This is a genomic window from Fulvivirga sedimenti, assembly GCF_020328055.1.
The window spans coordinates 1,211,102-1,268,772 of sequence record NZ_JAIXNE010000003.1 but is presented as its reverse complement, the minus strand read 5'-3'; the positions used below and the strand labels follow the sequence as shown (position 1 = coordinate 1,268,772).

The following is a 57,671-nucleotide window of genomic DNA, read 5'->3' as shown; positions in this document are numbered from 1 at the left end:
ATAATTGAAAAAGACAATACCGGTTTTACCCCGGGCAATCTCCTGATCACTTTCTGTATTTTCAAGCTTGTAAAAGAAATCCATCCCGTAGGCATTGAAATCATCCACGGCAATGGAAACCCTGATCTGATCACCATGGAAGGCTTCTGCACGATAAACAACTACGGAATCGGTGACGATCATGCCTGTTTCATGTGCCATGTCAACCTCATTTTTATACCCCATTTTCTTAAGCATCCTGAGCCGGGCCTCATGCATGATGGTAAGAACGCGGTCATTACCCAGGTGGCCACCATAATTTATGTCGCTTATCTGTATAGGGATGATCGTTGAAAAAACTCTTTTTTCCGGGAGGATCAGCGTAACACGGGCCATAGTTTAATGTTATGAATTTGTAACAAAAGTGTTTAAATCTGGCCGTTATACAAAATCATACTAAATTTGCTGCTTCATGAAAAAAATTGTTTCCATACTGCTGTTACTCATGGTAGTCCTCACCACCTCTTCCCTGGCACAGCGTCAGAAGAGCTTTGGATTGGCCTATCGCAACGGCTGGCTGCTGAAACATCATGAAGAACTGCGTACCGCGTTTGTTGACGCACACCCTGTCGGGTTTGAATTTACCTACCTGTCGAAGACCACCGGTGATGATGAATGGGAGCGGGTCTGGAATTATCCCGATATCGGTATCAGCCTTGCATACCTGAATTACGGGGATTCACGGCTGGGGCAGGCATTAGTTACATCCTTCTTCATTCAGAAATATATCGGAAACCCGGATAACAGACTTCGGTTCAGTTTTAAGATAGCTCCAGGCGTCTCATTTTCCGACGAGAAATATGATCCCGAAACCAATCCTGAAAACACTTTCATTTCGACAACCATTAATGGCGTTATGGAAGGTAATTTTCTGGCACATTATCAGCTCACACCCCATATGGCTGTGAATGGCGGGATTGTTTTTACGCATTATTCGAACGGGGCCGTACAGGTACCCAATTCAGGTTTTAATATTCCGTCGCTAACGGTCGGAATGCTATATACGCCCAACCCCGATCAGTACAAGCGAAATACTGATCCTGTAGGGGCCTTCCAACGACGCACACGATTTTCGGTGCAATTCGCTCCTTCGGTTAAAGCATACAATGAAGAAGATCCTAAAAAGTATTTTGCCTTTACAGCATCGGTCAATGCCATCCGGTACCTGAATCACAAAGTGGCATTAAACGGGAGTGCCGACGTATTTTACAATTCATCAATCCCGGATCGCACCGGTGATCCTGGTGCAAACCGTTTCCGTCTCGGACTTGCCCTTGGGCCTGAGCTTACCACCGGTCCGAATTCTGTCGTATTCCAGCTGGGTTATTATGTTTATCGCCCTGAGGAGGTTGATAAGTCATTTTACTGGCGAATTGGCATTAAACATCATTTCACAGATCATTTCTTCACCGGCTTCGCTCTCAAGGCACATTTGGGAAAAGCGGATGTGATAGAGTGGGGGGTTGGTTACAGACTTTAGTCAGTAGTCAGTAGTCAGTAGTCAGTAGTCAGTAGTACCTGGCTTGCGTCATTTTTATTTAGAGACTTTCAGGAATTAATCCTGGAAGGCAGTACATTATTTCTTGATGGCTAAACTGCAAAATCACCTGAATATTCCAGCCTATCTACATCCCCTACTCCTAACTCATAACTCTACACTAAAACTACTGACTACTGACTACTGACTACTGACTACTGACTACTGACTAATTTTAAATTCCTTCGGTGGCTCCACACCCTGCAGATGCTCGACAAAGTAATCCCAACGGCGGCGCATCATGTAGTATGAGTCGGCACCGAAACCATGGCGGGCATTCGGGAAAATGATCAGATCAAAATCTTTGTTCGCCTTCACGAGTGCATCGACAACAAGATATGTATTGTACGGAGGTACATTATCATCCAGTCCGCCATGTGCCAGCATAAGTTTGCCCTGCAGGTTTTTGGCGTAATTCTGATTGGCCTGTTCCTCATAGTTATCACCCTGGATAAGTCCGATATAACGCTCTCCCCAGTCATCCTCATAGTTTCTGTTGTCATGATTTCCTGATTCGGAAATTCCCACTTTATAGAACTCAGGATATCGGAACATTGCCGCTGCGGTTGCAAAACCACCTCCTGAATGCCCCCATATGCCAACACGGTCTGTATCGATGTACGGATGCCGTTCGGCCAGCTGTTTTATGCCTGAAATCTGATCTTCGAGGGTATTGTCGGCCATATTTCCGTAACATACGTCGTGGAATGACTTCGAACGACCCGGGTTACAGGTTCCGTCGATCACGATCACCACGAAACCCAGCTCTGCAAGAGCCTGGTGGTCACTGCGTGATGCAGAGAATGATCTGCGGCCAACACCACCGCCTTGCGGACCCGGATAGATATAGTTTACCACGGGATATTTTTTCGATTCATCCAGTGTGGTTGGAGTGAACATCAGTCCGTATAAATCCCACCTGCCGTCACGCGATTTCACCTTAACGGGTGTAGGAGCTTTCCATCCTGTAGCGGCAAGTGCAGAAATATCAGCTTTTTCAAGAACCATGATCTCCTTGCCTTTGCTGTTACGCAGTACCGACACGGGCGGAACATCCGGCTGTGAATAGGTATCAACGAAGAATTTTCCATCACCGGAGATACTTACTGAATGGTGACCGTTGTCCGGGGTTAGCAATGAAAGTTTTTTCCCATTGAAATCAATGCTGTAGAAATGTGCAAAATAGGGATCACGTCCTTCTTCCCGTCCCTGCGCATAGAAGTAAAGCATTCGGTTTTTCTCATCTACCCTGATAAGTTCCGTCACAACAAAATCCCCGCTGGTGATCTGATTTTTCAGTGCTCCTGTTGTAGCATCGTACAGATATAAATGTCCCCAGTCGCTGCGCTCGGAGTACCATATGATCTCGTTGGTTGCATCGAGGTAATGCCAGTTCACCGTTCCCTGGCCGGATTCGTACTGGGTGTCTACCACCTCTTCAAAAATATCACGTACTTCACCTGTTGTGGCATCCGCCATGCGGACTTTCGCTTCTTTATGATCGCGCGAGGTAGAAACAAATACCAGTTTGCTCCCGTCGGCGCTCCATTCATTGTCATCAAAAGCTCCGGTGCAGGCGATGTCGTCGCACAGCGTTCCGCGGCGTGCATCCGGCTCCATTTTCAGACGGATTACTTTTGGCTCATCCACATTGATGATCACGCGGTGAATGCGAATTATATCCTCATCCTGTGGTATCGGATACTTCCATGCCTGCAATTCCGGCTCTCCAACCTTTGTTGAAACCAGGTACATATCACTCACATGGCGCTGGTCCTGCTGGAAGGTGACCAGCTTTTTTGAATCCGGTGACCAGAGAACTACCGGACGGTCACTTTTTCTCCATCCCGCATTATCCGTGGCATACCCGAAGTTTTCGGTGCCATCCGTCGTGAGTTGTGTTTCCTTATTGGTTTCAAGATTGCGCATCCACAGATTCCAGTCACGAATAAATACGACCTTCTTTCCGTCGGGTGAGGGAATCTCATTCCTGTTGATGGGTGGGGTTGTATTCTGTGCGCCATTATTTTCCTCTCCCAGCAGTTCGGCACGGGACGAAGCTGTTTTCTTACTTTTTTTAGCCGGATTGACCAGAACGAACTGATCTCCGCCTGGAGTGGAGACATTATACCAGAAGGTGCCATCTTCCCGCCATACCGGGCGGACACCATCATAGTGTACCTTGCTGTTGGTGTTGAACCAGAGGAATTTAGTCGCCTGCTCATAGTCGGCAGCGGTTTTAGCCTCCTGGGCGTGGGCACCAAATACGGAAATGATAAGAAGTGCCCCCAGGCTAATGCGAAGTGTTGTTTTGTTGATTTTCATTGTTGCTTTGTCAGATCTGGTCCTAATATTAAGATTTCTAAAGCTGAATTCATTACACTCTGATATGAACGTTGGTTTTTTGATGCTGAACGGAAACATACTAGTCAGTAGTCAGTAGTCAGTAGTCAGTAGTCAGTAGTATCTGGCTTGCGTCATTTTTATTTGGGCGACCAATTAGAAATTATCCGGAAAGACTAAACAATCATCAGGGAATCCCAGCTTATTCGCCACGACCTATTCATTACTTGCTACTCCCTACTCACTACTCCCTACTAATTACTCCCACTACTGACTACTGACTACTGACTACTGACTAAAAAAGCGTTGTTCATTTTCGGACAATATGTCTACAATAAGTGGTTTACCATCGTCAAATTCAGACAGAATGTCCTGAAATTGGAAGTGGAACCTAATTTGATCGTATGGGAATAGAGTAAAACAAGTGATATGAATTTTAATAATTATACCATAAAAGCACAGGAAGCGATTCAGAAAGCTGCTGAAATTGTTTCCGCAAATCAGCAGCAGGCGATTGAGCCGGGGCATCTGCTCAAGGCCATCCTGTTGTCGGATGAAAATGTGATTTCGTTCATCATTAAAAAGCTGAACGTAAACCGTGCTGTCCTTGATTCAAAGCTCGAGGACATTATCAACAGCTATCCGAAAGTTACCGGACAGCAACCATATTTATCAAATGATGCACATACCGCGTTGCAAAAAGCGGAGTCTTTCCTGAAGGAATTTAAAGACGAATTCATCTCTGTTGAGCATCTTATCCTGGGATTATATGAAGGCAAAGAGAAAGTTGCCCAGCTCATGAAGGATACAGGGTTTGAGAAAAAAGGACTCCTGGCAGCGATTAAAGAATTGCGGGGCGGCAGTTCGGTGACCGACCAGAATGCGGAATCAAAATACCGCTCACTGGAAAGGTATTCAAAGAATCTGAACCAACTCGCTAAAGCGGGCAAGATCGACCCTGTAATCGGACGGGATGATGAGATCCGCAGGGTGCTTCAGATACTGTCGAGACGTACGAAAAATAACCCGATTTTGATCGGTGAACCCGGTGTGGGAAAGACCGCCATCATCGAGGGTATGGCTCAGCGGATCGTTGACGGAGATGTACCCGAAAATCTTAAGGATAAAATCCTGATTTCCCTCGATATGGGATTGCTGGTTGCCGGTGCCAAATATAAAGGTGAATTTGAAGAAAGACTGAAATCGGTGATCAAGGAAGTAACGGATTCCGACGGTCAGATCGTCCTCTTTATTGATGAAATTCACACATTGATTGGTGCAGGTGGGGGTGAAGGCGCAATGGACGCGGCCAACCTGCTCAAACCGGCACTGGCCCGTGGCGAACTGCATGCAATCGGTGCGACCACACTGAAGGAATATCAGAAACACATCGAAAAGGATAAAGCCCTTGAAAGGCGATTCCAGACTGTTGTGGTTGATGAGCCGTCTCCGCAGGATGCCATATCAATTCTTCGCGGGATAAAGGACAAGTACGAACTGCACCACGGTGTGCGTATCAAGGATGATGCGGTAATTTCGGCCGTAGAGCTTTCACACAGGTATATTTCCGACCGCTTTTTACCAGACAAGGCTATTGACCTGATGGATGAGGCGGCAGCGAAGCTTCGCCTGGAGATGGACAGCATGCCTGAGGAACTTGATGAATTGAACCGGAAGATCATGCAGCTCGAGATTGAGCGCGAAGCTATCCGCCGCGAAAAAAACAAGGAAAAGGAATCGATCCTTTCCAAGGAGATTGCCGACCTGTCTGAAACCCGTAACGACCTGAAGGCCAAGTGGGAAAATGAAAAGCAGGTGGTGCATGGTATCCAGCAGAAGAAGGAGGAAATCGACAAGCTGAAATTTGAAGCTGAGCAGGCTGAAAAATCTGGTGATTTCGGACGGGTCGCAGAAATCCGCTATGGCAAAATGCTGGATACACAAAAGGAACTGGAGAAGCTGCAGGAGGATATGAAAGCCATGCAGGGTGAAAGTTCACTCCTCAAGGAAGAGGTTGACAGCGAAGATATCGCTGAAGTGGTAGCCAAATGGACCGGAATACCCGTTTCAAAGATGCTGCAGAGCGACCGCGAGAAATTACTCCACCTGGAGCAAGAGCTGAGCAAGCGGGTTGCCGGACAGGAAGAAGCGATTGCCGCGCTGTCAGATGCAGTCCGCAGAAGCCGGGCAGGGTTACAGGATCCAAAGCGCCCGATTGGTTCGTTCATTTTTCTGGGAACCACCGGTGTCGGTAAAACAGAGTTATCAAAAGCCCTGGCGGAATACCTGTTCAACGACGAGAATGCCATGGTTCGAATTGATATGTCGGAGTACCAGGAACGTCACTCTGTGAGCAGACTCGTAGGAGCGCCTCCCGGTTATGTGGGTTATGATGAGGGCGGACAGCTTACTGAAGCCGTTCGCAGAAAGCCTTACTCGGTTATTCTGCTCGATGAGATTGAAAAGGCGCACCCTGATGTATTCAATATTCTGCTGCAGGTGCTGGATGATGGTCGACTTACAGATAATAAGGGACGTGTTGCAAACTTCAAGAATACGATCATCATTATGACTACGAACATGGGTTCGCAGATCATTCAGGAAAATTTTGAATACATGAATGAGGAGAACGAGGAAGAGGTGATCGAGAAAACAAAACAGGATGTATTTGAACTTCTGAAAAAATCAGTTCGTCCGGAATTTCTCAACCGAATTGATGAAACCATCATGTTCCGTCCGCTTTCCAAAGAGGATATCCGCAAGATCGTTGGAATCCAGATAAAACTGGTTCAGGAACGACTCGCAGAGAACGGTGTAAATCTGGAGGTTTCAGACAAGGTGGTGAACTACATTGCCAAAAAGGGATATGATCCTCAATTTGGTGCCAGACCACTCAAGCGGGTTCTTCAGCGTGAAATACTCAATGAACTGTCGAAGGAAATCCTTGCCGGTAAAATTGATAAGGACTCGATTGTTGGAGTTGACATGGGAGACAACGGAACGATAGAGTTTCTGAACCTGGATAAGGTTGAAATTGAATAGTGTTTTCACCGGGCGTGTGCCCGGTAGATTGTGTTAGTCGAGCCCCTGCAATTTGCAGGGGCTTTTTTTATCTACAAATTCGTATTAGCGACATCCGGCGGTGTTACACAGTGTCCCGTATTTTAACAATTCGTTATCCCCTCTTTCCAGGCAGGCAGGCGAACTCAATTCAGGATGACGAGTGAGGGTAGTCTTCTGTTGGGGATTCCTCAACAATATTTCACAGTCTTACAAATTGTAATCCGTCTACACTAAAACCTGTAATAATATTTTCGTCGTTTCGTTCAAAAAATATGCTTTGCCCGTCCTGATCATCGAAAAACCGATCCGTATCTTCCGGATAAAGCGTAAATACATTAGTGCCAACTTTACCCTTGAGCAGTTCCCCTTCCATAAGTATTTCGACCTCAATACCCCGTTCTTCTGCCACATAAGTACCGGCATAGGAATTTAAATCTGCTGTGCTCATATCAATGACAGTCCGAACATCCGGAAGATAAACATTCCATCCGTAAGCGGCATCCACGGAACGGGCAATTTCATTCATCAGTGGACCACCAAGATCACCATTCGTCATGATCGCCATACCCTGACCGCCGGGACCCGCGAATGAGAACAGCATGCAGCGATATCCTTCATTCGCGCCTCCATGCCTGAAATACAACGAGTCTCCCTCACCTCCGAGGCCCGGACCCAGCCCCCAGTCATTGATGTGTTTGGTAAGGATCATTTTGGCAGTTTCCGGCTGAATGAATTCCGTCTCACTACCGTTATAAGCCCTTTGAACAGCCATGGCCCACCTGCCGAGATCCGAAGGTGTTGTCCATAATCCGGCAGCAGCCATCTCAGGATATGTATGCCATTTCCCGGTTACAGGTTGTCCGTCAGGGCGGTGTCCGACTGAAGTATTTTGGTGCATGTCCTCTGGTAAAGGCTGCTGATAGATACTTCTTTCCATACCTGCGGGATCCAGTACATTTTCCTTCATAAATGCGGAGAACGAAGAATTGAAATTTGTTTCGATCACATATTGCATCAGCGTATAGCCTCCGCCGGAATAACGCCATATTGCCCCGGGAATCGTATCCGGAAGTATGGCATCAGAATTCGCCGGCGTTTCCCCTAAAAGAATTTCCATGGTACCGGGAACAGGTTCGTCCGAGGCATAGCCCCGAAAACCATGAACTGTAAGGCCGGCATTGTGGGTAACTAACCTGCGCAATGTGACGTGTTCATTCGGATCATACGGGTTTTCCGGAAGCTTCCATCCGGTAAGGTATGTATTGACATCTGCATCCAGATCCAGGTCTCCCGATTCAATCAGTTTCATCATACCGGATGCGGCAACGGGTTTTGAGATCGATGCCGCCTGAAACCGGGTATTTTCATCCACTGCCTGGGTTCGTCCTGAATCCAGAAATCCATATGTCCGGGTCCATTGGATCTCGTTATTTTCGAAAAACGCAATGCTTACTCCCGGCACCCTGTAATGTGCCATCCGCTCCGAGATCGTCCAGGCAGGCAGCTCGGATCCTTTGATGACGATACCTGGGATCAGTCCGTTTTCTATTGCGGTTACATCGGGCTGATCCTGGATTTCCGCGGGCTTTTCGCTACATGAAAATGTGAGAAGGATGACCACGAGAAAAAGATTGTGGAATTTCATAGCATTGATTTTTCGAACAAGTTAAGGGAATTTGTTTTTCTTATCATTGGATTCAAAGAAAAAGAGCCCTTCAAGGTCAGAGGCTTCGTACTATTTCCTAACTTTCGGAAAGAACTAACATTTTTATTCATTGCGGAACAGATTAGTCTACGAAGGAGCCAGTCAGCTCGAATATGAGATCCGGCAGATTGTACGGAAAGCGGAACAGATCGCAGCACTGGGTATTCCTATTACCTGGGAAAATATCGGTGATCCCATACAAAAACACAATACGATTCCCGGCTGGATCAAGGAGATCGTATCGGGTCTTGTTATGGAAGATTCCAGTTACGGGTATTGTCATTCGAAAGGTGTTCCTGCCACAAGAGAATTCCTTGCAAAGCGCAATAATGCTTTGGGAGGCGTACAGATCACTGCAGAAGATATTCTGTTTTTCAATGGGCTTGGCGATGCCATTTCAAAGCTATATCAATACCTTCCCCCGACATCCCGGATTATCGGTCCGTCACCGGCCTATTCAACCCATAGCTCGGCGGAAGCAGCCCATGCCAACAGTGCACCGCTCACCTATCTGCTGGACCCTGAAAATTCCTGGTATCCGGATCTGGAGGACCTTTACAACAAGGTTAAATTCAATCCAAATATCTCGGGTATCCTGATCATCAATCCGGATAATCCGACAGGCATGATCTATCCCCATGAATACCTGGAGCGAATCGTGTCGATTGCCCGGGAATTTGATTTGCTTCTCATTGCCGATGAGATCTATTCTGCCATCACTGCAAGCGGAAATCAAACAGAACTTCTTTCCCGCATCGTTGGTGACAGACCTGCGATCTCCATGAAAGGTATTTCCAAGGAGTTGCCATGGCCAGGGTCCCGGTGCGGATGGATGGAATTCTACAACCGAAAGAAAGACCCGCAGTTCGATGGTTTCTGCACGGCACTTGAAAATGCCAAGATGGTTGAGGTATGTTCGACAACCTTGCCGCAAAAAGCCATCCCGGCTATCTTTACCGATTCCCGCTACGAGGATTACCTGTGTACGAAAAATCAGGCCATCGCCAGCAGGGGCGAGATTCTCAGCAATCTCTTTAGCAACATGCCGCAAATTTATTTTTCACCCACGCGCGGAGCATTCTACAACACCATCATTTTCAATCCGGCCTTTTTGAATGGAAAACAGCGCCTGGATGTACAGAATGCCGCGGCCAGAGAATTGGTGGAGTCCTGGGTGAACCCGGAGATGCCTCCGGATCGCCGGTTTGTTTATTACCTGCTTGCTGCTACCGGAATATGTGTCGTTCCGCTTTCTTCTTTCCAGTCCGACCTTTCGGGATTCCGTATGACCTTACTCGAACAGGATGAAGAGACCTTCACAACGACCTTTACCCGGATCCGGGAAGCAATAATCGAATTTACCTCGGAAGGCTGACATTATTTGTCCGCATCAGGTATTTACTTGCCTGCATGCACCTGTTACGAAGATCTTATCGTCGAGCTATGAATTACCTGAAATTCGCGATGGATTTTTCTATGGCTGAATTTCGGGGTATCCTGGGATTGGTGATCATCGTGGTCATTATTGATGCATTGAAATTACTGAATTTTCAATGGCCTCTTTCCGATCAGGAAGCATCCCTCTTTACCCGTTATATTGTAGAATCCGCGCCGTTAACTCCCGCGGTCAGCCGGCCGGTTGAGCCGTTCATGCCGGATACCGTCTCCTTTCAGGGACTAACATCAATGGGAATGCCTGAAAATGTGGCTTCAAACCTGATTGCCTACAGAACCAAATCAGGCGGATTTCGTGATAAGGAGCAGATAAGGTCCATTTACGGGATGACCGACAGCCTTTTTGGAATGATTAGTGATCATTTGGTTTTCAAAGAACGGCAACGAATCAACCTGAAAAAGGACCGTAATAGTCAGCCAACGAACCGTCCAGGATGTCCCGATCCGATGGATGTAAATCTGGCAGATTCGCTGATGCTGAGCCTGCTGCACGGCATAGGTCCGGTTCTATCTTCCAGGATCATTTCCTATCGTTCGTTATTAGGCGGGTACGTTGATATTCGTCAATTACTTGAGGTATACGGATTAAAAGACGAGACATTTGAACATATCCGTAGCCGTATTTACGTAGACACGGATTTCAGACCCAGAGCAATTCCATTGAAAACAGGAACTTATCGCGAATTATATAGTCATCCCTATCTCAACTCAAGGCAGGCGGTTATGTTGCTTCGATACCGTCAGCATCACGGAGATTCCATATCTTTTGAAGCACTCCTGGATAACCCGCTTTTTTCAGCTGATGAGGCAGAACGGTTACGGCCATACCTCATTATTACAGACACAGTCCCCGCTTACCGTTAGTTTACTCCAAATCTATTACTGCAATGATCGACAGGTAATCTTGCCGGGTACTGCTAAAAATAATATTTAGATATACCATTAATCGTTCGGCACCGTTCAATAATTCAATTAATTTCCTAATTTTCGAATTCGTATTGAAGGTAGCATGCAGGAAATTCTCCGTTCATATTTAAACAGGCTTACGAATCTCTCGGGCAATAACAGGTCACTCTTATTGCTGCGGTTGCCGGCAAATCAGTTCATCGACCTCCGTGATTTTGAGTTCCTGGTCAAGGATGGTTCCTTCAAAATAATTGAATCACTTATTTCCGGGAAAGAACAGCCGTTATGTCCATTGATGGATTCGCGCGACGATGAAGCCAATGCGATGAGCCGGAAGATTCGTAAACTTGACCGTGAAGACCGGTTCATTTTTGATGAGCGTGGCTCAAAAGATCTCTATGTAGGCTGGCCGTTTGTACATGGAAAGCTTGCTAACGATACGATTGTCCGTGCACCCCTCTTGTTCTTCCCCGTGGAAATCCAGCTCAAAAAAGATCAGTGGGTGCTTGTGCCGCGCAATGACAGTGGAACGATGTTCAATAAGTCATTTCTCCTGGCGTACAGTCACTATAACCAGATCAAGCTGGATGAGGACTTGCTCGAACGCACCTTCGATGACTTCGAAATGGACAGTGCAGTGTTCCGTACCTCCCTGTATCAGCTGCTCAAGGAAAGCAATGTGGAGTTGCACTTCAACCAGGATACCTTTATGGATACCCTGATCAGCTTCGAGGATTATCGCAAGGACGATTATGAAAAGAATCATTCCACCGGTAAGCTGAAGCTTTATTCTGAAGCTGTGGTTGGAATCTTTCCACAGGCCGGATCCTACCTTGTTCCCGATTACCTGCATTTGCTTGAAAATGAGCAGGTAGAATCGATGGATGAATTCTTTGAAAAGCGGGCGGTTTTCACCGAACGTGCCGGAGGTGGTCAGGTTCACGAGGAAAAGGTTCTGAATATTTTTCCAATGGATGCCCACCAGGAAAAAGCGCTGCAGGCAGTGAAGCAGGGTTTCTCCCTGGTAGTGGAGGGACCTCCGGGAACCGGAAAGTCACAGCTGATCTGTAACCTGATCGCCGATCATATGGCGGCCGGCAAAAAAGTACTCGTGGTTTCCCAGAAACGTGCTGCACTGGATATCGTGTATCAGCGGCTAGCCGAGCGGCAGCTGGGTAATTTTGTAGGCCTTGTACATGACTTCAGAAACGACCGAAAAGAAATTTATGGTAAAATAGCCGGACAGATTGACCGGTTGGAAGAATATCAGTCGCGCAACAACGGACTTGATGCTATCCAGCTGGAAAGAAATTTCCTTCAGACCAGCCGTAATATTGATCAGCTCAAGGAAGAACTTGAAGAATTCAGATTTGCCCTGTTTAATGAACAGGAGTGCGGAGTATCGATTAAGGAACTTTACCTGACTGCACACATTCATGCGCCTTCAGTGCCACTGAAACAGGAATATACCCAGTTCAGGTTTGATGAGTTGAGTGAATTTGCACGAAAGCTCAATACATATAGTGAATACCTGCTCCGTTTCCGGGGGACTGATCATATCTGGAACGACCGCATCTCCTTTGCCAGGCTTCAGGCAGGGGAGCTTAAAAATATCCGGGATATTTTGGACGACATTCCGAAGTTCCATAAGCGGATTGAAGATCGGGTAGAAAAAATATTGGGTCACCGGGTAACATTGCAGGATTGTGAATTGATTTATTCACGCAGGGATTTCATTGTCGAGATGCTGGGTATTTTAAAGAAGCCCAGGGCCTACCGGTATTTCAGGCATATGATGAATTATCCTGATCAGGACACCAACCATTTATGGCTTTCCAATATCGAACGTGTGATGATGGAATGCTACACAGGAGATGGCCCGGAAAAAATCCTTAAAACGGAAGAATTAGGTCATTTTCAGGAATCATTGCAGCAGGGCCTTGAAGCCCATGAGAATATTTTCAAGAGAATTCAATGGCGTCTTTTCTCGCGGGAAAAGGCTTTCCTGATCAATACTATCCAGAAAAACGGACTGGATATCAATCGCGAAGGCTTCAATGCAATGGCCCAACGGATCGATAACCGGCTTAACCTGGAACATAACCTTACCAAACTGCGGGATCAGAAATGGTTAAGTGAAATTCCGGACACATATGATAAGGTAGATTACCAGAATTGGTTTCATGTCCAGAAATTGAGTGTTAAAGCCAAACTGGTGTTTAATTCACTTCGAAATTTCAAGGAATTTCTGAACGTACAGGTACTTTCATATGAGGAACTGAGAGAAAAGCTGGAGGAGCTTTTTGTCGTGCTGAAGGATATTCCTGAGAAAAAGGCTGCCTGGCTCACCTATCTCACACCCAGTCAGGTAGGAAAACTGATCAGTGCGCCCCAACTGGCGAATGATCTTTCCAGTGCCCTCGATGAAGACTTTGATGCACTTTGCGAGTATGACCGCCTGAGAGATTCGATGCTGAATGTTGAAATTCAGGTAATCGAGCGCATCATTGAGCTTGATGAGGTGGAGACAGCGAAGGATGTTGAAGACGTATTCATGAATAGTCTGCGCCTGGCGTGGATCGATCATATCGAAACAAAATATCCGGTCCTTCGAACCGTCTCATCGCGAACATTTCAGAAAAAGGTGGCAGAGCTGCAGCAGCGTGTTGATGAAAAGCTGGATATCAGCAATGACATGCTTCTGCTCCGCGCACGTGAGCGCATGTACGAGCATGTTGAATACAACAGGCTCAATAATCGTGTGACCTACCGGGATCTCTATCACCAGGTGACCAAGAAGCGGAGAATATGGCCACTGAGAAGGGTAATCAATGAATTTCAGGATGAGCTTTTTGATTTGATGCCTTGCTGGCTGGCATCGCCGGAGGCGGTTTCTTCTCTATTTCCCATGAGGCCTTTCTTTGATTTGGTGATTTTCGATGAGGCATCCCAATGCTTTGTGGAGAAGGGTATACCTGCGATGTACCGTGGCCGTCAGCTGGTGGTCGCCGGTGATGATAAACAGCTCCGGCCAAATGACCTTTACCAGGTTCGCTTTGAAGGGGAGACGAATGATGTACTTGAGCTTGAAATTGATTCATTGCTGGAGCTCGCGTCTAAACACCTGATGCAGGTTCACCTCAAGGGTCATTACAGGAGTAAATCACTGGACCTGATCGACTTTTCCAACCGTCATTTCTATAAAGGCAATCTCATTCTCCTTCCCGAATACCAGGTTGTCAATTCAGGAATTCCGGCGATTGAATACAGGAAGGTTGAAGGTATATGGGAGAATAATACAAATGATGCTGAAGCGGTCGAAATAGCAGATATTCTGCTGGAAATGATCCGGAAGAAGTCTAAAAAGGATGTAGGGGTAGTTACTTTTAATGCACGACAACAGGAATATATCCAGGATATGCTGGATGAACGGCTGCTGGAAAGCGGTTTAATCTGGCCGGAACACTGGTTTGTAAAAAATATTGAAAATGTTCAAGGTGATGAAAAAGATGTGATCATCTTTTCGGTAGGCTATGCCCCCGACAAAAAAGGTAAAATGAGCCTTCAGTTCGGAAGTCTGAATGCCGCAAATGGCGAAAACAGGCTTAATGTGGCCGTGACCCGCGCACGTGAAAAAGTCATTCTTGTGAGTAGTATTTTGCCACAGCAACTCAAAACGGACAAAACCAAAAATGAAGGTCCGAAGTTGTTAAAAAAATACCTGGAATATGCCTGGGAGGTTTCTGAAGGCAGGTTTGAGCCGTTTGTGAAAGAACAAAAAGCACATCCGGCGGAATGGTATCTGAAGTCGAAGTTGCTGGAATTCGGTGAAGAATCCCTTGAGGATGTGACTCTTACAAATGAACTGCCATTTTCTGATCTCACAGCGAAACAAGGTAAAAAGTATGTGGGTCTGGTTTTAACCGACGATGAACGATATTTCCAGTCCGAATCGGTAAAGGACAGCCACGTCTATTTGCCAAGAATTCTGTCTGATAAAAACTGGTATTTCACTTCATTCTTCAGCCGTGAATACTGGCAAAATCCCGGTAAAGTAAATGAAGCACTTGTGCACTTTGTTAATCTGCATAAAGAGAGTCACGAATAATTACATCTCAGAACCACATTTGTAGCAATAGGAAGCTTTGTCACTGTGCTCTTCGGCACCGCAGTGCTGGCATGACCGGGTATTACTGTGAATGATATTTCCTTTTTTTGCCATTTCTGATGTTACAATTCCCGTGGGAACTGCAATAATCCCGTAACCCAGGATCATGATCAGTGTTGCGAGACCCTGTCCAAGTGGGGTTTGCGGTGCGATATCACCATATCCTACGGTCGTGAGTGTAACAACCGCCCAATAGATACTTTTAGGGATAGAGGTAAATCCATTTTCACCGCCCTCAATGATATACATCATTGTTCCAAGGATTACCACCATGATAAAAACACTGCCCACAAATACGATGATCTTGGCGCGGCTGGCCCGTAATGCTTCCTTAAGCACCGAGGCTTCGCCCAGGAATCGGACCAGCTTGAATACACGGAAAACCCGGATAAGCCGAATGCTTCGGAGGATCAGGAAAGCCTGTGCACCTGATATGAATAAAGCGATGAAAGCCGGCAGGATGGAAAGGAGGTCAATTACACCATAGAAACTGGTGGCATATTTCCAGGGTTTGTTAACAGACCAAAGACGAGCAATATATTCAACTGTGAAAAGCGCAGTGAAAATCCATTCGGCAATGAAGAGGATATTGCCGTACTTGAGTCTGATTTCCAGAACGCTTTCGAGCATTACGGCGATCACACTCAGCACAATCGCAACCAGCAGAACAACATCGAAAGTTTTACCCCAGAATGTATCAGCTTCAAATATTACCTCATGGGTTTTCTCCCGCAAGCGCTCATATCGAGATTCATGCTTCATGGGTGTAATTTCTAAGATTACTAGCTTAAATACAAATGGCAGAAAACCTGTCAGTCAATCAAAGAGTGCGGCCGGTAATTTCTAGTCCATCAGCTTCTGAAGGATTTCAATGGCCGCTTTAGAGATTACCGTGCCCGGTCCGAATATCCCGCCAACGCCGGCATCGTACAGGAAATCGTAATCTGCCGGAGGAATTACTCCCCCTGCAATGACCGTAATATCATTCCTCCCCATTGATTTTAAGGATTCGATCAACGCGGGAATCAGGGTTTTATGTCCGCCCGCCAGGCTTGATGCTCCGATAAGGTGCACATCATTTTCAATTGCTTGTTTCGCCACTTCCTCGGGGGTCTGAAAAAGCGGACCAATATCAACGTCAAATCCGAGATCGGCAAAGCTCGTGGCGATAACCTTAGCGCCACGGTCATGGCCGTCCTGACCCATTTTGGCCACAAGGATTCTTGGCCGGCGTCCTTCTTTTTCCGCGAATTTATCAGATAGCTCGCGTGCTTCGTGAAATTTCTTGTCCATTTGCAATTCAGATGAATAAACCCCGCTGATGGCACGGGTGGTGGCCTTATGCCGGCCGAATACTTTTTCCATGGCATCGGATATTTCGCCAAGGGTAGCACGTGCCCGTGCAGCTTCAACCGCTGCTTCGAGCAGGTTGCCTTTTCCTGAGGCAGCTATTTCACTGATATTGTCCAGGGCTTGTTGTACCGCTGCATCATTCCGTTCTTCTTTCAGCTTTTTCAGACGGGCGATCTGCTCATCACGTACACGCGTATTATCGACTTCCAGGATCTCAAAATCCGGCTTCTCATCCGTTTCGTATCTGTTTACGCCTACAATGATATCCTTGCCTGAATCAATTCTTGCCTGCTTACGTGCAGCTGCTTCCTCAATGCGCATTTTGGGGATCCCGCTCTCAATAGCAGCCGCCATACCCCCGAGAGAATCAATTTCCCGGATGTGTTCCCACGCCCGTCCGACGAGTTCGTTGGTAAGATTTTCGAGGTACGCCGATCCACCATATGGGTCAACAACTTCCGTAATACCTGCAACTTTTTGTAAAAAGAGCTGCGTGTTCCTGGCAATGCGTGCGGAATAGTCGGTAGGTAATGCAATGGCCTCGTCAAGCGCATTCGTGTGGAGAGACTGTGTTCCACCCAGCACCGCGGCCATGGCTTCAATGCATGTACGTGTTACGTTGTTGTAAGGATCCTGCTCGGTGAGGCTCCATCCTGAGGTCTGGCAGTGTGTGCGCAATGCCATTGATTTTTCATTTTTTGGATTGAATTCCTTCACGATCTGCGCCCACATCAACCGGCCTGCACGCATTTTTGCTACCTCCATAAAATGGTTCATGCCAATTCCCCAGAAGAATGACAGTCTTGGTGCAAATGCATCAATATCAAGCCCTGCTGCGATACCGGTACGCAAATATTCCAGTCCGTCTGCCAGGGTGTATGCCAGTTCAATATCCGCAGTGGCCCCGGCTTCCTGCATGTGGTACCCACTGATACTGATGGAATTGAAGCGTGGCATCTTTTCAGATGTGTACTTGAAAATATCTGATATAATGCGCATGGATGGCTTGGGCGGATAGATATACGTATTCCGCACCATGAATTCCTTTAGAATATCGTTCTGGATAGTGCCGCTGAGCAGTTCCGGTTTCACGCCTTGTTCTTCCGCTGCGACAATGTAAAATGCCATAATCGGGATAACAGCACCGTTCATGGTCATAGATACCGACATCTTATCCAGTGGGATCTGATCAAACAGGATCTTCATATCCAGTACGGAATCAATAGCGACCCCGGCTTTTCCCACATCCCCGGTAACCCGCGGATGATCGGAATCATATCCACGGTGGGTGGCCAGGTCGAAGGCTACTGAAAGGCCTTTCTGACCTGCCGCCAGGTTTCTGCGGTAAAAAGCATTTGATTCCTCTGCAGTAGAAAAGCCCGCATATTGGCGAACCGTCCAGGGCCTTACCGTATACATGGTTGTGTAGGGTCCCCGCAGATATGGAGGTATTCCGGAAGAAAAACCGGTGTGCGGCAGTTTTTTAGTGATGTTGTATTCCGACATTACCGTAATTTTCTCAGCCGCCTCCCATTCAGATGCAGGTGAAGATGCCGGGGCAGGTTGATACGTATCGAAATCAATATTTTTAAAATCTGGTTTCATTCGGCTGAAAGTTTTTGAAATTTCTCCCAAACGGCTCTTCCGAGCTGTTCTGTGAGTGATTCAATGTAGTAGGCTCCCGCGAGGGCATCCCTTGTCTTATCCAGGTATGATTCTTCCTTGAGAATGATTCCGGTATTTCTGGCGATCCTTTTCTGCAACAGGCTTTCGGCATCCTCCGGCATCACCGTTAGTGCATGGACACCTCCCAGGACCCCGGCCATTGCCGATGAAGCCGATTTAATAAGATTACCCATGGGTTGATAGTTTTCCTCAATCCACGGTGTGGATATTCCATGAATCAATATATCGTCCGGATTAATCCTGCTTCCCCAGGCATGAACAAGCTTATACATTAACATGCGAATGGCACGCAATCGGACAATTTCATGAAAATATGCCGGCCCCAGTTTGATGCCAAAGACAAGTTCACCTGCCACCTGATCCGCTGTATGTCCCATACTGATAAACTTATCCAGGTTATCACTTACGTTAATCATCAGGTTTGCCAATGAATCTATGACGCCTTCACCACTTTCCGGTTGTTCAAAATACTGGCTCCGGAATTTTGGCCAGGGCTCAAACAGACTGATCAGGTGATCAGTGTTATCTTTTGATTCCTTCAGATGAATATAACCGGTAACGTCCTGCCGATCCACATCCCGGGAATCGAGCCACGCACGGATGGCGTCGGCCTGCTTCATTTCTTTCACGGTGAAGGACAGGAAAATATATTCCGGCAGCACATCCTGGAGAAGGACTGAAATCGAAACAGGCTTCCGGATGTCAAAATGTATTCCTTCGGCCCCATTCATCAGGAGTTCGAGCGCTTCGGCATTTGCGGTGGAGGCATCATCCACGACAATACGAACTACATTATACCATCCCCGCGCTGCCATACCCTTGCCGTCCCCGGGGGTCAGTTGATTGCTGAATGTCAGGATTTTATCATTCAGATCACCCGAATCGTAGTATGGCTTGATTTGAAGGTCGCCCCAATTTTTGAACAGTGCTTCAAAAGCTTCCGCCGATTTTAAATCATTGATGGCGTGTTTTTGCCACTCGTCGAAATTTACTGATTTAAATTCTGTCATAATTGTTGGATCACGCAGTAAAGTTACTAATTTGATAAGAAACACCGATTGTAAAAAGGGTCTCTGCAAAAAGACACAAACAGGCGATTAGAGGGCATATCTAAAAAACTCAGAATATCCCTCACGTTAATCTTTCATGTTCCTGTTTTTTTTGCCAAATTTGTTTCCCTTTTTAAATCAGAAGTTACATCTGAACAAAAGTTTATATTCTTATTACATGAAGATTGATTGTGGAACAGTTTGGGGCGATTGTCTTCGAGTGATCAGGGAACATGTGCCGGAGCAGAGTTTTAATACCTGGTTCAAGCCCATTATCCCTTTGAGTTGCTCGGATGACGTGCTAACAATACAAGTGCCCAGTCAATTCTTTTATGAATGGCTTGAAGAGCATTATGTACAGGTTTTAAAAAAGGCGATTACCGCCGTAATGGGCCCGCAGGCCCGCCTGGAATATTCGGTAATTGTAGACAGGGGCAACAGTAGAACCTCGCCCTTATCGGTAAACCTTCCCAACAGACCGAATAATAAGAACAGTAACGGACAAAATTCATCTACTGATTATTTTTCTCCGTTCCACCTGAAAAATGTGGATACACTTTACCAGGAATCGCAACTTAATCCGAATTATACCTTCGATACCTATATTGAAGGGGATTGCAACCGGCTGGCCCGATCTGCCGGATTTGCAGTTGCCCAGAAACCAGGAATCACTTCATTCAATCCGTTGATGCTTTATGGCGGGGTGGGATTGGGCAAGACTCACCTGGTTCAGGCCATTGGAAATGAGATCAAGTCGAATATCGGTGACCGGTTTGTGCTTTATGTTTCATCGGAAAAATTCACAAATCAGTTCATAGAGGCACTTCGAAATAATAAGATCCAGGAATTTCAGAACTTCTACATGCAGGTAGATATCCTGATCATCGACGATGTGCAGTTTCTGGCAGGAAAAGAAAGAACCCAGGAAATATTCTTCCATATTTTCAACCATCTGCACCAGGCGGGTAAGCAGATTATTATGACCAGTGACTGCCCGCCGCGGGATCTGAAAGGTTTACAGGAAAGGCTGCTCTCGCGGTTTAAATGGGGACTTACAGCAGATCTGCAGCAGCCTGATTATGAAACGCGCGTTGCCATTATTCAGCGCAAGATGCAGGCCGACGGGATCAATATTCCGGATAATGTGATTGAATACCTTGCTTACAGCGTCGACACGAATGTCCGGGAACTGGAAGGAGTACTCATTTCGCTGATTGCGCATGCATCCTTAAGCAGGGCGGAACTTGACCTGGAACTTGCAAAGCAAATTCTGAAAAATATTGTCCATGATATTGACACTGAAGTAAGCATCGACTACATCCAGAAGACGATCTCTGAATATTTTAAAGTTGATGTTGAAGATCTCAAGGATAAAACCCGCAAGAAGGAGATCGTTATCGCGCGCCAGGTTGCGATGTATTTCTCCAAGGAATACACCGATCATTCACTGAAGGCGATCGGATATCATTTCGGGGGCCGTGATCACAGTACAGTGATACATGCGGTGCAGTCTGTGAATGACATGATGGATACCAGCAACAGTTTCAAATCCCAGATTGAAGAGCTTAAGAAAAAGCTCAAGATGAAAGCTATCTGATTTAATTTTTATCTTTTTGTAACGCCGCATACCAACACCCCGTACCTTTAAGGTATGAGTAATTCCTATCCCATCAATTCACGAAATAAGGTGAAACGTGTCCCGAACCGGGGTCACTATGATCAGAAAACGGTTTTTGAAGTCCTGGATGCAGGAGAGATTGCCCATGTGTCATTTGTTGCCGACGGACAGCCATTTGTTATTCCTACCCTGTACGGGCGAAGCGGAGAAGTAATTTATATCCATGGTTCTGCGGCAAGCAGAATGTTGAAAGCGCTTGAGGTGGGGATTCCTTGTTCAGTTTGCGTTACCCTGGTGGATGGCCTCGTACTTGCGAGATCTGCATTCCATCATTCAATGAATTACCGGTCTGTTGTTTTATTTGGTACCGCCCGAAAGGTGGAGGGCGACGAAAAGAATGAAGCTCTTCGAACGATCTCCGAACACCTGATCCCGGGTCGCTGGAATGAGGTGCGGGAGCCTACCGACAAGGAATTGAAGGGAACCATGGTACTTCGGCTTGAAATTGATCAGGCCAGCGCAAAAATTCGTACGGGTGGACCGAAGGATGACACGGAAGACTATGACCTGCCGATCTGGGCCGGGACCGTTCCGTTCAAACGGCAGGTATTGACTCCGGAAACAGATCCGGATTCAAAGGCTTCCTATGATGTGCCTGAATCGGTACTGAATTATCTCAAATCAAAGGAATAATACCCGCGGCGCCCCTGTTTATTGATACCCTCCATGATTACGCGTCCGCGGATTTTGGTTAAAATATCCACCAGTTCCTCGGGGGTTTTGATCTTATAATTATTGATCTCCGTAACTACGAAGTCTTCGGTGACACCGATGCGTTTTAATAAGCCGTTTTCAATATTGAATACCTTCACGCCATATTCAATTTCCAGGATATCCCTTTCCACCTTTGATACAGTTTCAAATTTTGCTCCCAGCACCTCTGAGGAGAAGATCTGTCGGCGAAGAATCGATGTCGTTCCCTCCCGGTTGGTGAGGGTTATTTTCGCCGCCTTTTCAGTACCGTCGCGCTCGTACACTACGGTGATCACGTCGCCCGGCGAATTGTAGCTGAGATCTTCCTCAAATTCCGACCGGCTGTTAACCGGATCATCGTTGATGCTTAGAATGATATCACCTTCTTTCAGACCGGCACGTGCTGCTGCTCCGTCTTCCTGAATATATCCCAGCACCACTCCCTTGAATTCTTTGTCGGCATCCACCTTAATATCAAGGCGGTCGGCAATTACAGAATTAAAGTCTACGACTTCACCTCCGAAAAATGCTTTCTGAACTTCTCCGTATTCAATAATATCATCTACCACCTTTTTTACGATGTCGATGGGAACAGCGAAGCCATAACCGGCATAGGAGCCTGTTTGCGACAGAATTGCTGTATTAATCCCAACGAGTTCGCCCGCACTGTTAACCAGTGCTCCTCCGCTGTTTCCCGGGTTGATGGCCGCATCAGTCTGAATGAACGATTCAATGGGGAAGTTGCTTTGAAGTATATTGATCTCACGGCCTTTGGCGCTCACTATGCCGGCTGTAACCGTGGAGGTCAGGTTGAAGGGATTACCTACCGCGATTACCCATTCGCCAACCTGCAGGACTTTTGAACTTCCCAGCCTGATGGCAGGAAGATTTTTATCCTCAATCTTAAGTACTGCAAGGTCGGTGGAAGGGTCCACACCGATCAGGCTCGCTTCATATGTTTTTTTATTGTAGACTACTTCCAGCTTATCGGCCTGATTTACAACATGATTATTGGTAACGATATAGCCATCTGCTGTGAAAATCACACCTGATCCGCTGCTGATCCGTGTTTCCGTTCCGGGATCCCTGTCAAATAGGTAATCCAGGTAGCTGCGTGAATAAACCTGCTCGCTGATATTTTTTATGTAAACCACACTTTGGGTAGTCAGACGGGACGCTTCCACGAAATCTTCGGCGGGAAGAACCGTGCGTGATTCAGATATTGCAGGTTCGTTTTCAGAATAATTTGCGACGGTTTGAACCGGAATATTGGTCTCGCTGGCCTTTGAATCCAACGCAAGTTGATCATAGACAAACGATCCCCCGATTCCGGCAATAAATCCGATCAAAATGGTTGCAATGGTTTTCCTCATGGTCAGTACATTTTTCAGGTAAATTTACAACACTTTATAACGTGACAAAAATCCGGAAGTTGTGCCTGTATCTGGTTAAATCTTGTTAAAATTGTCGTTATCGGAAGATAATCTATGGGGTTCAGATCAGTTTTAAGTAAACCTTTTGCCGCGTATATAGCAGCACAAACACGTAAGTGGGCAAAAGATCCGGTGGGTTCCCAGGAACGCATTTTACAGCAACTCATATCCACGGCACGCGATACAACATTTGGAAATGATCATGGATTTGCTGAAATCAGGAATCATGATCACTTCAAATCGGCCGTTCCGGTTCGTGATTATGAGGAGTTGAAGCCCTATGTCGCTCAGATCCTCGATGGGGATCAGGATGTTTTATGGCCGGGCAAGCCAACTTACTTTGCCAAAACCTCCGGTACCACCTCGGGCACAAAATATATTCCAATAACAAAGGAATCACTTCCAAACCACATTAATAGTGCGCGAAATGCGCTGTTGAGCTATGTGCACGAGACCGGAAATTCAGCCTTCCTGGATGGCAAGCTTATCTTCCTCTCCGGTAGTCCGGAGCTGGACATGCGGGCAGGTATTCATACAGGGCGTCTCTCCGGAATTGTAAATCATCACGTGCCAGGCTATTTGCGCACCAACCAGCTTCCCAGCTTTGAGACCAATTGCATCGATGACTGGGAAACGAAGCTCGACCGAATTATTGATGAGACGATTGATGAGCGAATGACATTGATCTCCGGAATTCCTCCATGGGTTCAAATGTATTTCGACCGGATCGAAAAACGCACCGGAAAGAAGATAAAGGATGTATTTCGTGATTTTTCACTCTTTGTTTATGGAGGGGTAAACTTTGAGCCTTACCGCGCAAAATTATTTGAAAGTATCGGTAAATCAGTCGACTCCATAGAAACGTATCCCGCATCTGAGGGGTTCATCGCTTACCAGGACAGCCAGCACGAGGAAGGTCTGCTTTTATTACTTAACAGCGGGATCTTTTTCGAATTTATCCCGGCGGATCGCTTTTTTGAAGATAATCCGCCGCGTCTCACGATTGGTGAGGTGGAGACAAATGTGAATTATGCCGTAATAATCAACAGCAATGCCGGATTGTGGGGGTATAACCTGGGAGATACGATCAAATTTGTATCGACAGACCCTTACCGAGTTATCGTCTCCGGCAGGATCAAACATTTTATTTCGGCATTTGGTGAACATGTGATCGGGGAGGAGGTTGAAAAAGCCATGCGTGAATCCCTCACCAGGCATCCGGAGGCGGAAATAGTTGAATTTACGGTTGCGCCCAATGTCACCCCAACGGATGGAAGAATGCCCCACCATCAATGGCTTATCGAATTTTCAAAAATGCCGTCGGATTTGGATGCATTTATTGAGGATCTGGATCATGCCCTGCGCAGGCTGAATTCGTACTATGATGATCTGTTATCAGGAAATATTTTAAAGGTCCTGGAAATAGTTCCGCTCCGGCGAAGCGCATTTATTGATTATATGAAAGATCAGGGTAAGTTGGGCGGTCAGAATAAAGTGCCCAGACTGTCGAACGACCGGAAAATTGCCGGAGAGTTAATCAAATACAGGAAAAACGATTAGTGATGAATAATACAGAATTTGCCGGCAAGAGGGTTGCGATTCTCGGTTCTACGGGATCGATTGGCACACAGGCACTTGAAGTGATTGAAGCAAATCCTGATCATTTTGAGGTGGAGGTGTTATCAGCGCAGAATAACTGCGAATTATTGATCCGCCAGGCTTCGAAATTCAGACCGAATGTAGTGATCATCGGGAATGAGGATCGGTATGATGAAGTTTTTAATGCGCTGGATCCGTTGGGTATCAAGGTGTATGCAGGAGCCAATGCCCTGGCAAGTGTGGTTGAGATGGATTCGATTGACCTCGTGCTCACTGCGCTGGTAGGTTATGCCGGATTGCAACCAACCATGCATGCGATCCGTTCGGGTAAGAGCATTGCGTTGGCGAATAAAGAGACTCTTGTCGTTGCAGGGGAGCTGATCACTGCCATGGCCCGCGAAAAAGGCGTGAACATTTATCCCGTGGATTCCGAACACTCAGCGATTTTTCAATGCCTGGTGGGTGAATTCCATAATCCGATAGAAAAGATTATTCTCACTGCTTCCGGCGGACCGTTCCGTGGGAGGACGAGGGATGAACTGGCTGAAGTTACAAAGGCACAGGCACTGAAACATCCAAACTGGGATATGGGGGCGAAGATCACGATAGATTCCGCGTCACTTATGAATAAAGGGCTGGAGGTTATTGAGGCGAAGTGGCTATTCGGATTGCGTACCGACCAAATTGAGGTAGTGGTTCATCCGCAGTCGATCATTCATTCGATTGTTCAGTTTGAGGACGGATCGATGAAAGCACAGATGGGGTTGCCCGATATGAAACTGCCGATACAATACGCCCTGGCATTTCCGGAGCGATTAAAGTCGGATTTCAAACGTTTTGATTTCAGTAATTACAGTTCTCTTACTTTTGAGGCGCCCGATACGAAAACTTTTCGTAATCTTGCACTTGCTTATAAAGCGCTTGACGATGGCGGAAATATGCCGTGTGTGCTGAATGCAGCAAATGAAATAGCGGTGGCCTCCTTTTTGGAAGACCGCATCAAATTTTTGGAAATGTCGGACGTTGTAGAACATTGTCTGGCTAAAGTTCCTTTTATAAAAACACCGGCATACGAAGATTATGTTGAAACTGACCGGGAAACACGACGCATAGCGTTAGAAAAAATTAAGTAATGGAAGGATTTATCATGGCGGCTCAGATCTTACTGAGCCTTTCAATATTGGTGGGATTGCATGAGATGGGTCACTTGTTGGCGGCCAAGTTATTCGATATGCGTGTGGAGCAGTTTTCCATCGGTTTTCCACCCAAAGTATTCAGTTTTAAGTACGGAGAAACAGAATATGCGCTAAGTGCTATTCCATTGGGGGGTTTCGTGAAAATTTCAGGGATGATCGATGAATCCCTCGATACAGAAAAAATGAAGGAACCTCCGCAGCCCTATGAGTTCCGCTCAAAACCGGCCTGGCAGCGACTGATCGTGATGCTGGGGGGTATTATTGTGAATGTGATCACAGGTGTGATCATCTTTATTTTCCTCACTTATATCTACGGGGAGACCTACATATCAAAGGACGCCGTAAATGAAAATGGAGGAATTGTGGCACTTGAACTGGCTCAGGAGCTCGGGCTGGAGACCGGTGATCAGATTCTCAAGATCAACGGGGAGGATTTTCAGGACTTTCAGGATGTGTTGAAGTCACAGGTGTTCCTTGGAGAAGATGCATTTTATACCGTAAAGAGAAATAATCAACTCGTGGATGTTTCGATTCCCGACGATTTTATCGAGAAGATGAACAGTTCCGACGCGATCTCTAGTTTTCTCTACCCCCGTTACAGATCGATAATTGGCGAGGTTAGTCCGAATACCATCGCCGAAAGGGAAGGCCTCAGAGAGGGTGATGAAGTTGTCGAGATTGCCGGCATTCCGGTTCAATATCAGGATCAGGTGAGCTCGGTAGTGAAAGGATTTCATGAAGATTCAATTACCGTAGCCTATAAGCGTGATGGTGAAATATATCGTTTCAAGGCAGATTTCAGGTCAGACTCCGTGATCGGGTTCTTCCCGGCTGATAATCTTGTTCGCGAGACTATTAATTACTCTTTTGGTGAAGCCATTCCGCATGGTACAAAAAAAGCGTTCAATATTGTTTTTCTGCAGGTGAAGGCATTTGGAAAGATGCTCAGCGGGGTGATCAATCCCGCCAAATCATTGGCAGGCCCCTTCCGGATTGCACAGGCATACGGTGGAGAATGGATCTGGGAACGTTTCTGGTTTATGACAGGTTTGCTGTCGATGGTACTGGCATTTATGAACTTATTGCCGATTCCGGCTCTCGATGGAGGTCATGTGATGTTCCTCACCTATGAGATGATATCGGGGCATAAGCCTTCGGATAAATTCCTTGAGAATGCGCAGAAGATCGGGATGATCCTACTGCTGGCACTCATGGTCTTCGTGATCTTCAATGATATTTTCTCCTTTGAGTTTGTGAGGAATTTGTTCGGGCTGGATTAACTTTTAGTCAGTAGTCAGTAGTCAGTAGTACCTGGCTCATGGCAATAGTATATGGGTTATTTACGGTAAAATATTTTTGGGAAGCTCTGCTTCTTTCTCAATTCAAAGACTACTAATACCAACAGAAGATTCCGGCCCACTCTATACTCCCTACTAATTTCTACCACTACTGACTACTGACTACTGACTACTGACTAAGGACTTATCCCGCATACCTGGGATCATCGATAAAAATGGCTTTCTCCATTCTTTCGACCTCGAGTGTATAGTATTCAAACTCTTCCACTACTTTTCCGGTGAGGCTGTATATCCCGCGTCCGCGGAACGGATAGCGGGCCGCGACAGGAGGAAAGTGTACCGTGTCGATAAATGCACCCTCATGGTCCAGGAACGTCCCGAAATGCATGCGCTTTTTATTGGTCGTGTTTGTGTTTTTTACCGTAACGAGGTATCCATAAATGGTGATCTGCTGACCGACGAGTTCTGGGAATTGACGTACGGCCGTCATGGATAACGGTGGTTCCCGAAGCAATTCAAACGGGTTGGTGAGCGGAAAGCCCAGCAACTCAAATTCATCAAAGGCATCCTCATAGGTTTCGAGCGCCAGCTCCGGAAGCGTGAAATTTGGTTTCGGGGTTTTGAAAAGGCTTTTTTCGGGCTGACTTTTTTTTGCGTGCCCCAGCATGAAATGTGCTTTCCACCGGAGTTCCTTTTTATTCTTGCCGGTAAACAAAAAGGCGCCGATACGTATGAGAAGTGTAAGCTGCTCAAGGGACACCGGAACACGATCCACAAAATCTTCCATATCGCTGTATAGGCCGTTCGCCTCGCGTTCGGCGACGAGGGCATGTACTACTTTTTGCTCCAGGTCCTTCACCAGGATAAACCCCAGATAGATTTCCTTTCCGAATAGCCGGGTGTCCATCGTGCTGTGATTCACGCAGGGCGGGTGGAGGGTTGCCCCGTGCAGCCTTGCCTCATGTGCATAAAATTCCGTTCGGTAAAATCCGCCGAAATTGTTAATAGTAGCCACCATGTACTCGAGTGGATAGTAGGCCTTGAGAAAGAGGCTTTGATAGCTTTCCACCGCATAAGAGGCAGAATGCCCCTTTGCGAATGCATAACCTGCAAAACTTTCGATCTGTCGCCAGATCTCACGTGTTTCCTCATCGGAATAGCCTTTTTCCCTGCAATTGGAAAAATACTTATCCTTCACCTTATTAAATTCCACCCTTGAGCGAAATTTGCCCGACATGCCCCGGCGCAGTACATCGGCTTCGGCCAGCGTGAGTCCGGCGAAATAATGCGCCACCTTGATCACATCTTCCTGGTATACCATCACCCCGAATGTTTCGGGCATAATCTTCATCAGCACCGGGTGCGCCTCCTTGCGTTTTTCGGGGTAGCGGAAACGGAGAATATACTCACGCATCATGCCCGACTGCGCGACACCCGGCCGGATAATTGAGCTGGCGGCCACCAGGCCCAGGTAGTCATCAACGCGAAGTTTTTTGAGCAGCATTCGCATAGCAGGGGATTCCACATAGAAGCACCCGATCGCCTTTCCTTCACGCAGCAGTTCCTTTACCGGCTCATCATTTTTGAAGCGGTTGATGTCATGAATGTCGGGTACTTCGTCCGGGCCTCTCGATTCCCCGATGATATCCAGCGTTTCCCGTATTTTACTGAGTCCGCGCTGACTCAGAATATCAAATTTGTACAGGCCCACATCTTCGGCGATGATCATATCGAAGTGTGTGGTCGGGTATCCCTTTGGCGGAAGGTCTGTCGCAGTATAGTAATGGATGGGTTTTTCTGAGATCAGTATCCCGCCGGCATGCACACTCAGGTGGTTTGGAAAGCCTTCGATAAGCTTACCGTAGCGGAGTATCAGGCGGGCATAGTAGTCCATCTGTTCATCCCTGCTGCCGGGGAGCCGGCCCTCTGCCAGTGCGTCTATCTCATGGGAAGGCAATCCGAATACCTTACCCAATTCACGTACCACCGCACGGTACTGAAAGGTTGTATAGGTTGCAAGCAGGGCAACATGGGGAAACCGGCTGAAAATATATTGAGTTACATCTTCCCGGTCTTTCCATGAAAAATCAATATCAAAATCCGGCGGATTTTTCCGGTACAGGTTGATGAAACGCTCAAAATACAGGTCCAGCTCAATGGGATCCACATCGGTGATGCGCAGCAGGTAGGCCACAACGCTGTTGGCGCCGCTTCCCCGGCCTACATAGAAATACCCCTTACTGCGTGCGTAGGAAGTGATATCCCAGTTGATGAGAAAGTAGGATACGAATCCTTTTTCACGTATGATCGATAATTCCTTCTCCAGCCGCTCATGGATGCGCGGGGAGGGATTGGGGTACCGGTACCGGAGTCCTTCTTCACAAAGGCGAAGAAGCAGTTCATCGTCAGATGCCGCTGATCCCGTATAGGTCTGCAGGTTCTTATGCGGATGGCTGTCGCCGAATTCAAACTCAATCGTGCAGCGGTCCAGGACAGACCGGGTGTTACGGATCATTTCGGGATAGGCGGCGAACGATTTTTCCAGGTCCGCCACGTTCATCATTACATGTGCCGGATCCCCCTCTTCGCTTTTCGGAAGTTTGCTCAACAGGGTATTGTTGTCGATGGCACGCAACAACCGGTGCGCATTGAAGTCGGCCTTGTTCCGGAAGGTTACGGGTTGAAGTATTACTGTCTTGCGGGGTTGTGCCGACCACGGGAGGAACGGGAAACGGCTGAGATCGCCGGTAGATACCCCGATATATTCGTGATCCCCCAGCGGTCTTTCCGGTATGTTATGGAGCGGGTAGACAATAAAACAGTTTCCCAGTGGGGGAGGTGCCTCCGGCAGTGGCGTTTTGCTGTGTAGGTATTCCGAAAGGAAGTCATTCAGCTCTTTAAAACCCTCGTTGTTTCGTGCAAGTCCGACATACAGCTGCCGGGCTCCGTGGCGGAAATCAATTCCCAGCACCGGCCGGATCCCATACTGTTCCGACAGCCGCACAAAGTCCAGGCAGGCGGCTGTAGTGTTAATGTCTGTGATGGCCAGCGTATCCATACCTTTTTCAGCAGCCATCTTCAGCAACTCCCGTATGGGAATGGTGCCGTAGCGGAAGGAGTAGTAGGTGTGGTTGTTTAGCATCACTTTGTAGTCAGTAGTCAGTAGTCAGTAGTCAGTAGTGGGGTTGATAGTCAGGTTTTAAGTCAATAGTTTAAGTTCAGTAATCAGCAAGCCTCTGCCGATAACTACTGACTACTGACTACTGACTACTGACTACTGACTAGTTATGCCTGTTCGCCAGCAGTGGCGGTGGTTCTCCGCTGAACGGGTTGAACCTGCCGATGGTGCGCGCTTCCATGCCTGATGCGCGGAGTATTTTCCGGTCCCCGTGTTTCTCCCGGATGCGGTCCATTGCCTGGTACAGGCTGATCATTTCCTCGGCATCCTCAAACAGGCTGATCTGATGCCCCCCGTATACCAGGTGACTGTATTTTATACCGATCAGCCGTACCAGCAGACGCCGGTTGTAAACCCTGTTGAAGAGTTCCATTACCCGGGGGATCAGTATGTGATCCGCTGAAGTGTAGGGAATGCGTGACTGCAGCGTATAGGTGTTGAAATCGGAATAACGGATTTTGACCGTTATACATGCCGTCACTTTTTTGCCCCGCCGCAGCTGAAACGCAAGATTTTCAGCCATAGCCAGTATGATCCCCCGCAGCTTCTCCATATCCGTCGTGTCCCTGTCAAAGGTCCGTTCCGTAGATATCGATTTTCGTTCCGAGTAGGGGATTACCGGGGAAGTATCAATCCCCTGCGCCTTTTTCCAGATACTGATCCCGTTCTGCCCGAATACCTTTTCCATCAGCTCCATCGGCATTTCCTGTATCGTGGCGATCCGCTTAATTCCCAGTCCGCACAGCGATTGATACGTCTTTTCGCCGATCATCGGGATTTTCCGTACTGATAATGGCGCGAGGAATGGCCGCTCCTGCCCGTAGTCGATCTTCAGCTGATTGTTGGGTTTGGCTTCACCGGTGGCAATCTTCGAAACAGTCTTGTTTTCAGAAAGCCCGAAGGATATCGGCAGCCCGGTTTCCCGGATGATCCGTTTCCGCAAATCCGCTGCCATCCTGAAACTGTTGAAAAACCGCTCCATCCCGGTAAGATCCACATAGAATTCATCAATGGAGGTCTTTTCATATACCGGTACAGATTCCCGGATGATCTCCGTTACCTCACGCGATTTTGCGGTATATGTACCTGTATTTCCCCGTATGATAACCGCTTCCGGGCATAATTGCCGGGCCAGCTTCATCGGCATGGCCGAATGAACCCCGAATTTTCGCGCTTCATAGCTGCAGGCCGCTACCACACCGCGGTCTGTTACCCCGCCCAGTAAGATAGGTTTGCCCTCCAGCCGGCTGTCCAGCAACCGTTCACATGACACAAAAAATGTGTCCAGATCCAAATGCAATATTGCCCTCCCTTGCATACCTTTTTTACTAATTTCATGTATGCTAAAATAATTATTAAATACTAAAAATATTAGTAATTACTAAAAATAAATTTCAGAGGTGACAAATTGCTGAAACCAAAAATGGCAAAAAACAGGTTACAAAGCAGGGTTCTGTATAATAGATGAGCAGGGAAAATCACTTAAAGTCGAACCATGAAAGGAAAATCATATATCCCCATTTTTTGGTATGTTTCCATATTGAAGCAATCACTAATTTGGTGTAACCGAAAAATTCGTTGATGTCTAAAGCCGGCTTGTTAATTTTAGTATTGGTTATACTGGGTTTTTGTTTTTCCTGCAAATCAAAGCAACAGAATGGGAGAACGGAAGCTAAGGTATACATAGATCAGCATGAAGGCCGCTACAGACTTATCCGTAACAGCGAGCCATTCTATATCAGGGGGGCAAATGGAACCGTTCAGCTTTCACGTCTGCATGAAATTGGTGGTAATACCATTCGCACCTATGATACACTCCAATTAACCAGTATACTTGATGAGGCCCATGCAAATGGGCTTGCCGTAATTGTCGGACTCCCGATAATCCGCAGTTATCATTATAACACCTATTATCACAATGATTCGCTTGTTCAGGGACAATACGACGCCGTTAAGAATACCATTCGGAAATACAGGGATCATCCGGCACTACTCATGTGGTGCCTCGGCAATGAACTTAATTTTACATTCGGTCCGAAGTATGGTAAATTCTATGAGGCCTTAAATCAACTCATCCAACTGATTCACAGTGAAGACCCCAATCATCCTGTAACCACTACCATTCAGAGCTTTGGAGAAGGGTATGTGGCCAATATAAAGTGGTATGTTCCGGATATTGATATCATTTCAATCAATACATTCGGGAAATTACGACAACTGGAAGAGGACCTTTCCTATTATAAGTGGTTCTGGAATGGTCCATATATCATAACAGAATGGGGAGTTAACGGACATTGGGAGAGTGATAGTACGATTTGGGGAGTCCCTGTAGAAGAACCCAGTTCCAAGAAGGCAGAATTTATCAAAACTGCTTACAGCGAAAAGATTATTACCGAGCAGCGTCGGTGTCTGGGTTCACTCGTTTTTTTCTGGGGTTCCCGGCAGGAAAAGACTGATACCTGGTATCCTCTCATTACTGATGACGGTTTGGAAACCCAGTCGGTAGAGGAGCTTCAGTATCTGTGGACGGGTAAATACCCGGAGAACCGTGCTCCCGTCGTTGAATATGCATTGTTGAATGAAAAGGGGCCGAATTCTGATATATTACTCAGGCCAGGGGCAACATATCCTCTCGAGGTACTGGTTCATGATCCTGATGGGGATTCCCTTCAGTTTGAATGGTATCTTTATGCTGAAAATTGGTATAAACCTACCTTTGATCAGGAGCGGGAAATCATCCCGCTTTCAGGACACATTGTTGACCCAAAGGCCCGGAAAACGACTTTTCAGACTCCTGATCATGAAGGAGCGTTCAGGGTTGCGGTAAATGTTTTCGATAACAAAGGACATCTTGGAACGGCAAATGTTCCTTTTTATGTGGTAAAATAGAATGGACCATACGACAGTTAAATCACCAAAAAAGCATGAGATCCGGATCCTTCGGGCGATGATCATTATTGGGGTGATCAACATGGCGTATTTCTTCATCTGGTTCATTCAACCTGACCACATTTCTTATTTGCCACTCTATGTGATCATCGTGCTGGTATTGCTTTTTCAATTCCTGAGAATTCTGCACGAATGGTATCATTATTTTAATATTAAAATGCCCGCAAACGTTCCGATGCCACCGGGTTATCGTCCCACTGTAGACGTTTTCACAACCTATTTCCCGGGTGAACCGTATGAAATGACCGAACAAACGCTGGAGGCAATATTATCAATCCGGTACCCGCATGAAACGTGGCTTTGTGATGAGGCAAACGATCAAAGGTTGAAGGAGTTCTGTGCCAGCCGGGGCATACATCATGTAACGCGCAATTCACGGAAGGATGCAAAAGCCGGAAATATCAATAATGCACTGCAGTATGCTTCCGGTGAAATATGTGTGATCATTGATCCAGATCATGTTCCGCATCCTGATTTTCTTGATCCAATCGTTCCGCATTTTGCAAATACTGAAATTGGGTATGTTCAGATCGTCCAGGCATATTACAATTTTGATGAAAGTTTTGTAGCCAAGGGAGCTGCACAGCAGACCTTTCAGTTCTACGGTCCCATGATGATGTCGATGAACCATTATGGAACAGTCCTGGCCATTGGTGCCAATTGTACGTTTCGAAGGGAGGCGCTTGACTCAATTGGCGGTCATGCGCCAGGATTGGCCGAAGACATGCATACATCCATGTTGCTGCATGCAAAAGGATGGAAGTCTGTTTATGTTCCTAAAATTCTGGCCCGGGGCCAGGTTCCTTCCACCCTGCATGCCTATTTTATGCAGCAATTGAAGTGGTCAAGGGGAACCTGGGACCTTCTCGTACATGTTTTACCAAAGATTTTCACTGATCTGTCGTGGCGGCAACGTCTTCATTACCTCACCGCACCCTTCTATTATTTTTCGGGCATCATCTATTTTCTGAATTTTCTGATCCCTATCATTTGCCTTGTCTTTGCCATCTTACCATGGAAGGGTGATTTTTTCACTTTTGCTCTGCTGATTCTACCATTATTCGCGTCGACCGTTTTGATCCGTCATTATGTGCAGCGGTGGGTGATGGAAGAAAAAGAGCGGGGGTTTCATTTATTGGGGGGAATCCTTCAAATCGGAACCTGGTGGGTTCACTCCCTGGGGATACTCTATACCTTTATCGGTAAGAAAGTCCCCTATTTACCTACCCCAAAGGATAACCGCGACCAGAGTCACTGGACCCTGCTGTTACCGAATATTCTGGTAGGATTATTTTCTGTAGCAGCGATTATCTACGGATTGCGCTACGACTGGAATCCGTATTCAATCATCATGGCCGGAATTGCGCTCACCAATTTCACGAGTATGTCTATCGTTACATACATCGGCATAAACAGCCGGCGCATGCAGCATTCAGCCGGCCGAATCACACCGATGAGTGTATTTCTTTGGACCAAACGACAGTTTTGGTATTTGAGGCATTTTCTCTACCGGGGACTGCGTCTGGGTGGACTGATGATACTTCTGTTACTCACCCTTGGAATGTTCGTGGCGCAGCGTAACGATAAACAAGCCTTTCAGGATCCTCCAAAAGCGCAGCAGCATACCGGTAGGTTAATTACAGGTGAATTTTCGCCTTACGGGGACAGGGGATTATCGGCAACAGGTCCGTCTGACCTGGCATCGGGGATTGTTTCCTTCTATTCATCCTGGACTGATTCGCTTCCAAATAAAGAGTACTTTGCCAGTATTTATAATACCGGACGGATACCCATGGTGACATGGGAGCCCTGGATTTCAGATTCAAAAGAGGATTTACATTCCATATCGGTTTTTTCGCTCATTAACCAGGGTGAATTTGATGAATACCTTACCGAGTCGGCAAAGTATTTCGCTGCACTGGAACGTCCCGTTCTTATACGGTTTGCACATGAAGTGGATAACCCGTTCTACCCATGGTCAGAAGAAGGCAGTGTTTCCCCGCAAAATTTTAAAAATGCCTTTAGAAGAGTTGTGTCTGTATTTCGGAACCAGGGGGCGAGAAATGTAACATGGGTGTATAATCCATGGAAGGCATCAGCACTTGACCAATATTACCCCGGAGATGATGTGGTAGACTGGATCGGTGTAACATTGCTGGATTATGGTCCGCACCTTCAAAATCGTTCTTATTCCTTCAATGAGCTGTATGCTCCGTTTCACGAGAGATTAATTGCCTATCCCGGCAAACACGTCATTTTAGCTGAAATGGGAACTTTGTCGGAAGACCGTTCAAAATGGTTAAGCAATGCTTTTTCATCCATTTATGAACGCTATCCCGAAATTTCAGCCCTTATATTTTTTCAGAGTGATAAGGATCAGAACATTCCTCCCGGAGTCTCAGATGTTGAATTCCTGAACTGGAGTATTAACAATACGAGTCAGGTAAGTGCATTGTTGTCGGATAAGTTTGATGTTCAGCAGTGGTCCAATCAACTGATTAATACCAGGAAACCGAATGGAGCATTCAAAAAGCAACCGATGGATGTTAGCGGTATTACCTATAACAAAGCCCACCAGTGGTTTCGAAATGTGCATTCTCTCAACCGTCGGGTTCTCGAAGAGGATTTTGCTCAAATAAGATCGCTGGGCTTTACTGAAATTAAACGCCAGGGCCCTGGAATGTATGATCAAAATGTTCTTTCGGTTGCGCAGGACATGAATATGAAAGTCCATTATGCCTTTTGGCTGGAGCCGGATTCTATATATATACAAGAGCAGGAACTGGATATTATGGATAGGGTGCGGGAATTGAAGAATGACCGGTCAATCGCCTCCTGGAATTTAACAGGAGCCGTTTTTAATCAAATCGATCTGCTGTATGATCCGGTGGAGCGTGTTATTCAGGCCGACTGGTGGGCCCGGAGAGTCAATGAAATGGCGGGGAGATTGCATAGTCTTGATCCGGAAAGACCTGTAACAATCGATTATAAACTCGGGGTTTCCGGTGTTCATGAGTTTCTGCAGATTGCAGGCATGATCCCTGAGATAGATCAGTGGGTATTGTATCCGGCAGATTCCTTGGTGCTAACAGTAGTTTCAGACTCTCTTAACAAATGGAAAGTTCCATATTACTGGGAGGGGCCTGCTCCTGAGATATTTTGTGATTATAACGGATTCATGCCCTGGCAGGACAGGTATCAACGGGAACTGGTTGTTTTCGATGGTCTTGTAGATATCTGGGGAAGGAGAAAACAGAACTATCTGAAAGTTGATCAATGCCTTAATGGAAACCGGGTAGATGTTGACATTCCTGCATGGAATTTCATTCTGCCGGCCATACCTGCCTGGCCGCAATCCAGCTTTCCGCTTCAGGCAATTCAATACCGAAACGGTGAACCGGAAGCATTAACAGATTCAGGCCCATGGACAATTGATTGGTACCTTGTCCAGGTAGATGTATTTGGTAATGAAAAGGCCATTATGCCGGTTGGAAAGGGACCCAGCGTACAATTGGAATTGCCATGGAATGCTGATTATTTTAAGGTCCTTATGGTAATTCACAACACATCCATCAGTAAACACATTACAAAACCCCTGGTACTTCCGGTACATCCTTCACAACGCGATCAATATACTTCACTGAAATAAGTATCTTGCTCTATGAACTTACCCATTTATCAGATAGATGCATTCGCCAGCGAGGTTTTTCAGGGTAACCCGGCAGCGGTTGTACCCCTGAGCGACTGGTTGCCGGATCCCGTTCTTCAGAACATTGCCCTGGAGAATAACCTGTCAGAAACCGCTTTTTTTGTTAGAAATGAAGATGGTGCCTATCATCTGCGCTGGTTCACACCAGTAAATGAAGTGGATCTTTGCGGTCATGCAACGCTCGCCACGGCCTTCGTTCTGTTTGAACACCTCAACTATCAACAGGATGTCATCCGGTTCGATACACGCAGCGGGCGCTTAACCGTTGCAAAATCAGCAACAGGATTTCAGATGGATTTTCCGTCCGACAACCCAAACACAGTACCTGCTGGTGAATTTGAAGCCATGATCGGTTGCCCCATACTGGGCGCATACAAGGGCGTTTCTGATATGCTTATTGAGGTTGAAAATCAGCAGATTGTCCAAAATGTGCAGCCTGATTTCAGGGCCATGACCGCCTTTCCGGTGCGTGGGTTTATCGTAACCGCCCGGGGTGAACAGACCGATATCGTTTCCCGGTGTTTCTATCCCGCATATGGTGTTGACGAGGATCCTGTAACGGGTTCAGCCCATACCACGCTTTTCTCCTTCTGGGGGCCGAAACTTGATAAAACTGAAATGACTGCTCAGCAGCTTTCAGCTCGTGGTGGCATGTTGCGGGGAAAAATACAAAAGGACCGGATATTGCTCGAAGGGAATGCTGTATTATACCTCCGGGGCGAGATCCGGACACGCTGAGGCATTTTCGATCTGCCGTCTCTTTTTGGAAAACCATCGCTTTTTGTGTATATATTTAAGCAATTAAAAATAGGACCGTTTGAAAATAGAAAAGTACAAGATCGACGATCAATTTGATGAAATGTTCGAGGCGGAGGACAAATGTCGTCCGCAATACGACGTGTTTCGTCAACATTTAAATTCTTTATCCCGAAAGAAGCTTCAGCAGCTGCAGCATTCCACGGAAAAGTCACAACTTTCCATGGGTATGACCTTCAATGTATATCATGAATCTGAAGGCGTAGAGCGCATCCTGCACCTGGATATTATTCCCAGGATTATCAGCGGGGAAGAATGGGAGCGGGTGGAAGAAGGTTTAAGGCAACGCATTAAGGCGCTCAACCTCTTTCTGGAGGATATTTATAATGACCGGAATGTGCTCCGGGATGGTATTGTTCCCGAAGAACTGATCCTCGGAAGTAAAGACTACCTGGAGCCTTGTATCGGTCTTCATCCTCCCAAAGGGATCTGGTGTCATATAACAGGTACGGATCTGGTCCGGAATAAGGATGGCCGGTTTTATGTACTGGAAGATAACCTGAGGTGTCCTTCGGGGGTATCATACATGCTTGAAAACCGGGAAATAGTTAAAAAGGTGTTTCCTCAGGTGTTCCAACAGATTGGTGTGAGGCCCGTGGTAGACTACCCGGCACACCTGTTTAAAATGCTCCAGTACCTGAGTCCGAAAAAGGATCCGGTAGTAGTGGTCCTGACCCCCGGAGTATTCAATTCGGCTTACTTCGAACATTCCTACCTGGCCCAGCAAATGGGCGTGGAATTGGTGACTGGTCAGGATCTCGTGGTAAAAAATAACAAAGTATTCATGATCACCACACATGGCCTTAGTCCGGTAGATGTCATATACCGAAGGATCGATGATACCTTCCTGGATCCTGAAGCATTCAATCCCAACTCCATGCTGGGTATACCCGGTCTTTTTGAGGCATATAAGGCCGGAAATGTCGCCCTCGCCAATGCACCGGGAACGGGCGTGGCAGATGACAAGGCGGTTTATGCTTATGTCCCCCGCCTGATCAAATATTACCTGGATGAAGAGCCCATCCTTGAAAATGTTCCCACCTACCTTTGCAGGGAGGAGGAAGACCGGAATTATGTGCTTGAAAATATTGCCGACCTGGTGGTGAAGGAGACCAATGCGGCTGGTGGTTACGGCATGCTCATCGGACCCAAATCGACCCCACAACAACACGAACTTTTTCGGGAAAAGATCAGGAATAATCCCAATAATTATATTGCCCAGCCTACACTTTCATTATCTACGGTGCCAACCCTTGATAATGATCAAATCGAAGGAAGGCATGTGGATCTTCGTCCCTACATATTATATGGACCGGATATCCATGTAATCCCCGGAGCCCTCACGCGCGTGGCGCTGGTAAAAGGGTCCCTTGTCGTCAATTCATCTCAGGGTGGCGGCAGCAAAGACACCTGGGTTTTATACAAGGAAAATGAACTTTAATTTATGTTAAGTCGCGTAGCAGATTCTTTATACTGGTTAGGAAGATATATTGAACGGGCGGAGAACTATGCCAGGTTTATCGATGTGAACTCGAACCTGGCACTTGATCTGCCGCCCCAGTTAAATGAGCAGTGGGAGCCGCTGATCGCCGCAACAGGTGACCTCGAGTCGTTTAAGGCCCGGTATAAAACCTGTGACCGAACCACGGCGATATATTTCCTTGCATTTGATCTCGATAATCCCAATTCCCTGTTTTCTTCCGTATCTAAAGCACGTGAAAATGCGCGCATTGTACGTGAGAACCTGACAAAAGAAACATGGGAGGTGTTGAATGAGCTTTATCTTCGTATGAAAGAAGGTAATTTTAAGAAGATTTGGAACCAGGAAGATCCCCGTCCGTTCTTCATCGATGTAAAATACAGGATTCAGTTACTCTATGGAATCGCTTATAACAGTGTAGCGCGGGCCGAAGGCTGGTACTGGGTAACACTGGGGCAATACCTCGAACGTGCAGACAAGACTTCCCGTATCCTCGATGTAAAATACCATTATTTACTGCCATCCCCTGAAGATGTGGGAAGTCCGCTGGACCAGCTGCACTGGATGGCGCTGCTTAAATCGGTGAGCGCCTTCAATACCTACCGTCGTGTATTTGGGAATATCAGTCCGGAAGGGGTGGTGGAATTTCTGGTGCTCAACCGTAAATTTCCACGCTCCATTTACTTCTGTCTTACGGAAGCTGAAATTTGTTTGCATGAAATATCAGGTCATCCTGCCAAGGGTTTTGGAAATAAAGCGGAGAAGTTGATGGGGGAACTGCGGTCACAGCTTGAATATGATGATATTGCCGATGTGATCGACCATGGATTGCATGAATACCTTGATCATTTGCAAATCCGGCTCAATCAAATTTCCACGGCGATTTATGATTGTTTTATCGGTATTAAGGATAACTTTAATGTTCAAATCAGCGAACAGGAATGACCTATTGTCTTGGAATACGAACACGGGAAGGAATTGTAGGGCTGGCCGATACGAGGCTTACCTCAGGAACCGACACAACCACTGCTAAAAAGATATTTACAGTTAAGCGACAGCAGCATTCCTTCTTTATTATGACCTCCGGATTACGTTCGGTGCGTGATAAGGCTATCACATACTTTAAGGAAGTTATCGAAACCCAGGATCAGTCCTTTCACCGGCTCTATCAGGCGGTTAACAAGTTCGGAGAACAGGTGAAGCGTGTGGCCGCAGAAGACAAGCAAAACCTGGAAGATAGCGGTATGCAGTTCAACCTGTATGCCATTGTGGGCGGACAGCTGGAAAAAGATAAAGAGCCCATGCTCTATATGCTGTATCCCCAGGGTAACTGGATTGAAGTGGGGGAGAATACGCCCTATGTGATTATTGGGAATTCCGGTTTCGGACAGCCCATACTAAAACGTTCCATAACCTATAATTCAGGGCTGGAATTTGCCCTGAAGAGTGCCTTCCTTTCGTTCGACGCCACGCGGCTTTCGGCGAACGATGTCGCTTACCCGATCGATACAGTTGTATTACCACGCGACGCCTATGACCTCATGGAGCACCGCTTTGAGGAGCGGGAGCTGGGTCACGTTTCCGACTTCTGGAATGAACGCCTTCGTCAGGCAATTCAGGAATTGCCTGTGGAGGTTCTGGATCGCGCCTTTACCAAGTCGGTCTTAAGAAAATCATCCTGATGGATCTCTTCATCCGGCATGAAACGGATTATATTTATTCTGAACCGGTATCTCCCGGTGTGCATTACCTTAATTTCCATCCACAAATCCGCTCGTATCTTCAGACAAAGTCTTTTGATATTTTCATAGACCCCAACCCTGACTCGCTTTCTTCGCGCCTTGATCCGGAGAATAATCTCTATCATCAGCTGTGGTTCTCAGGCGAAACCAGGAAACTGTCGATCCGTGTGGATCTGAAGGTGGAGATAATGCCCTTCAACCCATTTAATTTTATAGTGGATACTCACGGACCGCAGAGTACCAGTGAATATCAGAGGAATTCGGCTTCATTCCTGGAAATTTACAGGAAGGAAGATTTGGCGACTGAAAGTATTACAGCATTTGCCCGTCAGTTTATAAAGGATGATCTGATTGAGTTCTTCGCATCCCTTAATCTCGCAATTTCTGATGCGTGGAACCACCATGAACGCTTTGAAATGAATATCATGAGCCCTGAGGAGTGTTTTCAGAAGCGTGCCGGTTCTTGTCGGGATCTGGCCCGAATGCTGATGGCAATGCTCAGGTCTCTTGGGTATCCGGCCAGATTTGTGAGTGGCTACTGCTACGCGCCCGGGGAGGAGGAAGGGCATGAGCTGCATGCGTGGGTAGAGGTTTATATTCCCGGGGCAGGATGGCTCGGCCTGGATCCCAGTCTTGGTTTACTTACCACGGAAAAATATATTCCCGTTGCAGCCAGTTTTGAGCCTTCCCGAACCATGCCGGTTCAGGGTTTCTATCATGGAAGTGCGACTTCCGATTTAAGGACCACTGTCGTTATCCAGGAATCACCGTTTAACTAACCGTATATCGCGTTGAGAACACCGGCTAGCCGGATTCCGGCCTGGTGCAGGCGATACTGAACCGTGCCCCAGTTATCGTAGACATATTTATAATTCAACTGGCCATCTTCCGGAATGTCATAAACCTGTTTCCGGTAGGTCATTGATTCGTAGGCCCAGTCACGTACGGTGGCCGCTTGCCATGTGGCCAGTACTTCCTTGCTGGTGTGATCAATGGCTTCCGCCAATTCTGTGTAGCTTAATTCCTTTTCGTTGATGATCCGTGAATCCCATACTGAATGTAGATTAGTAGGAGTGTTCCAGAACCAGGTCACCCTGGCATCGTTACCACCGCGATCCAAACCGGTGCCGACGTGCAGGGGCTGATGTATATCACCTATCAGATGGGTTAGAATCCGGATATATTCCTTTTGCTTTTCAATCGACATCGTTTCGTGTCCCGCTTTTAACTCATCGATCAACCGTTCGATCGTCGCAATGATATCACCATTCGGATTCTTTTCAGCCTGCTCGTATGTCATACCATCCGGAATGGTTACCCAGTGCCAGTCGGTCATGTAATCATACTGATCATCTGATCGTACTTCATCCATCCATGTGCTGGCAATGGCAAGTGATTCGTGCCCCATGATCTGGGCCAGGGCACGTTTGGTTCTTTTTGAGAGGTGTTTACTGGCAATTTTACCAATAGCCCGGTGTCCGGTTTGTCCCCAGCCAAAGCCGCTCAGGGAGATAGACAAAGAAAGAATCAGGATCAAAAGTTTTTTCATCGCAGAAATTTTGTTGCAAATAACGGAAAATGCCGCTAATCAGACATTTTTCTATATGAACTTTATGTGAAAGATTAGTTGTTGGTGTTGGCCGATTGCTTCTCCAGATCGAAAAGATCATTAAGAATGTCAATCAGGTTTTCAGCATCCCCTCGCTGGCAGGCGGCTTTGAGCTGAAGAACCGGGTACTTCATGATTTTTTGTACCATGGATTTTGTGGCCCTGTCGATGATCTCAACCTGTTCCGGAGTGGCGGTGCGCAGGTATTTCTCCATTTCCGACTGCCGGATCTCTTCCAGTGCGTTCTTGAGTTTTTTGATGGTTGGTGATACGATCATCTCCTTCGACCAATCCCTGAATTCAGCGATAGACTCATCAATAATCCTCTCAACCGATTCAATTGAATCGATTCGTTTTTGTAGTGCCTCGCTGGTCTTTTCCTGAATGTGGTCAATATTATATACTAATACTCCCGGAACTTCTTCTGCATGAAGGTCGATACTTCTGGGTACAGAAAGGTCGATAAAAAACTTCGGGGTCAGAATCTCGAGATTAGCCACCATTTTTCGGGTGATTAGGGGCTCATGTGAGGATACTGAAGAAATAATAATATCCGAATGATCGATGTGATACATCAGATCTTCGAATTTGCCCGTCTTGAAACCGCACTCTGCCGCCATCTCCTCTGATTTTGCGAATGTCCGGTTCACAATGGTAATGTCTTTTAATTTAGAGTCTACCAGGTTCCGGCAAACATCGAGTCCGATCTCCCCCAAGCCAAGGATCAACACACGGGGATCAATGATCTCCCTGGTCACGTCTTCTGCCAGTTCTTTAGCAGCATAGGAAACAGACGCGGCACCATCTCTGAAGGCTGTTTCCTGAACTACCCGTTTGTTGGTGAAGAATATGGTATGCATCAACCTGTGCAAAAACGGTCCGGCAAGATTTACATCTGCACTTTGCTGGTACGCTCGTTTTACCTGGTTGGAGATTTGAATGTCACCTATCACCTGTGCTTCCAGGCCCATGCTCACACGAAATAAGTATTCGATACTTGCTTCGTGGTCGGCCTTGTGCTGAAAGAACTTTACGATATCCTCAAAGGAAAGACCTTTTATGGTGGCAATGCCCTTTATAATGTCATTAGCCTGGCCGTCTTCAGATGAAAAGAAAACTTCCGTACGGTTACAGGTCGACAACACAAGCGCTTCCTGCACAGATGTGAAGTCGGAAAGAAACTGCAGTAATCGCTGAACTTCGCTTTCATCCAGCGCAAGCTGCTCCCTGATCTCTATGGGAGTTCCTTTGAATGATAATCCTATGACGTTAAAATGTACGGACATTTTTTTAAAGCAGTTACAAAACTAATGAGAACCACCAGAGTATGAAAGTAATTCTCCTCAAATTAACAACTGATTTAGATCAGAAGTTCTGGTGAAAATACCGTTGGCAACCATTTTTCGATCGGTGCTGCAAGTGATAAACAGGTAAATGACTGATTTTCCCAGTCAGTGAGCGTAAAATAAACTCCGGTTGAAAATTCTGTAAACCTTCTACGAAAATTTTCGTAATTAAAGTTGGCGGAGAGAATTTTTCTCCGTACCATTGAAGTACGAAACAATTCGTAATAAGATTTTAACTCAAAATAAATTACAACAATGGGAAAGAAGTCAAAGCCAACCGAGAAGGAATTCGAGATCCTTCAGGTATTGTGGGGGAGGGGTCCGTCGACCGTTCGGGAGATCAACGATGAGTTGTCCCGGGATCGTGAGATCGGGTACACCACCACGCTGAAATTTTTGCAGATCATGTTCGACAAGGGTATTGTCGGACGTACGCGCGATGGTAAAACGCATATTTACGAAGCAGCCATCTCTGAGTCAGATGCCCAGCAGTCCCTGGTGAATGAATTACTGGACGGGGCTTTCAAGGGCTCGGCGATGAAGCTTGTAATGGGCGCGCTTGGAAGCCGCAAGTCATCGAAAAAGGAACTGGATGCTATTCGCAAGTATCTGGATGATCTGGAAGGGGGTGTGAAATGAATGTCATGATCCCTGAAATGTATAAGGAGGCTGTCGGTATGGCATTACTTCATTCGCTCTGGCAGGGCGCCATCTGGTCAATGGCCCTGCTGATGATTCGGCAGTTATTCAAAGATGCCCACAGGCGTTACCTGGGAGGATTGATTGCCTTTGGTGGTTTTTTTATTTCCGTTGCGGTAACGACATTTATTATTTGGCCCACTGTAAGCTTACAGGCTGCCGATGAATCGATGGATATCCTGCTGCTGGCCGGTTCAGCAGTTCCTGCCGAATCGATCTTAACCGATTTCCGGACATTGATGCCCTGGTTTATTAATTTCTGGCTGGTTGGCACATCATTATTTGTTCTTCGCATGATCGCGGGTTTTCATTACCTGGGAAGACTTACCGCTCTGTCCAACACCGATGTTCCTTCTGTTTGGGAGGATAAAATACACCGCATGGCAACGGATCTTGGTATTACGCGGAGGATCAGGGTTCTGAATTCTGCGCATGTGGATATGCCCATGATCTACGGACATATACGTCCGGTTTTGCTGTTACCCGTCACGTTGTTGAGTGGTCTTTCAGCAACACAGCTTGAAGCCATATTTGCCCACGAGCTCGCGCATATTCGCCGGCATGATTACCTGGTGAATATTATTCAACGTAGCCTGGAGGCTATATTCTTCTTCAATCCGTTTGTCTGGTGGATCTCGAAAAGCATCAATAACGAGCGGGAACGATGCTGCGATGATCTTGCCGTGGATTTTTGTTCCGACCGTCGGTTATACGTTGAAGCACTGTCCAGTCTTGAGACATATCGTTTGGCTGGCACAGGACTGGCTATGGGTCTGGGGTCTGATAAAAGTGATTTACTACACAGGATCCGCCGGTTGCTTGAACCCGATTATCGTCAGGGTGGAAATTACAAATTGGTGGTAATGGCCATTATATTTACAGTCGGCCTGATTGGCTTCAATTTCATCAGCGTTAAGCCGGGTGATGATCAGGCACAGGCTCAAAAGGTTACAGCGGGTATTCTTTCGCAGTCCGTCTCAAGATCCATTTTATCCGACACTACCAAACCAGCCTCAAAAATCAATCGGGTGAAGGTTCCTGCGCAAACAACGATGCCAAATGTGGTTGCGGTGAATTCGTTGGATACCCTGGATCTTGATATTGATTTATCCGGATTTGCAGAAATAGATTTTGATCCGATCATGACCGCATCCATGGATGCCATGGCGAACATGGATATTACACTTTCGGGCGTTGCAGAGATCAATATAGAAAAGGCATTTGAGGTGATTGAAGACCTGGACATGAATGTGTTGACAGGCTCTGTGCAGGTTGCACTGGATACCAATATTCTGAGAAGAGATACCACATGGACCCGACTTAATGACCGCCAACGCGAAGAATTACGCCGTGCGAGGGAGGAAATCCGACGGGCCCAGCTTGAATTGAGGGAAGTAAGCCGTGAACAGATGATGGAAATGCGGGAGCAACTTCTTGAACAGCGCGAACAGATGCGTGAAGAGTGGGAACGTGTAAGGGAACAGGTCCGTGAAGAGTTCGAAAAAAACGGCGGTAAGCTGTCCGACGAGGAGCGTTTGCGTATCAGGCAGGAAATGGAAATTGCCCAGAAGCAGCTTGCCCAGGAAATGGAAATCACCCAGAAACAAATCGCGCAGGAGATGGAAATGGTGCAGAAGCAGTTGGCGCAGCAGATGGAGATCCGGGAGAAAATGATGGCAAGAGAACTTGAGATGGCTGAAAAGGAGATGGAGCGTGCACAGGTGGAAATGGATCGGCACAACCAGTTCCAGTCAATGATTGAAAGAATGTTGCGCAATGACAACTATCTGAAAAATGGTGAAAAACTGAATAAACTAAAGGTTAGTAAAGACAGTTTTCGGTTCAATGGCAAGAAGGTTTCCGATCAGGATCTTGACCGGTACCTGAAGGTGTTTCAGGAATATTTCGGTAGTATCGGTTCCGGAACCTATGAATACAATGATTAGTCAGTAGTCAGTAGTCAGTAGTCAGTAGTAGTGGTAGGGATTAACAATCGATTCTGGCTTTCTGACTAATAGTTTTTTGCATCAAAACCTTCGCTATTTGTTGTTGAATTTTAAGTTTGGAATACGATTCTACCTCAATGGCATAAACGAAATACTACTGACTACTGACTACTGACTACTGACCACTGACTACTGACCACAATTCACATTCCCAGGCCCATTCGCACTTCATCAGCCACACGCTGGTTAAATTCGAAGGTCATTTTCTGGTAATTCACCAGGTCAATGATGGAGCCGATAAAACACAGTCCGATTGTAAAAAAGAAAAGAATTCCCATTCCGATCTGGTTCAGGAAGAATCGTTGCAAGCCCGGAATCAGGAACAGGCCAATGATTGAGAAGATCAGGATATCTTCCGGCCGTTTGCGACGTGCGCGGTAAATATTAAGAAATTTGATTGCCTCCTCATCGGAAAGAGGACCAATTACGCTCTGGATATAATCCAATTCCAGCCCCTGTAATTCAGGAAATAACTCTATTGCTTTTGCCATAGGTGGTTGTTGTTAAAGGTTTGTTTGAACTAAATAAACGAATTATACGATGAACCAAAATGATCGCTGCCAGAAAACTTAAAGGATGTGTATTCCACGATTGTGACCATTCACCATGCAGCAGGTGCGATATGCCGCGACCCAGACCACATCCGGGGCAAAAATCAATACCTATATTTGCCAGCGGACACAGCGTCCAGTGATTATTTCCAGGATTTATAAATGCAAGCACTGCCAGTGCAGTGATCCAGATATATGCTTCAGGAAATGCTTTATGACGGACCAGGCGGTTCATAAAAGGAAGATACTAAAAAAGGGGACAGCTTCCGTTATCATTTGCCGGAACGGTCGATTTTGGCAGTGGTTGGTATTACCTGCGCAGCAATAATGCCACGTTCTCCACATGATGTGTTTGCGGAAACATATCGACCGGCTGGATTTCCATAAGATCGTACATCCCGGCCAGCAACGCAATATCCCTTGCCTGTGTAGCGGGGTTGCAGCTTACATAAACGATCTTCTCCGGTGCAGTTGTAAGCAGCACGTTGATTACATCCTGGTGCATTCCGGCTCGTGGAGGATCGGTGATTACCGTATCAGGCTTACCATGTTTCTCAATAAAATCAGCTGAGAGGAGGTCTTTCATGTCACCGGCAAAAAAGCTGGTATTTGATATTTCATTTTCAGCACTGTTCACACGTGCATCCTCAATAGCCGCTTCCACATATTCAATACCTATAACCCTTTTCGCTCCATGTGCGATGAAGTTAGCAATGGTTCCGGTGCCTGTATAGAGGTCATAGACTGTTTCATCTCCTTTGAGCGCGGCCATTCTGTAAGCCACATCGTAGAGCGTTTTCGCTTGCCGGCTGTTAGTCTGGTAAAATGATTTTGGTCCAACCCTGAAGCTGACTGTTCTTCCTGATCCGTCGGGTAAATCCATGGATTCCAGAATATAGGCTCTGCCTGAATAATTGACGACTTCCAGGTCATGGAAGGTTTCATTTTTTTTCTGATTGATTACGTAATTAAGAGAAGTGATTTCCGGAAAGGCAACTTTCATTGCTTCCATTAACGGGTTTAACAAGTCATCATTTTTTTCCGCTACCTGGACAATCACCATCACTTCACCTGTTGATGCGGTACGAATGATCAGGTTTCGCAAATACCCGGTCTGATCAATCAGATCAAAGAATGGGAGTTTATTTTTAATTGCATAGTCCTTAAGCCAGAGACGTATTTGGTTTGAAGGATCTGGCTGAAGATAACACTTTTCGATATCCAGGATTTTATCGAAGCGGCCGGGAATATGAAAGCCCAGCGCCTCGCGGCCCAGATCAGAACCTGATTCAATTTCTTCCCGCGTAAGCCATCGTTTATTGGAAAACGTATATTCCAGTTTGTTTCGGTAAAATCTGGTTTCCTTTGATCCCAGGATGGGATGAATGGTATGAACCGGAACTTTGGCAATGCGTTCCATCGCATCGATAACCTGTTGCTGCTTAAAGGCCAACTGTGTTTCATAGCCGATGTGCTGCCACTTGCATCCGCCACAGGTTCCGAAATGATCGCAAAAAGGTTGAGTACGAAGAGGGGAATAGGTATGAAAGTGCACCGGATTACCTTCGAGATAGTTGCGGCGTTTCTTAATGATCTGTATATCAACCACATCGCCGGGGGCCACCTGATTTACAAAAACAACTTTACCATCATGATGCGCAACACATTTACCTTCTGCCGCCATTCTTTCAATTTCTATGGCGGTTAATATTTTATTTTTTATCTTCATAGTTAACCCAACTACTACAAACCACTACGTACGATGAATCAGACAGCTCGCCGGTGTGTGCTTGTACTCCTAATGCTTTTTGCATTCAAAGGTAGTGCATTTGCCTCTCATATCGTAGGTGGAGAATTTGAATTGCTGCATAAGGATGGTTATAACTATCAATTGAACCTGATCCTGTATTTCGATCTTGTAAATGGAAGCCCCGGGGCCCTTGATAATTTCGTGACTGTTTACATTTACCGGAAGTCGGACAACCGGTTTATGCGGCAGGTGTTGTTACCCCTCTCGAATCAGTCAAATGTACCTTACAGCAATGTCGCCTGCAGTGAAGATTTTCTGCGCACGTCGCGCTTGCTCTACACCGCGGCCCTAAACCTGCCTCCGGAGGATTTTGATGATCCGGGGGGATACTATGTGGCCTTTGAACGGTGCTGCAGGAACTACCTGATTGATAATATATACAGCGACATTCCTGGTATGGGAATCTCGGCCGGCCAGACTTTCTATCTTGAGTTTCCCCCGGTAGCAAAAAATGGACAGCCCTTTGTAAATTCCACCCCACGTCTGTTTCCGCCCTTGCGCGACTACGGGTGCGTCGACAAATTCTATTATGTCGACTTCTCCGGGGTAGATGACGACGGAGATTCCCTGGTATATTCCATGGTTACTCCCTATTCAACTTTCAATACTTTTGATCCGTTGCCTGATCCGCCGAATCCGGGTCCGTATCCCGAAGTTCAGTGGAAAAATGGTTTCAATCTGACCAACATTATGCAAGGGGACCCTGATCTTCAGATTAGTAAAAAAGGTCTTCTAACGGTCACTCCAAAGAAAACAGGTCTTTTTGTTTTTGCTGTACAGTGTGAAGAATTTCGTGATGGCATAAAGATTGGCGAGATGCGGCGTGATTTCCAGATGCTCGTCGTGGATGGCTGTGTGAATAATGCACCATCCATACTTGCCAGGGAAGTGGGCAGCCAGGAGGTGTACAGGGAAGGTGATATCATCGACTTCGACTACACAGATGATGACAAATGTGTGGAATTTGAAGTGCGTGATATTCCTGTGAGCGGCGAGCTCGTCGAGAACGTCAGCATTCGCGCAATTCCAATCAATTTCGACGCGAACCTGGAAGACATAGTTATTGATTTCAGTGAGAATGTTCCGCTGCGCGGGGCAAATGATGTAGCCAGATTTACGGTTTGCTTTCCCGATTGTCCCTATGTGCCAAACCAGCCATATGAAATCGGTATCATTGCGATGGACGATGCCTGTCCGCAACCCGAACTGGATACAGTGATCGTCCGCCTGAATGTACGTCCGCCTCCAAATAACCGGCCATTCTTTGAAAATCTTCCGGCTGTATATTCCATTGAAGTGAATGAGGAATCGGGCGGATCGCTTGATCAGCTAATTGTCGGGGGGGATATTGATCTGGATGCCCTTACAATGGCTGTTGTCCCATTCAATTTCCGGCTTGAAGAATATGGAATGTCATTCATACAGGAAAAGAATGAAGCAGGACGTACAGAGGTCCGTTTTTTATGGGATTATGATTGTGCGAAAACAAGTTTCGCGGAGCGGTCGGAATTTACCATACAGCTGCAGCTGGATGATGAAGATCAATGTATGATCAGCGACCCGACAAGGCTCACTCTCCGGTTGAAAGTCAATCTTCCGCCAAATACATCTCCTGAGATTTATACCAACCGAACAGGAAGGGATGAACCGGAGGCTGTATTCAGGTTGTCACTGGGTGAGGAGATTAATTTTAATGTTCTCGGTATTGATGAAGATAATGATGAGGTGACCATTACAGGAAGAGGTCTGAATTTTAATTTCGGCGATTACGATATTTCCTTTGCGGGGGCTACGGGGCGCGGACTGGATAATCCATCTGCTCCATTTCGAATGGCCATTCCTTGTGACTACCCGCTGGAACAGCGTGATACATTGAACATGGCCTTTTTCATTGAGGATTTTGATAAATGCCAAGTTACGAACCGGGATACTCTAAGGGTGGATCTCATCTTGGAACCGCCAGCTGCCACACCTCTTGTGCTTACCGCGAGAAGTCTTACCCAAACCCAAATTGTAAATGCCCGCCTCGAGGCTGAAATTGGTGAAGAGATCAGAATACGAATCCAGGGAATTGATTTCGATAATGATGAAATGCACCTCGAATTGATTCAGTCAGACCCGCGGCTGGTCGGCAGATTTACATTTGAAAGTGTTCGCGGCAGGGAGCGAATACAATCGGAACTCATCTGGCTGCCTGAATGTGATGTATTCACGATAGGGGAGGAAGAAGATCTGTATTCCTTTACCTTCCGGTTGACGGATGACAACTGTTATGAACGTGGTGAAGAAATCCTGACGCTGGAATTATCGATTGCTGATATTGTTTCCCCGGATTCGGAATTTATTCCGCCAAATATCTTCACTCCCAATGACGATGAATATAATCAATATTTTGCCCTGGATGGTTTCACCGACGATAATCGGCCAATTGTAACAGGACTACCCCTGGATAATTGCGAACGAAAATTTGAAGAGGTGATCATCTATAATCGATGGGGAGAATCGGTCTTTCGGTCACCCGACCGGTATTTCAGATGGTATGGCGAGGGCGTTCCTGCCGGAATATACTATTATGTCGTTCGCCTGACCGACAAGGAATTTAAGGGAGCTGTAACCGTACGTTATTAGAAAGTGACCGGTTTGAGTTTGGAGGCCTTGATATAAACAGGCCTGTTATCCCAGGATGTTTTGATCCAGACGTCTTTTTTTCCATTGATTTCCAGCCGGTGTCCTTTCCCGATCACCTCAACCACGTCGGCACCAGCGGAAGGTCCTTCCATGAGGTAGGCGGTTGAGTCATTTACGATACCTTTATCATAAGACAGGCCGAAATTCAGCAGGTAAAACAGCACGGCAAGTACGGCAAGCATAAAGAAAGCGGGCACTTTCCCGCTTTGATTTAGCCGGAAGCGTTCCCGGTATACCAGGGCAAGCATCAGAATGGCCAGTGCCATGAGCGCACCGATCATGTACGGATAATAACGATAGAAAAAGGTATAGATGATGTCCTGATCGTTAACACTGTAGCCTCGAAGATTACGGGCCTGGGCAAGTTCATCCATCTTTGCGAGAACAGCCTGGTCTGCCGTTTTCAGGTAGTAAAGGTTCAGGTAATACAGGGCTTCGCTGTACTGATTGAGACCTTCCTTGATATAGGCCATCTTCATCAGCATGGCCGGTGAATACTGTTTGTTGGCGGTCAGGATTTCATCGTATATTCCAAATGATTCGGTGTACTTACCCGCAGTGAACAGCGAGTCTGCCCGGCTGAGTAATGCCGGCTGACCCAGTACTGTTTCTGCAGACAGCAACCAGGTAAAAAGGAATGCAAGAAGAATTAACCGTTTCATCCGACCACAATTATAAAGAATTTATCGGAAGACATCTGTGTATGTTTGATTGTGAAGGATCATCTGAAGATAATTCAGTAAAAATTTTGATCGAATTGGAAATTGGGTCTTAAGTATTTGTCTGATGCTAAAGAATTCTGCCCTGTGAAAAAATTTGTTCAGGTAACCTTTGCATTTTACGGGGGAGGTCTTACTTTTGCAACTCCATTTACAAAACGAACGATTTAAAGTTCGTTTTTTTAATAGGATTCCGTAGCTCAGTTGGTAGAGCATCTCCCTTTTAAGGAGAGGGTCCTGGGTTCGAGCCCCAGCGGGATCACATCAAAAAAGCCCGTCGCGAAGCGATGGGCTTTTTTAGTTTGGAAAGTGTAGAGTGAGTGTGTTATGAAACACAACTTTAATTTCATCCTTGACGGCTTACTTGCCTGAGTGATAATATAGCTGGACAGGCCGGAATCTCATCCTACATTTTAAGGCAATTATATTGCGTTTTAAAATATTTGCACTGAATACTACAGACTCTTTACCCACTGCTCCACTGCTCCACTGTCCACTAGTTTCAGGCTTCCTCCTTCTTCTTCGTCATCATTTTCTCCACCAGGTCCGGTATTTTTTCAAACGCGGCTGATATTCCCTTGCTGGATTTGTTTACGCCCAGGAAGGAAATTTCGTCATTCTTGGTAACCAGAAATCCGATGGGTTCAATGCCCATGCCTGCACCGGCGCCGCCGCCTTCACCCTGTCCGTTTTTCGGGGCATTTCCGCCGCCTCCGCCGCTTCCAAATCCAATGCCGATCCGGATAACAGGTACGCAATCAAACTCACCCAACTTAAAGGGTTTGCCGATCACTGTTTCAGAACGGGCTTCCGACTCGATGAACTTTGTGATCTTATCAAGTAATTCCGTGAATTGCATTTCCATGACTTTTGAGTTTTATGTTGAACATTTAATTTATGATTACACATTCAGATATGCCCTGCCCAGACGGAACAGGTTATTGGATGCATACAATTGTAATTGAAACTCGCCGGTGAAATTCACCGACAGATTATTCCGGTAACTTGTAATTGCCTGAAAAACAGGAACCAGCATGGCATTCCGTACATAATCGCCGGAATCGATCGTGCAATAAAATTCCCTAATCCGGAACGACCTGATCAGGGACAGCATCCGTGGGAACGTCATGCGTGATTTTTTCTTTTCCTTCTTTCCAGGTGTATCCTTTGCGGGCTTTGGAGATTTCTTCCTCTTCTCCGATAAACGAAATGGATGAATCACCTTTTTGTAAAATGGCAGCATAAGAATGAAAACAAGCTCACTTTCTTCGTGATCCATCTGAAACGCACCAATCCCGCTGACCTTCACAAGGTAGGTCTCGTGAACAGTGTCTATTTGAATCACGATCGGAACAAATAAGATTCCGAGGATGATAAGCAGCAATATCGTAATGACGATCAGCATGCTCCTGATATGTTATACGATTTTAGGAAGGAGACAGTTTATTAACAATGACCTGAATCTCTCCCTGAGGTGATTGTACTCAGCCAACGAGCTGAAAAGAGAATGTTTCAAAAAAAAAATTGAAAGTCTGTCCCCCCTGATGATAACAGCAACGTCTTTGCATTGAAAGTTTATAACAACACAAAAATTTATCATCATGAAAAAATTTATTGTTCTCTATCATGCACCGGCGCAAGCCCTGCAGCAATCAGCACAGTCGACACCTGAACAGCGGGAAGCGAGCATGCAGATGTGGTTCGACTGGAAAGCGAAACACGATGAAGCCATCGTAGATTTTGGCGCACCACTGGGAAACGGAAGCGCGGTTACACAAGATCTGAAATCCCGGCTTTCTGAAAAGGAAGTATGCGGATTTTCGGTACTTCAAGGTCAGAACCAGCAGGAAATTCTGCAACTCTTCAGTGATCATCCTCATCTGAACTGGCATCCCAATGCTACGGTAGAGGTCCACGAAGTGCTGGAAATCTAGCAGAAAACCTGAAATGTAACTATATTAAATAACGACAACTCATAATCTAAAACAACAATCAACATGAAAGACTATATGATGATTTTCCTCGGTGCCGATTACGGCGAACTCGGACTTTCCCCAGAACAAATTCAGCAGCGGATGGGTAAATGGTGGGGCTGGCATGAAAAAATGGAAAAAGCCGGAATTGTGAAGGAGGGCAACGCGCTGCACCCTGAAGTAAAACGAATCTCCGGTCCGAACCGCACAGTTACAGACCTGGCGGCTACTGAAGTGAAGGAACTCGTTGGAGGTTACTACGTAATCCATGTGGAAAACGCAGAAGCCGCGGCGAAGGTGGCTGAAGATTTTCCGGATTACGATATCGGCGGAACCGTAGAGATCCGTGAGGTGATGGTCTTCGACCAGCAATGAGCAACAACCAACAGCTCGACCATCTTTTCCGTCATCAATACGGAAAGATGGTTTCTTTGCTTGCAAAAATATTCGGACTCGAACATTTGGATACCATCGAGGACGCAGTACAGGATACGTTCATTACGGCATTCCGTTCCTGGCCCAATCAATATCCCGACAATCCCGAAGGATGGCTGTATAAAGCGGCGAAAAACCGTATGTTGGATATACTGCGTAAGCGCGCTTCAGAACAGAAGCGGTTTCCAAAAGTGATTCCTGATTTTGAAAATCAGTCGGAAACCGATCTGATCCTGGAAAACGAGGTTAGCGACAGCCAGCTCAGAATGATATTTACCGCCTGCAACCCCCGGTTAGATACACGGGATCAGCTCGCCTTTTCGCTAAAAACCATCTCGGGTTTCAGTGAGAAAGAGATTGCCTCTGCATTGCTGCTGAAGCAGGAAACAGTAAAAAAGCGGCTTCAACGTGCCCGCAAGACGATCCAGGCTGAGCAGATTGCGTTCGAGATCCCGGAGGGATCTTCATTGCCTCATCGGCTGGATCGGGTACATGATGTGATCTATCTGATATTCAACGAGGGATTTCATAGCGGCAAAAAGGAGCTCCTGATTCGGGAGGAACTATGCGGGGAAGCGCTCAGGCTCAGTAAAATGCTTCTAACGAATTCCTACACATCGACGGCGGCATCCCACGCGTTGTTTGCACTTTTGTGTTTTCATTCTGCCCGCCTTCGCAGTAAAACCAATGCAGACCATGAAGTGATAAGCCTGAGGGAACAGGACCGTACAGCATGGTACAGACCATTGATTGAACTTGGGCACTCGGCGATGAATAAGGCAGTCGAGACCGAAGAACTTTCCCGATTTCACTATGAAGCGGCTATCGCATCGGAACATTTGAAGGCACCGACATATGAGGAGACCGACTGGTCCCGGTTACTGATGTGGTATGAACGGCTGGATGCGGTTTATTCATCACCTTTGAATCACCTCAATATGGCGATCATTCATATTCAGCTGGAACAATTCACCGAAGCCATGAATATTCTCCAAAAGATTGAGCCCGAAGAGCTGGAACAGCGACGGTATCTGTATCATGGCTTACTGGCAGAATATTATTTCCGTCAGGGTATATATGAAAAGGCCCGCTCACAAATTGATATCGCGATCGAAAAGGTGAATAATAATTCAGAGAAGAACTTCCTCACGAAAAAGCGGGATAAAATCCTGGCGGCCATTCAGCAGGCCTGAATTGATTACTCTTCAACCTGATTTTTGTATCTTATGATACAAACCCTTGAAATCATGAACCAATCCCTGCTAAAGTCAGCCGCCATTATTCTGATACTCCTTGCACTGGCCATGTTCTATTTGTCCTATTCAGTTGGCGCCTATCCTCCCGGGATTACCGGGATCGGTTTTGTGGTGATTGCTGTCGTTTTTTTGCGGTTGAGGAGCTGATAAAAGAACGGGTAAACGGAAGTTACCAAGTATTCAGCGATCGTATACATATGCGGATCGATTAGCATTAATATGTATACCTATTCCCAACAAACTGGCGTAAAGTCTTCACAGCCCGTTATCACACTGGATAATACTTCAATTAAATGGCCCGAGGTTCTCAGTCTGGGTGCCCTCAATGCCGCGATTGCTATCTCATGGATCGCCTATCTTGAATATCAGCCTGTTTTACTGCAGCGTTTCGGGCTGACCGGATTGTCCACCCTTCTTGTTTTTGTAAAGGCGCTTGTACTTATCCTGGTGCCCGTTGTGGCAGGATGGATTGCTGACCGAAATCTCGCCCGAAGAAGTAAGTATTTCATGACCTATATGATCGGCATCAGTGCAACGGCAATGATTTTCATGATCGTTGCAAGCATTATCAGCCTGGGTCCTGAGCATGGTATCGCGGCCATATTGCCAGTGATGGTAGTTCTGTGGCTGATCGGCATGGCAGTATTTATAGCACCTGCCTATTCGATGCTTGTTAGTTTCGCGAACAAGAAAAACCTGCCCATCGCGATGGGTGTGGTTATTCTGATCACCGACCTGATCTATTCGCTGGAGCCCCTGGTTATTTCACTGATTCAGTTTTTTGGGGAAACACTTACATTCGTTGTCGGGGGCATACTGGTACTGGGAACCGGTTATCTTTTTTACCGTCTTACCACTGATGAAGTATACGAACGTGTTCAGCAAAGTGCAAATCCCGGATCAGTAAAAACAAGTGTTTCAACCATTCTTAAAATTGGTTTAATGCTCGGCGTTGGAAGAGCATTTCTGGTAGAATATATACCGGTCAATTCACCCCTTAAAATATTTAATGGAGATCAGTTTTCGTTCATGGCACTCGGCCTTGCAGCATTGATTGCATTTGTAAGCAGCCGTTATGTAATTCGGACGGGTATAAGAAGTGTACTTCAATATACCATAGGTATGATGATCATTGGAATTCTCATCATTTTAATGGCAGGGAATAATTCAGTTCTCTTTGTTGCAGGCAGTCTTTTGCTGGCAACCGGATTCGGACTAGCCAATGTTTCCGGACTTCCATATGTCTTTGGCAGGATCGCTCCCAGGCATATTACCATTGGAATCGGCGCGTTTTTAGGAGCTTCGGCTATTGCTGAGGGAATCTTTGAAATTTGGTACGCACTGTAAGTGCTGCGGGTTTCATGTAAAGGAAAATTTCACGTCCTTAGTGTTTCTTATGCGTGAAATTTTAATTCTTCTTACTACCGCGATTGTGTTGAATGCCTGTTCCGGAAGCGATACGGCACAAACAGAACTTTCTCCTGATGTCGAAAACTTTGTAGTT

Annotated in this window: 43 protein-coding genes and 1 tRNA gene (2 of these 44 running past the window's edge); 27 read left to right on the top strand and 17 right to left on the bottom strand. The window is 46.4% G+C overall.

The features are described 5' to 3' along the window. A protein-coding gene (locus tag LDX50_RS17840; RefSeq protein ID WP_225698665.1) for an acyl-CoA thioesterase crosses the window boundary here: on the bottom strand, positions 1-375 show its 5' portion. It extends 69 nt beyond the left edge of the window; only the first 375 of its 444 coding nucleotides appear in the window; the start codon lies at positions 373-375; the stop codon falls past the left edge of the window. A gap of 76 nt (positions 376-451) precedes the next feature. On the opposite strand from LDX50_RS17840, the gene LDX50_RS17835 reads away from it, so the two are divergent. Continuing rightward, positions 452-1,519 (top strand): acyloxyacyl hydrolase, encoded by a 1,068-nt coding sequence (locus LDX50_RS17835; protein ID WP_225698664.1) that lies wholly within the window; start codon positions 452-454, stop codon positions 1,517-1,519. A gap of 219 nt (positions 1,520-1,738) precedes the next feature. Here the strand turns inward: LDX50_RS17835 and LDX50_RS17830 are convergent, their stop codons facing one another. Continuing rightward, complete coding sequence (locus tag LDX50_RS17830) at positions 1,739-3,901, bottom strand: S9 family peptidase (protein WP_225698663.1); 2,163 nt, start codon at positions 3,899-3,901, stop codon at positions 1,739-1,741. A gap of 447 nt (positions 3,902-4,348) precedes the next feature. Between LDX50_RS17830 and clpB the strand changes: the two genes are divergently transcribed. Further along, positions 4,349-6,961 (top strand): ATP-dependent chaperone ClpB, encoded by a 2,613-nt coding sequence (gene clpB / locus LDX50_RS17825; RefSeq protein ID WP_225698662.1) that lies wholly within the window; start codon positions 4,349-4,351, stop codon positions 6,959-6,961. A 220-nt stretch (positions 6,962-7,181) separates the two neighbouring features. Here clpB and LDX50_RS17820 read toward each other — a convergent pair whose 3' ends face one another. Further along, a complete protein-coding gene (locus LDX50_RS17820; protein ID WP_225698661.1) occupies positions 7,182-8,627 on the bottom strand; it encodes a serine hydrolase domain-containing protein in 1,446 nt (481 codons plus the stop codon). Positions 8,628-8,757: 130 nt separating this feature from the next. On the opposite strand from LDX50_RS17820, the gene LDX50_RS17815 reads away from it, so the two are divergent. The 3 genes from LDX50_RS17815 to LDX50_RS17805 all read left to right on the top strand — a co-directional run bounded on the left by LDX50_RS17815 (position 8,758) and on the right by LDX50_RS17805 (position 15,156). Beyond that, positions 8,758-10,062 (top strand): pyridoxal phosphate-dependent aminotransferase, encoded by a 1,305-nt coding sequence (locus tag LDX50_RS17815; protein ID WP_225698660.1) that lies wholly within the window; start codon positions 8,758-8,760, stop codon positions 10,060-10,062. Positions 10,063-10,130: 68 nt separating this feature from the next. Continuing rightward, the gene (locus tag LDX50_RS17810; protein ID WP_225698659.1) at positions 10,131-11,006 is read left to right on the top strand and encodes a helix-hairpin-helix domain-containing protein; all 876 of its coding nucleotides are present in this window, start codon (positions 10,131-10,133) and stop codon (positions 11,004-11,006) included. 145 nt (positions 11,007-11,151) lie between these two features. Further along, entirely contained in the window at positions 11,152-15,156 is a 4,005-nt protein-coding gene (locus tag LDX50_RS17805; RefSeq protein WP_225698658.1) for an AAA domain-containing protein, read from the top strand. Here the strand turns inward: LDX50_RS17805 and LDX50_RS17800 are convergent, their stop codons facing one another. The 3 genes from LDX50_RS17800 to LDX50_RS17790 all read right to left on the bottom strand — a co-directional run bounded on the left by LDX50_RS17800 (position 15,157) and on the right by LDX50_RS17790 (position 19,265). After that, positions 15,157-15,978: an ion transporter gene (locus LDX50_RS17800; RefSeq protein WP_225698657.1), complete on the bottom strand. Its 822-nt coding sequence runs from the start codon at positions 15,976-15,978 to the stop codon at positions 15,157-15,159. An 81-nt stretch (positions 15,979-16,059) separates the two neighbouring features. Beyond that, entirely contained in the window at positions 16,060-18,174 is a 2,115-nt protein-coding gene (gene scpA / locus LDX50_RS17795; protein ID WP_225698656.1) for a methylmalonyl-CoA mutase, read from the bottom strand. After that, positions 18,171-19,265, bottom strand: coding sequence for a methylmalonyl-CoA mutase family protein (locus tag LDX50_RS17790; RefSeq protein ID WP_225698655.1), 1,095 nt, complete (start codon positions 19,263-19,265; stop codon positions 18,171-18,173). The genes scpA and LDX50_RS17790 overlap by 4 nt, the downstream gene beginning before the upstream one ends. Positions 19,266-19,482: 217 nt before the next feature. On the opposite strand from LDX50_RS17790, the gene dnaA reads away from it, so the two are divergent. Both dnaA and LDX50_RS17780 read left to right on the top strand, forming a co-directional pair. After that, entirely contained in the window at positions 19,483-20,901 is a 1,419-nt protein-coding gene (dnaA, locus tag LDX50_RS17785) for a chromosomal replication initiator protein DnaA (RefSeq protein ID WP_225698654.1), read from the top strand. Between the two features lie 54 nt (positions 20,902-20,955). After that, positions 20,956-21,615 (top strand): pyridoxamine 5'-phosphate oxidase family protein, encoded by a 660-nt coding sequence (locus LDX50_RS17780; protein ID WP_225698653.1) that lies wholly within the window; start codon positions 20,956-20,958, stop codon positions 21,613-21,615. Here LDX50_RS17780 and LDX50_RS17775 read toward each other — a convergent pair. Beyond that, positions 21,594-23,048, bottom strand: a complete 1,455-nt coding sequence (locus LDX50_RS17775; protein WP_225698652.1) for a S1C family serine protease — start codon at positions 23,046-23,048, stop codon at positions 21,594-21,596. The two genes, LDX50_RS17780 and LDX50_RS17775, sit on opposite strands and share 22 nt — an antisense overlap. A 114-nt stretch (positions 23,049-23,162) precedes the next feature. Between LDX50_RS17775 and LDX50_RS17770 the strand changes: the two genes are divergently transcribed. From LDX50_RS17770 to rseP, 3 genes are read left to right on the top strand one after another with little or no spacing between them, the layout of a single operon-like run. Further along, complete coding sequence (locus LDX50_RS17770; protein WP_225698651.1) at positions 23,163-24,668, top strand: GH3 auxin-responsive promoter family protein; 1,506 nt, start codon at positions 23,163-23,165, stop codon at positions 24,666-24,668. Positions 24,669-24,670: 2 nt separating this feature from the next. Then, positions 24,671-25,840 (top strand): 1-deoxy-D-xylulose-5-phosphate reductoisomerase, encoded by a 1,170-nt coding sequence (locus LDX50_RS17765; protein ID WP_225698650.1) that lies wholly within the window; start codon positions 24,671-24,673, stop codon positions 25,838-25,840. Next, positions 25,840-27,183, top strand: a complete 1,344-nt coding sequence (gene rseP / locus LDX50_RS17760) for an RIP metalloprotease RseP (protein ID WP_225698649.1) — start codon at positions 25,840-25,842, stop codon at positions 27,181-27,183. The genes LDX50_RS17765 and rseP overlap by 1 nt, the downstream gene beginning before the upstream one ends. Positions 27,184-27,385: 202 nt before the next feature. Here rseP and LDX50_RS17755 read toward each other — a convergent pair whose 3' ends face one another. Both LDX50_RS17755 and dinB read right to left on the bottom strand, forming a co-directional pair. After that, the gene (locus LDX50_RS17755) at positions 27,386-30,343 is read right to left on the bottom strand and encodes a DNA polymerase III subunit alpha (protein ID WP_255647364.1); all 2,958 of its coding nucleotides are present in this window, start codon (positions 30,341-30,343) and stop codon (positions 27,386-27,388) included. Between the two features lie 139 nt (positions 30,344-30,482). After that, positions 30,483-31,697, bottom strand: a complete 1,215-nt coding sequence (dinB, locus tag LDX50_RS17750; RefSeq protein WP_225698647.1) for a DNA polymerase IV — start codon at positions 31,695-31,697, stop codon at positions 30,483-30,485. A 263-nt stretch (positions 31,698-31,960) separates the two neighbouring features. On the opposite strand from dinB, the gene LDX50_RS17745 reads away from it, so the two are divergent. The 7 genes from LDX50_RS17745 to LDX50_RS17715 all read left to right on the top strand — a co-directional run bounded on the left by LDX50_RS17745 (position 31,961) and on the right by LDX50_RS17715 (position 41,854). Continuing rightward, positions 31,961-33,268: a glycoside hydrolase family 2 TIM barrel-domain containing protein gene (locus LDX50_RS17745; RefSeq protein WP_225698646.1), complete on the top strand. Its 1,308-nt coding sequence runs from the start codon at positions 31,961-31,963 to the stop codon at positions 33,266-33,268. Between the two features lies 1 nt (position 33,269). Next, complete coding sequence (locus LDX50_RS17740) at positions 33,270-36,977, top strand: glycosyltransferase (protein WP_225698645.1); 3,708 nt, start codon at positions 33,270-33,272, stop codon at positions 36,975-36,977. Between the two features lie 12 nt (positions 36,978-36,989). Continuing rightward, positions 36,990-37,775, top strand: coding sequence for a PhzF family phenazine biosynthesis protein (locus LDX50_RS17735; protein ID WP_225698644.1), 786 nt, complete (start codon positions 36,990-36,992; stop codon positions 37,773-37,775). Positions 37,776-37,896: 121 nt separating this feature from the next. Next, positions 37,897-39,294 (top strand): circularly permuted type 2 ATP-grasp protein, encoded by a 1,398-nt coding sequence (locus LDX50_RS17730; RefSeq protein WP_225698758.1) that lies wholly within the window; start codon positions 37,897-37,899, stop codon positions 39,292-39,294. Between the two features lie 3 nt (positions 39,295-39,297). Further along, on the top strand, positions 39,298-40,278 hold the full coding sequence (locus LDX50_RS17725) for an alpha-E domain-containing protein (protein WP_225698643.1): 981 nt from the start codon (positions 39,298-39,300) through the stop codon (positions 40,276-40,278). Then, positions 40,275-41,015, top strand: a complete 741-nt coding sequence (locus tag LDX50_RS17720) for a proteasome-type protease (RefSeq protein ID WP_225698642.1) — start codon at positions 40,275-40,277, stop codon at positions 41,013-41,015. Before LDX50_RS17725 ends, LDX50_RS17720 begins: the two co-directional genes overlap by 4 nt. Continuing rightward, on the top strand, positions 41,015-41,854 hold the full coding sequence (locus LDX50_RS17715; protein ID WP_225698641.1) for a transglutaminase family protein: 840 nt from the start codon (positions 41,015-41,017) through the stop codon (positions 41,852-41,854). The genes LDX50_RS17720 and LDX50_RS17715 overlap by 1 nt, the downstream gene beginning before the upstream one ends. Here the strand turns inward: LDX50_RS17715 and LDX50_RS17710 are convergent. After that, complete coding sequence (locus tag LDX50_RS17710; RefSeq protein WP_225698640.1) at positions 41,851-42,624, bottom strand: S1/P1 nuclease; 774 nt, start codon at positions 42,622-42,624, stop codon at positions 41,851-41,853. The two genes, LDX50_RS17715 and LDX50_RS17710, sit on opposite strands and share 4 nt — an antisense overlap. Before the next feature lie 74 nt (positions 42,625-42,698). Continuing rightward, a complete protein-coding gene (gene hemA / locus LDX50_RS17705; protein ID WP_225698639.1) occupies positions 42,699-43,970 on the bottom strand; it encodes a glutamyl-tRNA reductase in 1,272 nt (423 codons plus the stop codon). Positions 43,971-44,285: 315 nt separating this feature from the next. Between hemA and LDX50_RS17700 the strand changes: the two genes are divergently transcribed. Both LDX50_RS17700 and LDX50_RS17695 read left to right on the top strand, forming a co-directional pair. Further along, positions 44,286-44,669 (top strand): BlaI/MecI/CopY family transcriptional regulator, encoded by a 384-nt coding sequence (locus tag LDX50_RS17700; protein WP_225698638.1) that lies wholly within the window; start codon positions 44,286-44,288, stop codon positions 44,667-44,669. A gap of 5 nt (positions 44,670-44,674) precedes the next feature. Then, positions 44,675-46,675 (top strand): M56 family metallopeptidase, encoded by a 2,001-nt coding sequence (locus tag LDX50_RS17695; RefSeq protein ID WP_225698637.1) that lies wholly within the window; start codon positions 44,675-44,677, stop codon positions 46,673-46,675. Positions 46,676-46,878: 203 nt separating this feature from the next. Here LDX50_RS17695 and LDX50_RS17690 read toward each other — a convergent pair whose 3' ends face one another. From LDX50_RS17690 to rlmD, 3 genes are all read right to left on the bottom strand, one after another. Further along, positions 46,879-47,226, bottom strand: coding sequence for a TM2 domain-containing protein (locus LDX50_RS17690; protein WP_225698636.1), 348 nt, complete (start codon positions 47,224-47,226; stop codon positions 46,879-46,881). Next, a complete protein-coding gene (locus LDX50_RS17685; protein ID WP_225698635.1) occupies positions 47,198-47,521 on the bottom strand; it encodes a DUF2752 domain-containing protein in 324 nt (107 codons plus the stop codon). The genes LDX50_RS17690 and LDX50_RS17685 overlap by 29 nt, the downstream gene beginning before the upstream one ends. 75 nt (positions 47,522-47,596) lie before the next feature. Next, positions 47,597-49,015: a 23S rRNA (uracil(1939)-C(5))-methyltransferase RlmD gene (rlmD, locus tag LDX50_RS17680; RefSeq protein ID WP_225698634.1), complete on the bottom strand. Its 1,419-nt coding sequence runs from the start codon at positions 49,013-49,015 to the stop codon at positions 47,597-47,599. A 33-nt stretch (positions 49,016-49,048) separates the two neighbouring features. Here rlmD and LDX50_RS17675 point away from each other — a divergent pair, with 33 nt between their 5' ends. Beyond that, positions 49,049-51,724 (top strand): T9SS type B sorting domain-containing protein, encoded by a 2,676-nt coding sequence (locus LDX50_RS17675; RefSeq protein WP_225698633.1) that lies wholly within the window; start codon positions 49,049-49,051, stop codon positions 51,722-51,724. Here LDX50_RS17675 and LDX50_RS17670 read toward each other — a convergent pair. Further along, positions 51,721-52,446, bottom strand: coding sequence for an SH3 domain-containing protein (locus LDX50_RS17670; protein WP_225698632.1), 726 nt, complete (start codon positions 52,444-52,446; stop codon positions 51,721-51,723). The two genes, LDX50_RS17675 and LDX50_RS17670, sit on opposite strands and share 4 nt — an antisense overlap. Before the next feature lie 246 nt (positions 52,447-52,692). On the opposite strand from LDX50_RS17670, the gene LDX50_RS17665 reads away from it, so the two are divergent. Beyond that, a tRNA-Lys gene (locus LDX50_RS17665) sits at positions 52,693-52,765 on the top strand. Positions 52,766-53,005: 240 nt separating this feature from the next. On the opposite strand, the gene LDX50_RS17660 is transcribed toward LDX50_RS17665, so the two are convergent. Together LDX50_RS17660 and LDX50_RS17655 are read right to left on the bottom strand one after the other, a co-directional pair. Next, entirely contained in the window at positions 53,006-53,368 is a 363-nt protein-coding gene (locus LDX50_RS17660; RefSeq protein ID WP_225698631.1) for a GerW family sporulation protein, read from the bottom strand. A gap of 36 nt (positions 53,369-53,404) precedes the next feature. After that, positions 53,405-53,908 (bottom strand): hypothetical protein, encoded by a 504-nt coding sequence (locus LDX50_RS17655; protein WP_225698630.1) that lies wholly within the window; start codon positions 53,906-53,908, stop codon positions 53,405-53,407. A gap of 196 nt (positions 53,909-54,104) precedes the next feature. On the opposite strand from LDX50_RS17655, the gene LDX50_RS17650 reads away from it, so the two are divergent. The 6 genes from LDX50_RS17650 to LDX50_RS17625 all read left to right on the top strand — a co-directional run. Then, on the top strand, positions 54,105-54,437 hold the full coding sequence (locus tag LDX50_RS17650) for a hypothetical protein (protein ID WP_225698629.1): 333 nt from the start codon (positions 54,105-54,107) through the stop codon (positions 54,435-54,437). A 63-nt stretch (positions 54,438-54,500) separates the two neighbouring features. Next, positions 54,501-54,851 carry a YciI family protein gene (locus LDX50_RS17645; RefSeq protein ID WP_225698628.1) on the top strand — a complete coding sequence of 117 codons (351 nt, stop codon included), beginning with the start codon at positions 54,501-54,503 and terminating at the stop codon, positions 54,849-54,851. Further along, the gene (locus LDX50_RS17640) at positions 54,848-56,104 is read left to right on the top strand and encodes an RNA polymerase sigma factor (RefSeq protein WP_225698627.1); all 1,257 of its coding nucleotides are present in this window, start codon (positions 54,848-54,850) and stop codon (positions 56,102-56,104) included. The genes LDX50_RS17645 and LDX50_RS17640 overlap by 4 nt, the downstream gene beginning before the upstream one ends. Positions 56,105-56,158: 54 nt before the next feature. Next, entirely contained in the window at positions 56,159-56,314 is a 156-nt protein-coding gene (locus tag LDX50_RS17635) for a hypothetical protein (protein WP_225698626.1), read from the top strand. Positions 56,315-56,386: 72 nt separating this feature from the next. Further along, positions 56,387-57,514, top strand: coding sequence for an MFS transporter (locus LDX50_RS17630; protein ID WP_225698625.1), 1,128 nt, complete (start codon positions 56,387-56,389; stop codon positions 57,512-57,514). A gap of 49 nt (positions 57,515-57,563) precedes the next feature. After that, positions 57,564-57,671, top strand: partial view of an exo-alpha-sialidase gene (locus LDX50_RS17625; RefSeq protein WP_225698624.1) — the start only. The gene runs 1,080 nt beyond the window's last position; 108 of the gene's 1,188 nt are visible here — the first part of the coding sequence; the start codon lies at positions 57,564-57,566; the stop codon falls past the right edge of the window.

What these genes read in the sequence shown, in the direction of transcription:
- LDX50_RS17735 (WP_225698644.1), top strand. Translation starts at nt 36,990, where the DNA reads ATGAACTTACCCATTTATCAGATAGATGCATTCGCCAGCGAGGTTTTT.
- clpB (WP_225698662.1), top strand. Translation starts at nt 4,349, where the DNA reads ATGAATTTTAATAATTATACCATAAAAGCACAGGAAGCGATTCAGAAA.
- LDX50_RS17700 (WP_225698638.1), top strand. Translation starts at nt 44,286, where the DNA reads ATGGGAAAGAAGTCAAAGCCAACCGAGAAGGAATTCGAGATCCTTCAG.
- LDX50_RS17695 (WP_225698637.1), top strand. Translation starts at nt 44,675, where the DNA reads ATGATCCCTGAAATGTATAAGGAGGCTGTCGGTATGGCATTACTTCAT.
- LDX50_RS17775 (WP_225698652.1), bottom strand. Translation starts at nt 23,048, where the DNA reads ATGAGGAAAACCATTGCAACCATTTTGATCGGATTTATTGCCGGAATC.
- LDX50_RS17810 (WP_225698659.1), top strand. Translation starts at nt 10,131, where the DNA reads ATGAATTACCTGAAATTCGCGATGGATTTTTCTATGGCTGAATTTCGG.
- LDX50_RS17675 (WP_225698633.1), top strand. Translation starts at nt 49,049, where the DNA reads ATGAATCAGACAGCTCGCCGGTGTGTGCTTGTACTCCTAATGCTTTTT.
- LDX50_RS17640 (WP_225698627.1), top strand. Translation starts at nt 54,848, where the DNA reads ATGAGCAACAACCAACAGCTCGACCATCTTTTCCGTCATCAATACGGA.
- LDX50_RS17635 (WP_225698626.1), top strand. Translation starts at nt 56,159, where the DNA reads ATGAACCAATCCCTGCTAAAGTCAGCCGCCATTATTCTGATACTCCTT.
- rseP (WP_225698649.1), top strand. Translation starts at nt 25,840, where the DNA reads ATGGAAGGATTTATCATGGCGGCTCAGATCTTACTGAGCCTTTCAATA.
- rlmD (WP_225698634.1), bottom strand. Translation starts at nt 49,015, where the DNA reads ATGAAGATAAAAAATAAAATATTAACCGCCATAGAAATTGAAAGAATG.
- LDX50_RS17650 (WP_225698629.1), top strand. Translation starts at nt 54,105, where the DNA reads ATGAAAAAATTTATTGTTCTCTATCATGCACCGGCGCAAGCCCTGCAG.
- LDX50_RS17745 (WP_225698646.1), top strand. Translation starts at nt 31,961, where the DNA reads ATGTCTAAAGCCGGCTTGTTAATTTTAGTATTGGTTATACTGGGTTTT.
- hemA (WP_225698639.1), bottom strand. Translation starts at nt 43,970, where the DNA reads ATGTCCGTACATTTTAACGTCATAGGATTATCATTCAAAGGAACTCCC.
- LDX50_RS17655 (WP_225698630.1), bottom strand. Translation starts at nt 53,908, where the DNA reads ATGCTGATCGTCATTACGATATTGCTGCTTATCATCCTCGGAATCTTA.
- LDX50_RS17765 (WP_225698650.1), top strand. Translation starts at nt 24,671, where the DNA reads ATGAATAATACAGAATTTGCCGGCAAGAGGGTTGCGATTCTCGGTTCT.
- dnaA (WP_225698654.1), top strand. Translation starts at nt 19,483, where the DNA reads ATGAAGATTGATTGTGGAACAGTTTGGGGCGATTGTCTTCGAGTGATC.
- LDX50_RS17790 (WP_225698655.1), bottom strand. Translation starts at nt 19,265, where the DNA reads ATGACAGAATTTAAATCAGTAAATTTCGACGAGTGGCAAAAACACGCC.
- LDX50_RS17800 (WP_225698657.1), bottom strand. Translation starts at nt 15,978, where the DNA reads ATGAAGCATGAATCTCGATATGAGCGCTTGCGGGAGAAAACCCATGAG.
- LDX50_RS17740 (WP_225698645.1), top strand. Translation starts at nt 33,270, where the DNA reads ATGGACCATACGACAGTTAAATCACCAAAAAAGCATGAGATCCGGATC.
- LDX50_RS17670 (WP_225698632.1), bottom strand. Translation starts at nt 52,446, where the DNA reads ATGAAACGGTTAATTCTTCTTGCATTCCTTTTTACCTGGTTGCTGTCT.
- dinB (WP_225698647.1), bottom strand. Translation starts at nt 31,697, where the DNA reads ATGCAAGGGAGGGCAATATTGCATTTGGATCTGGACACATTTTTTGTG.
- LDX50_RS17720 (WP_225698642.1), top strand. Translation starts at nt 40,275, where the DNA reads ATGACCTATTGTCTTGGAATACGAACACGGGAAGGAATTGTAGGGCTG.
- LDX50_RS17820 (WP_225698661.1), bottom strand. Translation starts at nt 8,627, where the DNA reads ATGAAATTCCACAATCTTTTTCTCGTGGTCATCCTTCTCACATTTTCA.
- LDX50_RS17660 (WP_225698631.1), bottom strand. Translation starts at nt 53,368, where the DNA reads ATGGAAATGCAATTCACGGAATTACTTGATAAGATCACAAAGTTCATC.
- LDX50_RS17715 (WP_225698641.1), top strand. Translation starts at nt 41,015, where the DNA reads ATGGATCTCTTCATCCGGCATGAAACGGATTATATTTATTCTGAACCG.
- LDX50_RS17630 (WP_225698625.1), top strand. Translation starts at nt 56,387, where the DNA reads ATGTATACCTATTCCCAACAAACTGGCGTAAAGTCTTCACAGCCCGTT.
- LDX50_RS17770 (WP_225698651.1), top strand. Translation starts at nt 23,163, where the DNA reads ATGGGGTTCAGATCAGTTTTAAGTAAACCTTTTGCCGCGTATATAGCA.
- LDX50_RS17780 (WP_225698653.1), top strand. Translation starts at nt 20,956, where the DNA reads ATGAGTAATTCCTATCCCATCAATTCACGAAATAAGGTGAAACGTGTC.
- LDX50_RS17830 (WP_225698663.1), bottom strand. Translation starts at nt 3,901, where the DNA reads ATGAAAATCAACAAAACAACACTTCGCATTAGCCTGGGGGCACTTCTT.
- LDX50_RS17685 (WP_225698635.1), bottom strand. Translation starts at nt 47,521, where the DNA reads ATGAACCGCCTGGTCCGTCATAAAGCATTTCCTGAAGCATATATCTGG.
- LDX50_RS17725 (WP_225698643.1), top strand. Translation starts at nt 39,298, where the DNA reads ATGTTAAGTCGCGTAGCAGATTCTTTATACTGGTTAGGAAGATATATT.
- LDX50_RS17710 (WP_225698640.1), bottom strand. Translation starts at nt 42,624, where the DNA reads ATGAAAAAACTTTTGATCCTGATTCTTTCTTTGTCTATCTCCCTGAGC.
- scpA (WP_225698656.1), bottom strand. Translation starts at nt 18,174, where the DNA reads ATGAAACCAGATTTTAAAAATATTGATTTCGATACGTATCAACCTGCC.
- LDX50_RS17805 (WP_225698658.1), top strand. Translation starts at nt 11,152, where the DNA reads ATGCAGGAAATTCTCCGTTCATATTTAAACAGGCTTACGAATCTCTCG.
- LDX50_RS17690 (WP_225698636.1), bottom strand. Translation starts at nt 47,226, where the DNA reads ATGGCAAAAGCAATAGAGTTATTTCCTGAATTACAGGGGCTGGAATTG.
- LDX50_RS17835 (WP_225698664.1), top strand. Translation starts at nt 452, where the DNA reads ATGAAAAAAATTGTTTCCATACTGCTGTTACTCATGGTAGTCCTCACC.
- LDX50_RS17755 (WP_255647364.1), bottom strand. Translation starts at nt 30,343, where the DNA reads ATGCTAAACAACCACACCTACTACTCCTTCCGCTACGGCACCATTCCC.
- LDX50_RS17730 (WP_225698758.1), top strand. Translation starts at nt 37,897, where the DNA reads ATGTTCGAGGCGGAGGACAAATGTCGTCCGCAATACGACGTGTTTCGT.
- LDX50_RS17645 (WP_225698628.1), top strand. Translation starts at nt 54,501, where the DNA reads ATGAAAGACTATATGATGATTTTCCTCGGTGCCGATTACGGCGAACTC.